This is a genomic window from Acidisphaera sp. S103 (assembly GCF_009765975.1).
Taxonomy (GTDB): Bacteria; Pseudomonadota; Alphaproteobacteria; order Acetobacterales; family Acetobacteraceae; genus Rhodopila.
Window position 1 is genome coordinate 1 of the sequence record NZ_LMUJ01000104.1, and the last position, 48,601, is coordinate 48,601.

A 48,601-nucleotide genomic window follows, 5' to 3' on the forward strand; every position below is an offset into this window, starting at 1 on the left:
GGGGGACATGGCATGTGGCTCCGAATCCAAACATGCCGCATCGAATCAACCATTGGTTGAACTGTCTATGGACCGTAACTTGAGTTCGGAGCCCTGACCTTGGGACGACGCGGAGCCGGAGACGGCGGCGGATGGACCTGGTCCCTGGTTCCGGCCGGTCTGGCAGGACCCGACGAGCCGAATGCCGACGCCGCCCGAGACCGGCCGCGCCTTCCCCGCTCCATCCCGGAGCCGCATGAGCCGGCTGACGCCCTGCTCGGCCCGCTCGCCGCTGCATCGGTCGCCCTGGCCCGGCTCGATGCGAGGGCCGAGACAGAGTCGGCGCCGGTGCGCGTTGGACTGATCAGCCGCCTCGCCGCCCAAGGTGTCACCAACCTCCCGCTGGACCTCGCGTTGCGCGACAGCGAGCGGATCGGCCGGCGCGAGGTGTGGACGCTAGGCCGGCCGCTGCGCGCCGACCGGCCTGGGTGCCGGACGACGCCTGGCTGCGGAACACATCGGCTTCTCCGCGACTTCCTGTGGGATCAGGCCGCCGCGACTGTCGGCAAGCGCCGGTCCCTCAACCTGGGGCGGGATAGGATGGCCGCGTGATCAAAGTTCACGGCTCGTTTACCTTTAGCCCTTGTCTGCATCGCAATCGACAAGCGCGCCCTCATCTTGCCAAAGCAAGTGATTCGTGATCATTGATCAAACGCCCGTCATCACGCTTCATGAGAGTGATCCCGCAGCAGCCACAGATTGGACATTGAGCAAGTTGACCTTCCAACGAAGCCGCCTTCTCTATCCTACAGCCATTCAGGGTGTCTCCAAGGTGACCAGATGAATGAACAGATCGGATCCTCGCGCTTAGCCAATCCTCTAAGTTCACGCGAGCCGTTAGATTTCAATCCGTTGAATCATCCCATCTGTGCTCGCACGCCGCTGCGGAATACAGCGTTCACCGCCTGGGCTGGCCACATTCCGTTCGCGATGTGCCTCGTCGACATTCTGGAGCCCCGCGTTTTCGCCGAGTTGGGAACACATTGGGGTGTTTCATATTGCGCATTCTGCCAAGCCGTAAAGGAACTCCGGCTGCCGACAGAATGCTTCGCGGTCGACACATGGCAGGGCGACGCTCACGCCAGCTTTTACACCCATGAGGTATTTGAAGATCTGAGCGCTTATCACGATCTTCATTATTCGCTGTTCTCGAAGATGCTTCGGTCAACGTTCGACGACGCTTTGTCACAGTTCCAGGACGGCTCTATCGATCTGCTTCATATCGATGGATACCATACTTATGACGCCGTCAAGCACGATTACGAAACATGGCTTCCCAAGATGAGTGACCGCGGGGTCATCATCTTCCACGATACCGAGGTGCGCGACCAGGAAAGCTTTGGGGTCTGGCGGTTCTGGGATGAGATCAAACAGAAATACCCGAGCTTTTCGTTTTACAATTGTTGGGGTTTGGGATTGATTGCGGTTGGCAAATCGGTTCCAGACAAGCTGTGGCCGCTGGTTTCCGCCTCTCCGGACAAAGCAGATCGCATCCGGCGCTTTTTTGCCAACCTGGGCGGCAACTTGGAAAAGCTGTACGAAATCTCCCTTCAGCGGGAAAATATGCAGGAGTTGATTGCGGCCAAGACCAATGAGTGTGTTCGCCTGGAAGCGGCCCTCGCGGCGGCCACAGCATCAGACCCACGGCTTGGACGCATCAGGTATCGAGCCGTCGATAAAGCCATCCGGCTCGCCGGCCGAGTTCCGTTCCTACTTCCGGTTGCCAAATACGCCGTTATGAAGGCAGTTCCTTTTTACCGGAGCATGCGGAGGCACACTTCGAGAGTATAGATTTAAGTCTCGTCCGGATCCTGCAAGATAGCTCTTTATAAAGATTTGTTCTAGCTTGGCGAATTGTCGCGGAAGTGACGTTTTGTCTGTTGCCATCAGGCCAATTCGAGAACTTTGCAACAAGCGAGTAACCTGGGAATGAACCACGTCGATGTAGAAAGAGACCTGATCTACCTACTGATGAACATCGGTCTTTCTCAGGATTTACCTCCTCCTGGGAGCGCCGGGAATAACGCGCTGGTTGATTTCTTTTTTGATTTGCTCCGCAATATCGGCGCGCCCTCACTGTTCTGCGACATCGGGGGAAACGACGGCTCGGCTGCGATACGTGCTAAACAGAATTTTTCCGCGGCGCGTGTGATCAGCTTCGAGGCAAATCCGCGAATTCACCAACAATATCTACAGCGGCTGCAAGCCGCGGGTGTCGAGCCGGTGAACGTCGCAGTGGCATCAAAAGACGGTTTGGCAAATCTATACATTCCTTTGACGCTCACCCGGGGCTGGGATGGCAAAGAGGTCGTCGATACGACCGGGGTGGAAACCTCCGACACGGGGAAATCCTCTTTGCTCAAAAGGGATGAGCAAGCAACCTACGAAGAATGTACAGTGACAACCGTACGTCTAGACACTTATCTGCGAGACCACATCGCGGAGAGCTCCGGGGAAAGAAAGATTGCCTTGTGGATCGATGTCGAGGGCGCCGCACATGAGGTGCTACAGGGGGCGGAGGGAACCCTTCAGCATGCCAGCGCAATATTCATTGAAACAGAGTCCTTCCGATTTTGGCGTGATCAGAAACTCGGAGGCGACGTCGCAGCCTTGTTAATCGACAAAGGCTTCATTCCGGTAAAGCGGGATCGTGAATACGCCGATGCCCAATTCAATACCGTGTTCGTACATAACAGCTTCGTAAATACCCTCGCTCCCGTTCTTCTGAAGTTTCACGCTCAGCATTTGTCAGATTCGGGAGATGCGAAGATGGGACAAATCGATGAACTCACCCGGCGTGTAAGCTGGCACGAACAACACGAAAAAGACATCGTAGACCAATATGAGAAGTTGCTCACTGCAACCCATGACCAATACGAGAAGCTGCTCACTGCAACCCGTGAAGGCGGTAACCAGCGCGAAAAAGGGATTTCTGCGGCCTATGAGGCGCTACTCAAAACGCAACGGGAATGGTATGAGTGCCGCCACACCGAAACAATCAACGACTACGAACATCGTCTGAAACAAAGGGGGATCGTGCGCCTGCTGCGACTCGGGGCATAGCGTTAAGCGCTCTGGCCGCGCTTGCCTCGCGATATCAAACCCAGCATCGAACAAACGCCTCTCCTACGAATGGAATTGCAAACAATGCCCACCTCCGAGAACGCCGATGTCCCGACGGAAGGAAGCGCACCCAGCCTATCACGCAGCCGCATTGCGCTAGGGATTGTCACCTACAATAGCCCGCCGTCACAAGTCCGACGCTTGACTAAATCTGTGGAAATGGCGGCAAATCGAGCAAAATTTGATGGTTACGAGACGGTTGTTTTTACCACCGATTGCGGCGCACCAACTGAATGGGGAACGAGTTCGGTACGAAGGACCGCGATCGACTCGATCGGGAATATTGGATTCGGCAGAGGTATGAATCGTCTCATGTCAGCCGCTTTTGCTGACGCGGAGACATCCTCGTTCATCTGCATCAATCCGGATGGGCTGCTGCATCATGATCTCATCATCGAACTATGTAACACGTCGTTACAATACCCCGAGAGTCTAATTGAAGCTAGGCAGTTCCCCGAGGAGCATCCTAAACCATATGATCCTGTGACCGGCCTCACCTTGTGGGCCTCCGGTGCTTGTATGCTGATCAACCGGCAGATTTATGAAAAAGTCGGAGGCTTCGACCCCAACATCTTCATGTACATGGAGGACGTCGACCTTTCCTGGCGCGCTCGAAGTGCTGGCTTTTCGGTACGGGTCGCGCCGCGGGCATTGTTCGGCCATTCAGTGCTCGATCGTAAGCCTGACCCCGGTGTGGAAAAGCATTATTACACGTCTGCCATATATCTAGCCCACAAATGGAGGCAGGCAGAGATGCGGGCCCGCTACGAGCGGGAGATCATAGAACGGGGAATGGTAATCGCGTTGGCCACACTTCCCGAGAGCCAGATGCCGGAACAAGCAGATAGCAGCCCAGTGACTTTCGCACATGGATTTGTGTTTTCACCACGGCGCTGGGGTTGAATATTGAACATTACCAATCCTGAGCATAAGCAAATGGAAATTGGTTTCGATCGGGACCGGTGTAGAGTCTCTGAAATCGACTGCCCCCGGTCGCTGCACGAGGTGGACGACGTTCTTAGTGTGATCGTATTATTCGATACTCCATTCGATCTAACATCCCTCGACGAGGCGTTGTTCAGCATCGCGGCACAAGATCACGAGTATCTGGATGTGATTCTCGTTACGCCCGACCTAGGCTCCAGCCATCTTGCTCGGCTCGAAGAAGTGGCCAAGTTGCAACCCTGGCCGGATCATACGACTATTCGGGTCGTGTCTGTGCCGGCTGCCGTTTCAAGATCGATTTCTCCGTGCCTCGTGAACGCGGGACTACGGAGAGCGGCTGGCCGCTACGTAGCCTTGCTCCATCACCAAAACCTGATTTACCAACACAGCTACACGGCTTTTATCAATTCACTCCAGGCGACGTCGGCGCCTGTAGCATTTGGCGGCGTCCGGGTCGCATGGCACGCCTATGGCAACCGGCACTGGTTGGTGACCGACAAGTCTGACCCCGTATTTCATTTGTCGCGGCTGGAATTCGTGTTGGGTGGGTCTGCAGCGGTGGACTCATTCGTCGCGGACAGACGAAGATTGGGTCCAGACTGTCTGATTGCTGATCAACCTGAATCGGTATTGTCGATACCGATGTTCCTATTGAGATTGGCTATGCACTCGGATGCAGATTTTAGCCTCGCCGAAAAAAAAATAGTTGAGGTCAGGGTTCCTCCAAACGTACAAACGATAAATGGTCTCCAGCGGTTGCCATCTCTCGAGTCGGTCCTCGCCGTTTTGGGCCAAGCGGTCATTCGACCAGATGCACTATCGGCGGCTGAGTTGCTCCGAGAGGTCATCAAAACCCGTAGCAGCCGATTGCCATAAAGGTTTTGCTGAGAGCTTGGGCCTAACAACACGAAGGTCACGGACATATGGCTGAAAAAGCATGGCGGCGGATCGAATATAAAGCGATTCCTATCTTCATTAACGCGCGGGATCTGCTTACGCCACTTCGGCGCTTAGTACATTGGCTGTTCGATGCCGGATACGAGCAAGTTTACGTCTTAGATAATGACTCGTCATATCCGCCATTGCTCGATTTCTACGAGAGCATGAGAAAAGAGCTTCGAGTCCTCCGGCTGGATGCCAATGTCGGACACACCGCATTCTGGGATGCGAAGATTCTCGAGCGGCTTTCTATCACAGGTCCTTTTGTGCTCACTGATCCGGACATTGTGCCGATAGAGGAGTGTCCGCGGAACGTCCTGGAGTTCTTTTGGGACGCATTGCAGGCGTATCCGAACAAGTCGAAGGCCGGATTCGGATTGAAGATCGACGATCTGCCGAAGCATTACAAGCTGAGAGGAGATGTGATCGCGTGGGAATCTCAGTTCTGGAAGAAAAAGATCACGCCTAAGCTGTTTGACGCTGATCTCGATACGACGTTCGCCCTATACAGACCGAATGCTAGCTATGATCTGTCCGCAATGCGCAGCGGTTTTCCTTATCTAGCGTGCCATTGGCCATGGCACCAGAATTCCGATCAGCCGTCCGACGACCAGTTGTATTATTTGCAGCATGCCAAGCCCGGCGTGAGCAACTGGAGCGGGACAGAACTTCCCGAATGGATCGGCGGACTGCTGGCTAATCTCAAGGAACGGGATGGCCAAGCATAAGACCGCATGTCCGCTTTGCCGTTGAGGTGGCTCGCCGCACATGTATGGGTTGAGCGAGGGTTGCCCGGGTGGGCCGGGCCCCGACGCACAGAGGACGAGCCATGAAGCAATGTAGTGAGGTGTTCATCGGAATCGATACTGCCAAGGCGCGCAATGCGGTTGCCGTGGCTGAGGCGGGTCGGGATGGCGAGATTCGTTATCTCGGGGAGTTCGACAACAGTAAGCGGAGCTCTGACGCCCATCTTCAATGACGTTCCTGACGGTGGTTGAGTTGCCCAGGGCAGAGGGGCTTCGAGCTATCGTTATGTTTGTTGGGGTGGACGGCCCCGCGGCATCAGGTGCCAGAATTGGGCTGTTAGGAACCAAGACCGGAGCACGTCCATGACCCAATATAAGCGTATAGGCGTCGACACGTCCAAAGCCGTATTCACGTTGCACGGCATTGATCAGCAGGACCGGCCGGTTCTGCGCATCAACCTTCGCCGTACGCAGATGATCTCGTTCTTCAAGAAGCTTGCGCCGTCGATCATCGCGCTGGAAGCCTGTGGCGGCTCTCATTATTGGGCTCGCGAACTGACCTTACTCGGCCATACAGTGCGGCTCATCCCACCTCAGTATGTCAAACCCTATGTCAAACGCAGCAAAAATGATCGCAACGACGCCGAAGCGATCTGCGAGGCCGCGGGGCGTCCGGGGATGCGTTTCGTGCCGATGAAATCCGTCGCGCAACAGGCTCAGGGCATGGTGCTGAAGGTGCGCGAGACCTTGGTTGGTCAGCGGACTCTGCTGGTTAATACGCTCCGCGGCCATGCCACCGAATTCGGCGTGATCGCCGCCAAGGGGCTCCGCCAGGTGGGCCCGCTGCTGGCCGCCATTGAGCAGGAGACCGCCATTCCGCCTGAGGTCAAGGAGATGGCGTCCCTGTTACGCCGGCAGATTGAGGATCTCAACACCAAAATAAAGGAAATCGATGTCAAACTGACCGCCGCGCACAAGGCCAATGACGTTAGTCAGCGTCTGGCCACGATCCCTGGCGTGGGTCCGATCACCGGGACCGGCTCAAGATTGGGGGTTAGGCGGCGATCATCCTTGGCGGAGAAGCGCTGTTCGTTCGCTGGAATTTCTGTCCGTAGGTGGAACCGAACGTGCCGTTGTAGACGGCGCAACGAACCTGCAGCAAGAGATCTGCGCCGCGTCGCGACCATCGCATTTGCTGCGATTTATTCATCCGCCGGTTCACCAGGAAATTGGCTGTTCCTTCGGTGATCGCGGTTCCATTCCGCGATCCGGCGCGGTGGCGTTCGGCGTAATTGACCAGCCAGTCGCTTTGACCAATGAGATAACCATCCAACGCTCGCAAGGCCGTCCACAACCGTCGTGACGGCGCGATAGACTTTCGGCTATCTGGCTCGCCCTGGAAATGATGCATGACCGCGCGGATCCGATCGAGGCTGATTTGGGCATCCTTTGCTTTGCCGTTCCACAGCCGCCAGTGCAGCCGCTCGACCGCCTCCACAATCACCGCCTTCGCCGCCACTCGCGCCGGATCATCGGCCGACAGGGCATTGGCGATCTGCTTCAGGTGCTGGAGTCTCATTGCGATATGGAACCAGTCCAGAAGCGGCAATTCCATGATGCCGGCATCGGCAAGAATACGTCGAAGGCCCGGACACCCATCAGTGAAGGTCGTCAACACGGTGCCTTCTGTTCGGCCGACGGCGTCGAGGCTCCGGCCGATCAGTACTTTGATGTCCGTGTCGGATCTGGCGACCGCACCGAAAACCTGGCGGCCACCCGTCTCCGTTTCAACGTTGCCAACCCGCACCTCAAGATGGCGCTCTCCATCCTCGCAACTCTGGATGAACGTGGAATCCAGGGTGATCGCGATCGCCGGCGTCGCCGTTTCAGGCTTGACCGCGGCACAATCCCGAAGGGCGGCGCCGGCTCGCAGGGTACGGCGACGCATGGTCTGTTTGTCATTGCCGGCTCCCACGGGAAACATTTGCTCCAGCAGGTCCGCCGCCGTCCGATAGGTCATGAGGGCAGAGAGATGAGCCTGAAGCTGATCCAGTTCAGGTGTCGACCGGCAATGCGATGGCCAGTCGACACCACCCTCGATTGCCCCACAGCTGTCGCAACGAAATCGAGGAAGACGCACCGTAAGCTGACCGAAAAGCGTGGCGATCAGATGATTACGGTAGTCCTTGACTCGGCAAACACCGCGGCCGCATCGACAATCCGGGCGACGAAGGACATGGCCTCGGGCCTGAGCAGCGACGATCTCCCGTTGGACCCCCGCCAGCAACAGCTTGGCTTCGGCCAAGCTCAAACCCAGACGGGCGATATCAGCGAGATCGTCGGGCTTGCCGATCTCCATGACGTCCGTGCTCGGGCCGTCACCCTCTGCGCCGGTTTTCACCAACCGTAAGATCCAGGCCACGCGTCCACTCCAGGTCAAGGAATAGACCGAAATTTATCCGGTCAGGGCGCTGACCCCCGATCTTGAGCCAGTCCCCGATGCAAGTTCATCGTCCGGCTCACCGAGGAGGAGCGTGAGCGGCTTGATACATTGATCCAGGGCGGCAAACACGGAGCACGCCAGTTGCTCAAGGCGCGTATCCTGTTGAAGGCTGACGCGTCCGACGCCGGCGCGGGCTGGAACGACAGCCAGATCGCGGCGGCTCTGGAGACCAGCATCGACACCGTCGGGCTGACGCGCCGCCACTCCCCCACCTCGGCCAGAAAGCGCATCTTCGATGGGGCAGCTGAGGCCAGGCTAATCTCGCTCGCCTGCTCCCCACCGCCGAAAGGGCGTGCGCGGTGGACATTGCAACTACTGGAATCGGTTGTTGTTGAACTGAACATTGTTGATCGCGCCAGCGACAACACGATTAGCCGGATGCCAAAAAAACACGCTCAAGCCTCACCTCCAGAAGCAATGGGTCGTCCCGCCGGAGGCCAACGCCGGCTTTGTAGGGGGCAGGAACATGTGCTGGAGGTCTATCTGCGGCCGCATGATCCTGCCCGTCCCGTGGTGTGTCTGGACGAGACGTCAAAGCAACTTATCAGCGAGACGCGGGTGCCAAGCGGCGCGATCAAACTAACACTGGTTCCAGCTTCGTTCGAGTGGTCGGGATTGATGTCGGGCCTGGAAGAAGGGAATGAGCTATGGAACGGTCATCGTTGACCTCGAACGCCATCAGGTGGTCGACCTCCTGGCGGATCGCTCGGCGGCATCCACCGCAAACTGGTTGCGGAAGCACAAGGAGGTCGAGGTCGTCAACCGGGACCGAGCGGGCCTCTATGCCGATGGTGCACGGCAGGATGCACCACAGGCAGGACAGGTCGCCGATCGCTTCCATCTGCTGCAGAACTTCAGGGAAACCGTCGAGCGGCAGCTTGGCCGGTTTGAGGCGCCGATCCGGGGAACAGTGGTTGTCGCGGGAACCGATGAAGGCGGGGCGGAGCGGACGGGCGTCCTCATTCCACGCGGACGATCCGAAGTTGCGGAGCACGAGGAAGCAACACGGCGTGGCCGAACCGCCGCACGCCAAGCCTTGTTCGATCAAATCAGAGCCCTTTTCGAGGCCGGCAGGACGATCAGGGAGATCGCTCAAGAGCTGGGACTGGGCCGTCGCCGTGTCGAGCGTTGGGTGCGGCTCATCGCCATGCCGGAGCGGAATACAATGGCACCAAAAGTCTGCACCCCGGCCTATTTCGGGGCGCTCCTGGCGCGCCGATGGGCTGAAGGGATCACCACGGTACGGATCCTGCTCGCCGAGATCCATCAGCATGGTTACCCGGCTCCTACGACCATCTGGCGCGTTTTCTCGCGCCCTGGCGAAACGCTGCGGCGCCACTCGGTGGGGCGCCGAAAGAAGCGTCTTCTGCATTGAACCATGATGCGCAGGTGCCACTGCGGCTGCCAGCACTGGACCCAATGACGGGGCACCAGATCTCGCCATTGACTGCGGCGGCGCTCTGCGTCAAGCCACGCGGCCAGATGACTGACCGGCAGATCGTCAACGTCGACGTGCTCAAAGCGGCCTCGGGGGAATTCACCACGATGCGCCAACTGGCGATGCGGTTCCGCGGTCTGCTTCGTGGCGGGACGGTTGAGAAGCTGGACGCCTGGCTGGGTGATGCCCGTCAATGCGGCATCTTTGAAATGCGGCGTTTCGCGCAGACGTTGCGGCAGGATATCGGCGCGGTTCGCAATGCTATGCTGGAATCATGGAGCAATGGGCAAGCGGAGGGGCAGAACAATCGATTAAAAACTCTCAAACGCTCAATGTACGGCCGAGCCGGCATCGATTTGCTTCGTGCTCGGGTGATGCCGCTTCATGAGCCGGGCTAGCACCGAGATCGCGCCAGATCCTTCTCGCGTTGCGCTAACATAAAATGGCCGTTCGCTTGACAACGAACGCTAACGAAACTTAGCTTATGAAATCGTTTTCCCTATTGGAGGCTTCCGCATCGGGATGGTTGCATCGCGGCTGCTGAAAGAGGCGCCTGGAACCGAGCGAGGTCCACACTGGCTCCTGCTGGCTCCCAACCTAGCCTGGCTTCTGCTGTTCATGGTCGGGCCTCTCAGCCTCCTGGCAGTCATCAGTTTCAAGACCTACGAGCCGGGCCGTGGCATCCTCAACATGTGGCAACTTGGCAACTACGCGAAGTTCCTAACCGATCCGTTCTATCTTGGGGTCCTGGGGTCCACGCTCGTAACCGGTGCGTGCGTCACCGCCTTAACCCTCCTTTTTGGTTTTCCACTCGCCTACACACTCGCCCACACCCGCGGCTGGCGGCGCTCGGCACTCTACATTGGTGTGCTGATGCCCTTGCTGACCAGTGCCGTGGTCCGAACCTTTGGCTGGATGATCCTGCTCGGCAACAATGGCTTCATCAATCGCACGCTTCTGCAATGGGCATGGATTGATCATCCCCTGCGGCTGATGTACAATCTATCCGGAGTCGTCATCGCGCTGACGGAGGTCTTGCTCCCATTTATGGTGCTGGCGCTCGACGCCGCGTTGCTGAACATCGATCCGTCGGTCGTGGAGGCTGCCCGCAATGTGGGCGGCAGCCGGATGCGCGTGTTCTTCAGTATTACCCTGCCGCTTGCAGTGCCGGGCATCGTCTCCGGCTCGATCCTTGTCTTTTCGCTCAGCATCAGCGCCTTCGTGACGCCGAGCCTGATCGGCGGGGCGCAAGTCAGGCTGATGCCGACAGTGATCTACCAACAAGCTATGGCGCTGCTCGACTGGCCGTTCGGGGCGGCGATCGCCTTCATCATGCTGGTCGCCATCGCCTTGCTGCTGATCCCGGCGCTCACGCTAGTTGAGCGGCGAAGCCGCCTCGCATGAAGCGCGCCTGAACATGCTGCGCGTCGTCAACACGGTCATTCTGATCTACCTGCTGGCCCCTATCATCGTCGTGGTTGCGACGGCCTTCGGTACCTCGCCGTACCCAGTTTTCCCACCCGTCGGCCTGACCCTGAAATGGTTCGACCGGTTTCTAAGCAACCCGGATCTAGTTCGTTCGACCGAACTCAGTGCCGCCCTCAGCTTCGTGAGTACGCTCTGCGCAACGACGATCGGCACCCTGGCGGCGCTCGCGCTGGTGCGTCACCGCTTTCGCGCCAAGGTGGTTATCTCGGCGCTGCTTCTGTCACCGATCCTGTTTCCCACAATCGTGCTCGGTCTCGCCCTGTTGGTTGCTTTCACCCGCATCGGGCTTGCCCAGACTTTTGCGGGTCTGGTCGCTGCACATACCGTGTTGATCACACCCTTCGTCATACGTCTTGTCATGGCCAGCCTTGCTGACCTGGACGGCTCGATCGAGGAGGCAGCGCGCAACCTGGGATCGGGGCGGCTGCGTACTTTCTTCCTCATTACACTTCCGATCATCCGGCCCGGCCTGCTCGCCGGCGCGCTGTTCGGCTTCATCATCTCCTTCGATGAACTCGTCGTCACCCTGTTTCTCGCCGGACCCGGCCTACAAACGTTGCCGATCCGTATTTTCTCTTCAATCGAGTATTCGAGCGATCCAACAATTTCGGCGATCTCGAGCTGCTTGATCGCGACCTGGATCATATTCGGCGTTCCGGTGTACATGCGCTTCCTGGCGGTGCAGCGTGCGTAGCGCGGGGCGCCCAGCGGATCTTCGCCTGGTTGGCCTATCGAAAATCTATGGTGATCTCGCGGCCGTGCACGACGTCAGCCTCGACGTTGCGCCGGGTGAGTTCGTTGCCCTGCTCGGCCCCTCCGGCTGCGGCAAGACAACCACGCTTCGCATGGTGGCAGGTTTCGTGCCGCCGAGCGCAGGTGCTGTGTTCGTCGGCGACGCCGACGTGACCCGTTTGCCGCCGGAGCGACGGGACATAGGCATGGTGTTTCAGAACTACGCCCTGTTCCCGCACATGACGGTCCGCGCCAACATCGAGTTCGGGCTGAAGTGCCATCGCCTGGCGCGTGCTGAGCGTGTCCAGCGCACTGCCGACGTCATCGATCTCGTCGGCCTCGGCACCATGGCTGACCGCTACCCGCGCCAACTCTCCGGTGGCCAACAGCAGCGCGTCGCGCTCGCACGCGTCATGGCATTGCGCCCGCGTCTGCTGCTGTTCGACGAACCACTGTCAAACCTTGACGCTAAGCTGCGTGAGCAGATGCGCGACGAAATACTCAGACTGCAACGGCAGAGCGGCGTGACCGCACTGTTCGTGACCCACGACCGGGACGAAGCGATGACGATGGCGGACCGCATCGTTGTCATGTCGAAGGGGCGGGTGGAGCAGGTCGGCACGCCTGCCGACATCTACGATCACCCGTGCACCCGCTTCGTTGCCGATTTTATCGGTGCAGCCAATTTCTTTGAAGGTGCGGTGGAAGGGCCGGGCGATTGCCGCGTCTTCCGCTGTCGCGGCGGCCACGTGCTACCGCTGCCCACGAATGCACCGTCTGCCACCACGCTCGCCGTAAGGCCCGAGCGCATCGCGTTTGTGGCGCCTACGACCGACGGCGCGCTCGCAGGCATCGTGACGCGCGTCCGACACGTCGCTTCGGTCATTGAGTATCTGGTGACGCTGCCATCGGGCGAGGTTGTGAGCGCCCAGGTGCAACGTCGGCACGCAGTGCCGCAATTCTGTGAGGGGGAGGCCGTCGCAATCACCTGGCCGCCCGCGGACTCTATCCTGCTTCCATCCTGACGCGACAAGGAAACGCATGACGCATCTCTTCATGGCCTGCCTCGGCACCGAGACGAACAGCTTCTCGCCGATCCCAACCGGGATGCAGGAATTCGCCGACACGATGCTATGCCACGGAAACGGGGCTGCCAACGGCCGCCACCCGATCGCGGAGCCTCTCCGCGTCTGGCGACGCCTTGCTGAGGAACGCCAGATGCGCGTGAGCGAAAGCCTCTCTGCCTTCGCGGAGCCCGGTGGCATGACGGCAGGCGCGACCTACGAGGCGCTGCGCGACGAAATTCTTGCCGATCTGCGGAGCGCCCTGCCTGTCGAGATCGTCCTGCTCTCGCTGCACGGGGCAATGATCGCGGAGGGTTATCCCGATGCCGAGGGCGACCTGCTGGCGCGGGTCCGCGAGCTGGCTGGGCCGAAGGCAACGATCGGGGTTGAATATGACCTACATGTCCATCTGACCGAGGCGAAGACACGGCCCGCCAACGTCGTCGTGACCTACAAGGAATATCCGCACACCGATATTGGCGAACGGGCGCACGAAGTCTTTGCGCTGGCCGAAAGGGCCGCATCCGCGACCATTGTCCCGACAACCGCCGTCCGGCGTTGCGGCATCAACGCCTATCTGCCGACCACCGCAGGAGCAATGCGTGATTTCGTAACGGAGATGCGGCGGGCCGAACGCACCGAAGGCGTACTCTCTGTCTCACTCGCGCACGGCTTTCCCCATGGCGACGTGGCGGACCTCGCGGCACGGCTTGTCGTCATAACGGACAACGACCCTGCCAAGGCTCAGACGCTCGCTAACTCGCTGGCCGCGAAGCTTTGGGAAACGCGGGAGGCGCTCCGGCCGAATTATCTCTCGATCGACGCGGCACTCGACGAAGCCATACGGTCGGAGGGACCGGTCGTGCTTGCTGATACATCGGACAATGCAGGCTGCGGGGCGGCCAACGACTCGACCTTCATCCTGCGCCGCATGCTCGAGCGCGGGCTGACCAGCGTCGTCAGTGCCAATTACTGGGACCCGGTGGCGGTGCGCTTCTGCTTCGCCGCTGGGGTGGGCGGGACTTTGCGGCTGCGATTGGGCGGCAAAGCCGGACCGGATTCTGGCGAGCCAGTGGATCTTTCGGTGCGAGTGATGGCAGTCCAGCGCGACGCAACGCAGACGTTCAACGGATTCCAGGTCCCAATCGGTGATACGGTCTGGGTGCAGGGCGAGGGGATTGATCTTATTCTCAATACGCATCGCTTTCAAACGGGACACCCGGACATGATGACGCAACTGGGGCTCGACCCGGCGACGCGGCATATCATCGTCGTGAAATCGACGCAGCACTTCTATGCCGGCTTCGCCCCGATCGCGCGCAAGGTCCTCTATGTCGCCGGACCTGGCACCTCCAATCCAGACACACGAGCCCTCAGCTATCAGCATGTCGAAATGCCGTTCTGGCCGCGCGACCAAGACGCTTTTGCCACCATCTGACAGGATACCCGAATGCAACAGAACCGATCCATCGAAGAACGCCTGGCAATCGCCGAGGCCACGCTCGAGATTACACGACTGAAGGCGATTTATGCCGAATGCGCCGATGGCAAATACACCGACGCGCACCAGAAGAAGTCGAGTGATGAACGGGATGAGGTGGCGCGGCAGCAGGCAAACTGCTTCACAGAAGACGGTGAGTTCCATGCCGGAGTCTTTGGTTCGGTAAAGGGCCACGCCGCATTGTTCGAGAACTTCCGCTCGAAGCCGTTCGTCTTCGCGATGCACGTCTTCACCAATCCGGTAATCGATGTCGATCCGGTGGCTGGGACAGCGACGGGACGCTGGCTGCATCATCTGTTCGTCACCGAGGACGAAACGGGTCGTGCAATGCACGGCATGGGCTACACTTTCGATGAGTACAAGCAGGTGGATGGTCGGTGGCTGTTCAGCCGTGTCGAGACCCGCCTGAAGTTCTTCGTGCCATTCAATCAGGCCTGGTCATCGGCACAATAATCGGATCCGTAACCATGGAGATCGCAGAATGCCCAACATTACCCGCCGCGCCGCGATTGCCGCGGCGAGCGCACTGCCCGTGGTCGCGCTCGCACCGCGCATCGCACGCGCCGAAACCCAACTCGACGTCACGGTAAACGGCGGCACTTTTCTCGACGGCTGGCACAAGACCGTGATTGAGCCGTTCGAGCGTGCCAATCCCGGCGTACGGATCCGCGTGGTTGAGGGGCTGACCTACCAGAGCGTGGCGCTCATGCGTGCGCAGAAGGGCAGTCCGACCGTAGATGTCATCATGATGGACGATGTCGCGGCGACTGAGGCGGCGGGCGAGGGGCTCGTGCATCCGCTGAGCCTCGACACGGTGCCGAACCTGCAGCAGATCTATCCAGACTTTCGTGTAGCGGGTGATGCCTATACGAAAATCTACTACGTGCCGGAAGTCATCGCGTATAATACCGAACTGGTGAAGACGCCGCCCACCTCATGGCAGGACCTGTGGGACGCAAAATACAAAGGGCGGCTGGCTGTCTATAATCTCGACGGCGCGGTCGGCATGATGTTCTTCCTGATAGTCAACCAGATGGCAGGCGGAACCATCGAGAATGCCGATCCAGGCTTCGCCGCGATGCGCAAGCTGAAACCGGACGTGCTGACCTATCCGACACAGCACGCGCAGGTCAGCCAGCTCTTCACACAAGGTGACATAGTAATCGCCCCATGGGTGTCGGACCGCGCGAATACGCTCAATGAGAGCGGCGCTCCGATCGCCTGGACCATGCCGAAGGAGGGATCGGTAATGGCGGAGGGCACGCTGGCAATTGCGAAGGGCACCAAAAACCTCGATATGGCGTTAAAATATGTCAACTTCGCAATTGGGGCCGGCGTGCAGGCCGACAATGCGCGGACATTCTTCGTCGCTCCGGTCAACCAGCAGGCGACGTTGGACGAAAAAACACGACGTATCGTGCCGAATGGAGCAGAGGCGCTGAAGCTGATCCGGCGGCCTGACTGGAAAAGCGTCAATCAGCACCGAGCACAGTGGATCGACCGCTGGAACCGCGAGATCATCGGCTGAAACGTTCGGGCGCGCGGCTGGCCCCCACAGCATCCGGTCCGAGGTGCAGGCAGTCGGCCGAGACGAGGTCGTAGGGGATCATCAGCACCTCGCTCTGGTCCGGCGCGGCGACCTGCCAAAAGGCTTGCAGCAAGTTCGTGATCGCTGGGCCGTACGCCTCATGCGCGACGCGCACGGTGCCGAGCCAGGGTGCCAGGAATTCGTTGACCGGGCTGCCGTCGAAGCCGAACAACGTGATGTCGCGTCCCGGCTGAAGCCCGACTTCCCGGCCGGCACGGGCCACGCCATAGGCAATCTCGTCACTCGTGCAGAAAATCGATCGCGGCGGTTCCGCGCCTGCAAACAGCGGCTTGCTCCGAAGATAGCCTTCTTCCTTGCTGAAATCCGTCAGCGGAACGCAGGTCACCGCGCCGGGACATTGCGCCGTGGCGCGGAAGCGCTTGACGAAGCCACACACGCGTTCACGCGTCGCTGAGGAGGCAAGCGGACCATGGACGACGGTGACCGGCTCCAGCCGATTCGCTACAAAGTAGTCGGCGACAGCGGCGGCAGCGGTCAGGTTATCGGTGCCGATGAATGGGGCATCCAGTTGGCCGGGAAAGCGACGGTTCACCAAGACGATGGGCTCAGCGTTCTCGACTGCGTGGCGCAGCCCCGGGCTCTCCACCGCACCCAGGAGAACAATGCCGCAGGCGAGCTGCAGCCGCATTTCCCGCAGCACTTCATCCTGCCGCGTGGGAGACTCGTCAGTCGTGCACAGGACCATGATCTTGCCATGCTCTCGCAGCGCCCGCTCGAGTGATCCGGCGATAGCCTGGTTGTAGGTGTTGAACCGATCGGGGATAACGAGCGCCACGATCTCGCTGCGCCCGCTCCGTAAGGCACTACCGGCGCGCGAGGGGACGTAGTTGAGCTTGTTTATCGCCGCCTGAACGCGGCGGCGTGTCGCATCCGACACCTTCCCAACCTGGCCGTTGACGACGCGCGAGACCGTGGCTTTGGACACGCGTGCCAGCTCCGCCACCACGTCGATCGAAGGCGAGCCCTTTAGTCGGTGCTGCAACGACACGTATCCACCCCCGTAAGTGCGCCGAAATGTCACGTGCGGCGGTTCGGATATGCTGCCTGCCCACGGCAAACACAAGCACGAGTCCGTTCCTTTATCAGGTTCAGATTCCGACGCGCATCATGGATGCAATTGTCTTTCGTGACTCTGCCCCTCATCGAACTCCCGGCCTACCGATCTGAACCGGTACTGCGTCGGCAGCGACCGCGGCGATATAACGGCGAAGCAACATGGGAGACAGTACACCCGGTTCGCCTTCGGCGAGCGATGTCCCGCGGGGACGAGGTTCGAACGACTGCGTATAACGTCCTGCACGTCGGTCCCTGGGCCGGCACAGAGTGCGCCATAAAGATGCAGCGTCCGGCCTTCGCACCCGATCATGAGGCGGCCCGGTGCCGACCTCGAAGAGAAGCACGAGCTCCGCGACGACGGGATGCGCGGCGAAGAACAGGCGATTGACCCGGCCGAATCCCAACCATGCGCTGATCTGGTCACAGGCCGAGTTTGCCGGCAGGGCTGGTTTGACCGAGCTTGGCCCGCCGGACGTAGCTGCGCATTGTCGTCAGGCTGCGGTGGCGCGTGTGGCCCATGATTTCTTCATCCGGGACGCCATTGCGATACGCAGTCGTGACAAAACCGGCGCGCAGACCGTGCGGGCTGATGGGCTCGAATAGCGTCCCCTTCAGTCCCGCCCGGGCGGCGCGCTTCAGCAGGATCTGCCGGACGGCGTCCGGACTCAGCCGGGCCGCCTCCACCATGCCGCCGCGGTTGACCTTGCGGAAGAGGGGGCCAGCGGTGATTTCGGCCGTAGTCAGCCAGGTTTGGAGGGCCGTGACAGGGCAGGTCTCCTCGGACCGGCCGCGGGGAATTGCGATTTCGGCGCCTTCGCCCGCTTTGTCGGTCTTGGAGCGTTCGATCAGCAGCTTCAGACCGTCGCCGGTCCAGGTCGTCTGCTCCATGTCGAGCCCGACGAGTTCAGAGCGGCGTAGGGCACCGGCAAAGCCGATCAGGAGCAAGGCGCGGTCGCGAGCGCCAGCGAGATCGGTTCCGCAGGCGCGGCTTAGCTTCCTCATTTCTGCCGTGGTGAGCGCGGCAGAGCGACGCGCCGGCGCCCCGTGCTTACGCCCAATGCCGCGGAGCGTCTCGCGGATCGCCGGGTGCTTGGTATCAAGAGGGTGGCCTGCCACGCCGCAAGCGCGGGCTATGGCGGCGACGCGACGGCGCAGGGTTGGCATCGCATAACCTTCGCCGGCGGCGGCCAGGTAGGCGCCGACAATCTCGGGGGTGGCCGGCATCGGCGTAAAACCGTGTCTGCCGCACCAAGCCTCAAAGTTGGCAAGGTCGGTGGCGTAGGCTCGCAGTGTTGCTGGCGCGTCAGCGGCGTCCTGGTAAGCCTGGGATTTCGCGATGGCCAAGGCGGCGCGCGCTGTGGGCGGCTTGACGCCATCGAGACGAGCAATCTGGCGCTTACGGGCTTCAGAGAACGGGTTTGCCATCGGTCGATGGATAACAGGTTCCTATACGTGATAACAACCATTCCCGCGTGTTATATTCGCGATTTCGGGGGCACAGGGACCGCTTTGAAATCCCAATGCCGCCAAGTCTGCATTGAACTCCACCGCACGAAGTTGACCTTGGCGCCGGTTCGCCAGCGGTTTTAATTCGCGGCCGGGCCGAAGCTCCGCCGAAATGGTTCTGTCGCAAAGCTCCATTTCCGGCGTAAATCGCAACGACTCAAGCAAATCAAATTAGTGAAATATCATTCCGTAGCCGCGATGGAAAGCCGACCTTGCGGCAAATCCCCCGAGCCACCGGGAAGGCTGCTGAGATGGGTTGCCGAAGCGTCGTGGAATATCTCGATCTCGCACGGACCCGTTGGTCACAAACCCAGCCTGAGTGCCGCTCAGCCGCGCAGGCGGTCCGTGCGGGCGGCTTTCCCGGCGTCCACGCGTAGTCGCAGTTCCTTCCCCGCCTTGAAGAAGGGAACCGATTTTTCCTCCACCGAAACCGTTTCGCCATTGCGCGGATTGCGTCCCACGCGCGGGCCGCGCTGCCTGACGGTAAAGGCGCCAAAGCCACGTAATTCAACTCGATCGCCGCGCGCGAGTGCCAATTTTATGCCATCAAAAATGGTCGCCACGATGGTGTCGACGTCCTCATCACGAAGCTGCGTATGAGCAGCCGCTAGCTCTGCAATCAGTTCTGATCTGGTCAAGATGCTTGCTGCCGTCTCAGTTAGTCGGACCATTTCATGCCGCCGTGCGATCCCGGATGCCGCTTACACGGCCTCCTTGAGTTCCTTGGCTGCGTGGAACGTCACCTTCTTGCTGGCCTTGATCTGGATGGGCTCGCCTGTTGCCGGATTGCGGCCCGTCCGCGCGGCTCGCGTTTTGACCTCCAGAATACCGAGGCCGCTCATCCGAATTCTAGCGCCCTCTTTCAAATGCGTGGTCATCGCGGTCACGAAGTCCGCCAGTAGGCCAAGTGCCTGCTTCTTCGGCAGTTCGTGAGCTTCCCCAAGTTGCTCGAACACGACCTTTAAGGTGACGACGGGTGCGGCAACCGCCTTGCGCTTGGGGGCTGCGACGGCCGGCTTTTTCGCCGCTGCCTTCTTCGCGGGCGCATTCTCGGCAGGCATCTTCTTCGCGGACGCTTTCTTGGCAGGTGCAGGACGGGTGGCCATGTGCGACTCGCTCTTGGTGAGGTGATGACCGGATCACGATTATCGGACGGACCGCAAGGTTTTTTCGCCGTTGCGCCGACTCAGCGGTCACCAGACCAAGGCGCGCGGCCCCAGCGTTATAGCTCTCCGGGTTTTGCCATACCACGTGATCTCGATCTCCTTTCCGCTCGTTCCCGCCAACTCGCGGATTTGATGCCGCTGCTCCGCACTGTCGTAGGAGCGCGCCCTCCGTTCCAATTTTGACCGGATAATGTACGTTATGTTAAGTGGAAATCGTTTCTGTCGATATATACTAGATTTTGAGCGCTACCCCTGAAAGTGGTTATGTCAAGTCGTGGCGTGACGGTGCGTCGCCCAACTGCGGAAACCAGGCGCAGAGCCGTTCATCCAGGTCGGGCAGCTGCCAGTCGCCATGTTGGGCGGCGCTCCGTAGCCGGTAAGCCACACCGATCCGGCGTGGCGCGCTGGACCGCTTGCGCAGGCAGGCTTTCACCTCGGCCGCCGCTCCATCGGCCGTCGAAAACGACCGCGCCTTGACGCGACCGAACGTGCCGATCCGGCCGTAGCTCATCTCCACCAGCCAGGCCCCGAACAGATCGGGGCTCACTGCGATCTCGTAGGCCCGATGACAGCGATGTGCCGGCGACCGGGCCTCCAACTTGATGCAAAGAGATGTCATCGACGCCGTGTCCCGTGATGCGGTTGTTGTTCGTTGCTATCGGGGCGGGAAAGAGAGGCTTGTATCGAAGGGCAGGATCACCGCCGACGGCAGTTCAAACCGCCCTCCCCGGCCCGGCAGATCGTTTTGGTACCATACGGATGGGACCAACCCATCCCTCTGCATGGTCAGGTCCTGGGAATACGCGGGGTCGGACGACAGCCCATAGTAATCACGCCAGAGACCGATCCGCGCCTGCATCCGGGTCAGGCTCGTCGTTCGTCGGGCCCGCATCGGCCCCCTGCCCTCCTCCGGCCACGGCACCTCGACGACGACTTCGCCGTTGGTCTCTCGAGCGAGCCGGCGCTGCAGATAGCTCGCGCCAAACGGTCCCACGACACCGTTCTGGCCGAGCCCCACCAGCGCCTGAACCTGTGCAGCCAGGGTTCCCGAGGGTGCCCCATCCCGAAACCAGCATCCGACCTGCTGAGCGATCAGATCCTCAATGCCAACGACCTTCAACGAAGCCTCATCCACTGGTCCTGACGGGTCGAGATCAAGAACCACGACCAGCATGTTTGACTGCTCGGCGACGCTGGGCGCTGCGCGGGCCTCAATCAAGTCGATCCCGATCTCGAGGTCAGGATGCCACAGACCCCGCTCGGCATGGCGCGGACGATCAGACCAGCGAAATCCAATGGCAAACAGTTCGGAAGTCAGCAGTCGTGCGTCGGATCCGACCACTTCTATATCCGCCGCCGGCCATAGACCGCCGGTATAGAGCTCCACCGCGGACGCACCCCACAACACTGGATCTGGTACGCCGAAGGGCAGCCGCGCGCTGGCTTGCGCCAACAGCTCCAATGCGCTGAGAAAATTGTTCCGCCAGGGCGTTCGATGCCGTGCCTGCTGCATGGGCCGATTCTACACACACAACGAATCGCGAGGGAATCGTCAATTTTCGAAAATCAACAAAAATCTTCGCAGTTTTGGTGATTGCTCGGTCATGGCTTTTATTCCTCAATTCGAAGGCACATCACGTTCGATAGACTGGCCGCTGGTATCTGGACCGTAGGGCAGTCACGGATGCAACATCTAGGCAGGTGTGAGCTGTGCTCAATCGGTGCCATCCGGCGAGGATGACCATCTTCGTGGCAGCGGTCTCTCCCCTCAGGCCACGGCCGTCTGTCCCCCAACATCGCTATAGTGTGCGGTGTCCCCGGCAGAGTTGCATCTCCATCCGTCCAGCGAACCCCAGTCCCGGCCTTGAACGCATGGAATCGTTCTACCAGTAACGGATCGACTGCCAGGACATCGCGAACCCCGCCACCGTCGCCCGCTACATCAGCCGCACGGACCCGAGGGCCCGCGGCAGCGCGAACACAAGCGCATCCCCGTCCGCTGGGATGCCACCACCCACATCCCATCCACCAACGGGCGCGGATCGGGATCCTCCGTCAGCGGCACCGAGACCAGGTCCCAACCCCGTCCACCAGCCGCCGCCACACCGCATCCACCACCGGCCCCGTTTCAGCCACACCTCGCGTCGCCAGCGCCCGCCTACCGGCCGCTCCGATGTACCGGCTCGGTCAGCGCAACATCACCTGAGCGGAGGCCCAGGAAAGCCTCGGATCATGGCATGGGGGGTGGCTCCCCTGCCCCCAAGGTCGATTCGGGGGCTTGCGGCCGGCCTTAGAGATGGTGCGGGGATGGGGTACTATCCCATCCCCGAGCAGGAGGACGGTGGATGCGCAAATTTTTTGGCCCGATGGGCACTATCCATCGTCTCGTCGTCGAGAGCGAAGTCCTGAAGGAAAACATCCTCGGTGATCCCACGGCACGCGTCGTCGATGTCTACGTTCCCGCCGGACACGATGGTCGCGGGCTGCCTCTGCTTGTTGACCTGGTTGGCACAACCGCCAGCGGCCTGTCCCACACCAATTGGAGCGCTTTCCAGGAAAATATGCCCGAACGGCTCGATCGCCTTATTGGTGAGCATCTCATGCCGCCGGTCATCGTCGCCTTTCCCGACTGCTTTACCCGTGTCGGCGGCAATCAGTATGTCAACTCGGCCGCCACGGGTGCCTGGGAGGACTTCCTCATCGACGAGATGCTGTCAGTTATCGAGCGGCGGTTCGGATGCGGTGGCAAAGGTCGGCGCGGGGTTTTCGGGAAGAGCTCCGGCGGTTACGGAGCCATCACGCACGCTTTGCGCCACTCGGACGTATGGGCGGCTGCGGCGTGCCATTCCGGCGACATGGGCTTCGAGCTGTGCTACCTGCCTGATATGCCTGCGACCCTGCGGACGCTCGCCGGTTCCAACAACTCCATCGAAAAATGGTGGCGCGGGGTCGAGGAGGCCAGGAAAAGGCCGGACGGCATCTTCACCGCCCTGAACGTGCTGGGGATGGCAGCAAGTTACGATCCAGATCCATCTAAATTCCTTGGCATGCGGTTGCCTGTTACATTCGAAACCTGCGAGGTAATCGAGGAGAGATGGACGAATTGGCTGCGCCATGACCCGGTTGTTGCGGTTGAGACGCTAGGTGGCAATTTGCAAAACCTGAAGGCTCTTTATATCGATTGCGGTGAGAAGGATCAGTTCAACCTGCTCTACGGCGCTCGCAGGTTTGTGCGGCACCTCGACCGGCTCGGCATTGCTCACCGCTACGAAGAGTTCGCGGACAATCACGGCGGAGTCGATTATCGAATGGACGAAAGTCTGCCGTACCTCGTTCGTGCATTATCGGCCTGATGCCAGGTCCGCGCGTGGCATCCCGCAAACGGGTTGGAGACCGTCCAGAATGTGGGGGGAGAAAAAAGCCAGCAAGTCATTGCAACATTGAGCATCCCGCTTTCCCAGCGCTCGACCCCGTCGGGTGGCGGAGCCCCAGGTTCTGGACGATCTCATGCGGGCCGGAGGGCCGTTTCGTTCTGGCGTGGATGCGGCGGTTCTCACCTTGATTGTCGCTGAACAGGAATGGCTAAAGCAGGCCTTGACCGCCACTGCGCGCGCCAGCACGGGGAATCGCAGGTCGGGACGACGGGATGGCCGTTTTGATCGAACAACAGGATGGCGGTTTGGATGAAGCCATTTTCCTGATGAAGGGCCGTCAGGCGTCGCACGGCTCAGAATGCTCTTTCGCCGCGGCCTCATCGGCGTCATTTCAACCGCCGCCGCTGCGTTGCTCGGCCAGCAGCGCCTGCATTTGGCAGCGGTAAAGAGCCCAGACCTTATCGCGTAGGTCGTCGATGAGTTCGAACACGGCAAGCGCCTCTTCGGGCGTCCAAGTGCGTGGGATGCCAACGGTGAGCGGGCGCAGATGCGCGGGCCGCGAGGCAGTGTCTGGTGGCTTGCTCACGACTTCGCCCCGCGCCGCCGACGGGCGCGTTGCTCGGTGCGGTCGCGGGCTTCCTTGAGGCGATAGGATTCGCCATCGATGGCGACGATCTCGGCGTTGTGGACAAGACGATCGACCAGCGAGACCACGCAGGCGGCGTTGGGGAACACCTCACGCCATTCAGCGAATGGGCGATTGGTGGTGATCAGCGTGCTTTTGTTCTGATACCGCCGCGAGATCAGCTCGAACATCAGATCCGCGTGGCGATTGGAGTAAGAGAGATAGCCGACTTCGTCGATAACCAGCAGCTGCGGACGGGCGTAATGTCGCAGGCGGCGGCGCAGCGCGGCATCGCTGTCCAGTGCGGCGAGATCGCCAAGCAGTTGGCCAGCGCTGGTGAACAGCACGGTATGGCCCTCGATCAGGGCCTGGTGCGCGATGTTCTGTGCCAGCATCGACTTGCCGACGCCGTTCGGGCCGACCAGTACCACATTGGTGGCGTCGCCGAGGAACTCGAGCGTCATCAGCGCATCGACGACGACGCGGTCGCAGCGCTTGGGCCAGTTCCAGTCGAAGTCGCAGAGCGGCTTGAAGCGACCGATGTGAGCGGTGCGCAGCCGTCGCTCCAGACTGCGGCGGGCGCGTTCCTGCTCTTTCCAGCTAAGCAGCGTGCTCACCCAGGCTTCGCCGGCGACCTCGCCCCAATGCGCCAGCAGCCCGTGCAGGTTGAGCGCGCCGGCGCGGGCCTGCTGTGTGTCGTGCTCAGTCATCACGCGGCTCCTTGAGCTGGACAGCGTTTCGGCGTGACAACTCGCGTTGTCGAAACGCTAACTGGTCATAGGTTTCCAGTGCATGCGGTCGCACCGGCGCATCGCGCGCCTGAACATGCGCCGGCAGCACGAGCGCAACGGGAGGGACATCGCCGTTCTGTTCGCGCGAGCGTTCGAGGGCGAGGCGCACCGCGTTGGGGTGCGGCACGTCGCGCACCAAGGCCTCGAGAATGGCGTCCTGCAATGCAGCGGCACCGTAACGTTCAAGCAGGCGCAGCAGGCCGACAGTGATCGCGCCAAGATTGGCGCCACGCTCGGCGGCCCGCATCATCAGGGTCTGGCTGGCTGGTGCGGCCTGGGCCAGGCGATCGGTTCCGCGATGCTGGTGCGCTGCGTGCTTTTGCTCGACCAGCGCCTGGATGTGAGTGGCATCCTCGATCTGCGCGCCGCGGTCGTAGCTGCGCCGGTGGCGGGCGAGCACCTCTGCACCATCGACGATGCGTACCTCGTGCGGATCGGCGAGCACGGTCAGGATCCGCCGGACATAGGCATACGGAACCGAATAGTCGTTCAGATCGAAGCGGACGTATGGCGTCTTACCGACCGACACGGCGACATGCTCAAGCACCGGCGCCGAGGTGTCCGGCAATGCGAGCAGGCGCGGTCTTTCTTCATCAAATACCGCGCGGACGGTGCGCTCGGGTTCGTCCGGGCAGCGTCGATCGCCGGCGGGACCTATGCACCAGGCCGCGGCCTGGGCGTTGAGGTCATCGAGATCGGTGAAGGTGCGTGCGGCGAAGAACGCATCGCGCACGTACCGGATGGCTCTTTCCACGCGGCCTTTTTCGTTGCCGCGTGCGATCGCTACGGGACGCGGCTCGTAACGATAGTCTCCCGCAAAGCGCAGCAGTGTTGGATGGAAGCGGATCGCATCGCCGCGTCGTTCCAGCACGGCGCTCTTGAGATTGTCGTAGAGCAGAACACGTGGCACGCCACCCCAGGCGGAGAACGCAGCGACATGGCCACGCAGGAAGCTCTCCATGCGGGCATCGAGAAAGAAGTGCAGGAAGACCTGCCGCGAGTAGCTCAGAACCATGACGAACGCCATCAGCGGGCGGCGCGCTCGACCAATCTCAAGGTGGCCGAAGTGAGCCCAGTCCACCTGTCCTTGTTCGCCCGGCAGACAACGCAAACGTAGATAGGCCTCGGCCTTGCGGCGTGGCCGATGGCAGGAGATGAGATGACGGAAGTGATCCGCCCGGCCCTGGTAGCCGCGTTCGCGGACCATTCCATACAGCCGGCTGGCCGTCAGCGTCGGGAACGTCTCCAGCGTCTGACGGATGAACGGCAGATACGCGTCAATCAGGGACTTTCGCGGCGGCGGCCCGAGCTTCGGCAAGCCGGCCTGCGCAAGCACCCGCCGCACCACGCCGTTATGGATGTGCAGCTGACGCGCGATCGTGCCGATGGTCCATTTTTCGGCATGGTAGAAGGGGGTCCGGTAGCAACGGAACCGAAAGTTCGATTCAGCCGTCGTCATCGCGGGCAGTCTTCGGATCGCGCAACGGCCGCAGCTCTCCGCGAGCGACCGTCTCGGGCAATGTAAAAGCATAACGGCCAAGCATGTTGATATGGTCGAAGCCCAGTGGGGACAGGCGGGCGACGTCTTCATCACGAACGTCGTGGCCGCCGGCGCGGAGCTGGTCCAGCGCCGCATCCATATAAATCGTGTTCCAGAGAACGATGACGTTGACCACGAGGCCGAGGGCGCCGAGCTGGTCTTCCTGACCTTCGCGATAACGCTGCCGCAACTCACCACGCTTACCATGGAACACTACGCGGGCGAGTTGATGGCGCCCCTCGCCGCGATTGAGTTGCACCAGGATTCGCCTCCGGTATGCTTCGTCTTCGATGTATCGAAGAAGGTAAAGCGTCTTCACGAGCCGCCCCACCTCCTCCAATGCGCGAGCGAGCCGGGTTGGCCGATCTTTGGTTTGCAGCGTGCGGATCAGACCCGAGGCCTGGACGGTGCCGAGCTTAAGAGAGCCCGCCAGCCGCAGCAGATCTTCCCAATGATCATTTATCAGCGTTGTGTTGATGCGTTGCGCGGCCAGGGCGTTCAATGCGCCATAGTCGGCCTTCTGATCGACGCGCCAGAAGCGCGATCCGCCGATGTCGGCGAGACGCGGACTGAACTGATATCCCAGCAAATGGAAAATGCCGAACATCGTGTCGGTGTAGGCCCCGGTATCCGTCATGATTTCGGTCGGTTGCAGTTCGGTCTGTTGTTCCAACACGACAGAGAGCAACACTAGGCTGTCACGCAAGGTGCCCGGCACGGTGATGCCGTTCAGGCCGGTGAACTGGTCGGAGACCAAATTGTAGAACGTGACCCCGCGCTCCTGCCCGAAATAACGTGGGTTTGGCCCGGAATGAACCGTGCGAATCGGCACGACAAAGCGAACCCCGTCGGCGGACGCCACGTCGCCGCCACCCCATGCATGAGCGAGGGCGATCTTGTTTTGAGCGGCGACAAGCGCCGCGTTGGCACGGGTCAACGTTTCGGCGCGGATATAATTTTGCCGGACCCAACTCAGTCGCGAGCGGCGCAACGCGGGCGTGTCCAATCGAATCAACGGTTCGAAGCCGGTGTTGCAAGCCTCCGCCAGCAGCACAGCACAGAGGCTGGTGGCGACATCGCTCGCGCGTGCACCGCCTTCGCTGGCATGGGTGAAGCCGCTGGCAAAGCCGGTGCGCGCATGCATCTCCAACAGCAATTCCGGCAGGTCCACCCTGGGCAGCCGCGCCGCGACCGCCGCCTTGAGCGCGATCAGGCTCGGTGGTTCTTCCAGCCTATCGAGAGGGGACAGGACCAGTTCGCTGCCATCGACCGTCACATCAGCGATTTCCGGCAATTTCGCCGCCGTATTTTGATAGGCGGCGTCGACCCGTGCGGCGAGACGCGCGACCTCGGCGGATGCATCAGTCGAGAAGCCAAGGGTACGGCAGATGGCAGGTCGGGCCGCTTCCCAGGCCGGTCCGGTCAGCAGGCCAAGACGGGGGTCCGCGTATCGTATGCTTGGCGAAACAAAAAGATCCCGCCGCCGGATCGCCGTGCGTATGCCCTCCAACAGGCAAAGACGATACGCGACCTTGTCGATTGATCCATCCGGCGCCCTGATCTGGCGCTTCCATCCTGGCGGTGCGAATTCGAGCGGTGCAGATGCCGAGGGATTCTTTCCGTCGTCGGCACGAAGGTGACGAACCGCATCAAGCACCGATTGACCAGCGGGGGCGGCACCGAACGACAGAGATCGGAGCAACGCCGGCACGAAACGCAGCTTGCGGTGTTGAGCCGCAACTCGGTGAAATAGAGATCGCCCGTGGGCCGTATAAGCAAATCAATCTGATCGAGGGCCGCCGCGAATGCCTCGCGAGGCACGGCGGCGAAAGCCCTTTCCCGGACCGCCGCATCCGCGACCGTATCGTCCATCAGGACGCCGCCGGCCTGGCGTAACTTGAGCGCGGCGGCATCGAGATCACGGATGGTGCGCAGTCTCGCCCGCTTACCGACCGCCGCCGCGTCGGCGAAGACCTTGGTCACGACTATGTCAAGCAGGTCGAGCACGTCGTCCTGCGCGCTGGCTTCAAGCGTGCGAACGAAAGCCAGCAGCGTGGCCATGCGGCGCTCTACTGGCATTCGGGCCACCGCCTGAGCCTTAGCGACTGTCGCGAAACGAGCAAGCGCCGTCACCCGGCCCGGCGGAACATGAGCGACGGTCGGCAAACCCGCCGTTAACAGACGGACCTCGTCGAGTCGCTCGATCGCACGTGCCAACTCGGCGCCGCTGCGCAGATAAGGCCCATCGCGGAGGCGATCGAGTGGGCTCGGCCGTCCTCCCTCGCCAGCGAGCAGCAGGGCATCGAGTTGCTCCCGCTGCGCGCGGGTGATGTCGCGGGACAGAGAGCGCCATAATCGGTGCGCGGCCCGATCCCGAATCCGTGCCACCAGCCGCTCAAGGGCAGAGGCACCCGGCAGCAGCACTTTCTCGGTTACCAACCACGCTGTCGCTCGGTCGAACAACACGCTTGGCCTGTCGGTGCCGGTCCAACACAGGGCATACAACCATCGCGCCAGGCGAAAACGCATGAATGGGTCGGTGAATTCGCGATAACCGAGCCTGCCCCGTATTTCACGCGCGTGCTGCCAGCGAGCGCGGCCTTCGCGATAGACGACAACACAATCCGGTTTGCCAATACCCAATTGCTGCGCCAGATCGGCGATGACACCGGATGGCACTCCGGCGAGGTCGTCGAGGAAGGTGCCGAGGAACCGCACCGTGCCGAGTTGGACGGCAAACCCGAGCCGCATGTGATCCCAGCGTTTGGCCATGACCAGCTCGCGATCTGCGTCATCAAGGTGAAAATAGCGCGCGAGTTGGTCCGTGCTGGGTTCCCCGGCATAGCGGCCATATCGCCGCTCCTGCTCGGCGGTGAGGAACGAAACCGGCATCGAACGCGGCTCAGCGGCCGAGCAGTTTTTGCGCGCGCGGCTTTGCCTGACCTTCACCGTTCACGTAGGCGTAAAGCGTGCTGACGGAAATGCCGAGCTGCTCGGCGACATCGGACGCCGCGTTCCCTTGGTCGGCCATCATCGTCATCGCCGTTCGCAGCTTGGCGCGTGTCATCATGCGCGGTCGGCCGCCCGTGCGGCCACGGGCACGCGCTGCGGCGAGCCCGGCTATGGTGCGCTCTCTGATCAGATCACGTTCGAACTCGGCGAGGGTGGCGAAAATGCCGAACACCAGTCGCCCCGTGGAGCTGGTCGTATCGATGCCGCCCGTCAGCACCTTGAGGCCGATTCCCTTCGCCTGTAGCCCCGCCACGAGTTCGACAACGTGGCCAAGCGATCGACCGATGCGATCCAGCTTCCATACGACCAGCGCATCGCCGCCGCGCAGGTTGTCGAGGGCTCCCGTGAGGCCGGGCCGTTCGGTGACCGAGCCGCTGCAGATGTCTTCGTAGAGGCGCTCACAGCCAGCATCCTCCAGGGCATCGCGCTGGAGTGCGAGGTTCTGCTCTGACGTGGAGACGCGCATGTAGCCGACCAGCATGGCTTCGCCCGGATAATTGCAAAAACCTAGCGGAGCATAGTTTACAGGCCGCAGATAGATACATGAGTTTATGCAGGTCGCAGAACCAAGTCCCCCTGATTGAGCCATCAGCGCCGAAGCCTGCATCAAACGATGGTTTTCTGCGCCCACAGTGTTGGAGGCAGATGAATTGGGGGACACCGGACCTTGTGTGCGCTCACATCGCCAAACTATGGATAGATTTGTTCGGATCGATTCAACGACATTCGCCGACGAAAGATCATGATGAGCCATCCAGACAGCGCCCTTGCCGGAAGTGCGATCGAAACGGCATCGGCGGAGTATTTGTGCGCTCGGGTCGCAGCACTGCTGTCCGTTGAGGGCAACCCGCACCACGCCGCCATGCGCAGCCAAGGCCCGTTGCAAGGCTTCCTTGTTCAAGCAACGGCAAGCCCAATGGTCAACCGCATTGTTGGCGATCTGCGAGCGGCACCAGCCGCGTTAACGGAACTACTTGCGTGGTTCAAATCGCATGGGTGCATGCCGGCAATTCCCTTGATCGTCCACAATCGGCGACCTGCCGCGACGGAAATCTTCGGGCAGCACAAATTCCAGCGGTTGAATGGGTGGACTCATTTGCAGTTTGGGTCAGCGATCGATGCGACGCTGCCTCCCGCGCCCTCGCCTGCGGTCGAGGTTGAAGAGGTGACAGCCGCCTCGATCGACACGTTCGCGACGATTCATGCTGAAGCATTCCGCACGCCGCCAGCTGGTCAGCCAGTCAATCGTGCGTCATTTGCCGGTCTCCTGTCGGGAGACAGCGCCAAGGGGTTTATCGCGCGTGTTGATGGCACGGCGGTCGCCGGAGCGATCGTCTATTTCGCAAACAACGGCGTCGCCTACCTCGCCACTGCTGCGACGCGACGCGCAGCGCGGAGCCGCGGCTGCCATAGTGCCCTGATAGTTTGCCGGATCGCCGCAGCACGCGAACGCGGCTGTCAATTCGTTGCGGCCACTGCCACGCCTAACTCTCAAAGCCGTCGCAATCTTGAACGCTTTGGCCTGACGACGTCTCATATGCAGACGCTTTATCGCGCCACATCTTAAGGGCATTGATGCGCGCAAATGTCCTAACGGAGTCGGATGCGGTCCTACGGACCTTGCTGCACGGCCTAGTCTACAGCCTGGATCGAACTTTCGGTTCCGTTGCTGCCGGACCCCCGGGCAGGAGAGGCAGCCGTTTAAGTTCTATGTATAAGCGCTGCCTTTCGGCGGAGACTAAATAGCTGGTTTCGACATTTCCGGTGAAGCGCTCAGCAGCGCTGAACGGCAACGTTGGGCATATGTCGGCGCTTGCGGCACAGTGATCAATGTCCGCTTCCGAGTTCGCGGGAGCGGCTGCCAAGCGACAGCCAAGGGCGCCGACCCGCCCTTTCTTGGTATTTAATCAGAGGAGCAACTTCCTATCCAAGTTCGTTACGGTGCTGCGTCGGCCAGTTGCCCGGTTTCGGGACGTCGCTCAACTCGACTGAACGGCGGATATGGGCCCAATCCACCCGTCGCGTACTAGGCCTGTGCGGCTGAGTGGAACAGAAAACCGGCGTAAGGCCCTCCAAAAGTCCCATGCGGAAGTGCGGAACAGGAATTCCAACGTGAGCTATGTGAAATCCGCATGCATGCGAAAGTCCTAAGTTCTGCGAAGCTCAGCTCACACAAGGGAATTCAACGATTTAAGCTTCGCAGAATTGGTATGCGAAAGCCCATATTTTTGCGGTATGTTCTGCGAAAGTGTCGCCAGCTATAAACATGCTGCACCACGACGATTCCGGTCTGATAATTGCGCGATGGTGCGATCTTCAGCAAGAAAATCCCTTATGCCGGTTTTCTGTTCCACTCAGCCGCACAGGCCGGGATCAAGGGCGGGCGGCGATGGCCACGCCGGACCTGACGACGCGGGAGCTGGTGTCTGGAGGACGCGGCGTGCCGGCAGATATCGTCAGGGGCGCCACTCTGTCAGCAGGCGAGCATTTGACCGTCCGAATTGAAGGCGGCGCCCTTGTTGCGCGACGATGTCTTACGGTTGTCGCACGCAACGATAATCCATCCCCGGCCGTCATCGAAGTCATCACTCAACGCTGCAATATCCGACCAGCCACCGTCAGCGAAGTACATGACATGGCCGGCATGGTGGAGATCACAATCACATGCTGATGCGCTCACCAGCGAAGGGGCCGGCCTCGAAGCATGCTCCGCGGCGCATTCGCCAGCTCTGGCACGATGAGCGCCGGAATCCGCCTGCTCTGGGATGTCAGACTTGTCCTGACAAGACGTTGTGCGGCGGTGTCTGTGTCGCCGCTCCCTACTTCGATTGCTTGACCTATTGCTGCGGAAAGCCGGACAAGTGCGGATCGGTGTGCCCAGCCAACCCACACTATGCGGACCGGGTTTGGGAGGTTCGCACCTTTGATCTGGCGAACGTCCCGCGCGGACCACGGCTCGATGCGCCTGAGCTGCCGCGGGTGATGCCGATTCTCTACCATGGCAGCAGCCGGATCGGCGTGGTGTCGCCGGGATTTGCGGCATTACCGCTCTGCGCCATGTTCAGCCGCCGGTCAGGCGAAGCGCGCTTCCGATCGGCGACCGGACTGAGGACTCATTATCGCCTCGCTCCCGAAACGCAGATTCTTTTGACCGGGATCGGCGAAGACGCCCCCATCGAGCGGTGGTGGGGATTGGGAATGAATCAGCGGGCCGAAGCGATCCGGACGATGCGCCGCGCCGGCGCGTGTTTCATGACAACGCCAAACTACAGCCTCACGGTCAATGTACCGCGCTGGGATGATCTTTACGCCATCAAGCGGATTGGCCTGGTGCATTCCGAGATGATCGGCGAGGGCGTGCCGACAGCGCTGCACGTCAACGGACGCACGGACACCGACTTCAAGCGGTGGGCGGAATTCATCGTGGCGCGGGAAGAGGTGACGCACGTCGCTTACGAATTCACCACCGGAACGCGCTGGGCAAAGAGACGGCGGGACCATGCGGTCTGGCTGTGTGGCCTCGCCCGCGATGTCGGGCGGCCGCTGCATCTGGTTGTTCGCGGCGGCACCGACCAGCTTGGAGGCTTCATCGCCGCTTTCGCCGGCGTGACCGTGCTGGAGACGGACTCATTCATGTGGGCGATGAAGCGCCAGGAGGCGGTGCTGAGAGGCAACACCTCGATCCGCCGGCGCGCGGCACCGACTGAGAAGGGGGCTCCCCTCGACGAACTGCTGGCAGGGAACATCCTGGCCAACCGCTTGCGGATCGAGAATCTCCTGGCCGCTGCTGTCGCCAACGGGGCCATCGGCAGGGCATGAACTTGCCGGAGCCGGCCCCCTTCACCTTCGCGGCGCTGGACGGCCTCTGCTTCGCAGCCGCCCGGGATCGTCTCAAGCCGCTCGCGGACGGAGCCTTCAGGCTTCATGCGCTGGGTCCTGTGCTTGAGCTCGCACGGCTCTCAACGTCTGGGCTGCTGCCGCCTCCGAGCCGGGCGAACTGGCTTGCGCTGGACGATGCCGCGGGCTTGGGCAACGCGCTCGGCGAGGGGCGGACGATCTGGACATGCCGAGAACGACATCTCGGCTTCCTGCGAATGCGGCCGATCCAGCCGGACGATGAGACCGAAGAGAACACCTTCAAGCTGGAAGCGCAGCGCGCCGCCCATACCGTGGGCTTTCCGCGAAAGCTGGCGGCGCAGCTTGTTGGAGCCTTCGAGGAGATCCAGGGAAACGTCTACGACCACTCTGGCGCATCCGGTTCCGGGCTGGCTGCTTATCGCGCCACAGCGCGCCGGTTCGAGTTCGTTGTCAGTGACGGCGGCCGCGGCGTGCTGCCAAGCCTTCAAAGCTGTGCCGACTACGCGCACCTGACGGATCACGCCGAGGCACTCAGGCTGATGTTGATGGACGGGGTTTCTCGATATGGAAAAGGCACCAGCCATGGCGCGGGTTTCCGTCCGTTGTTCGGCGGCCTTGCAAACCGGAAGGGTGAGTTGCGGTTCCGCTCAGGAGATCACGCGCTTACCATTGATGGCGTAAACCCGGGTACCATACCGGCCAAGACCGCAGAGAAGGTACTGATTTCCGGCTTTGTGGCCTCCGTGGTCTGTGCTCTCTGACGTACGACAGGTAAGCACGGTCAGAAATTTATAGTTCTTGACAAAGGTTATTTTCCCCTTAGAATGTCTTATGGCATTGCCAGTTATCTTATATCCTTAGGATATAAGATAACTGGCAATGTAGGAACTCTCCTTGCAAACTCAGGACGCTATGTCGGAACATATAGCAAACATAATGGCGGCACCGACCATCCAGCGCACCAAGCTGGCCGCCGCGGTGCTTGCTTTGCTGATGCAGGAGAGGCGCGCGGTGGTCACCCCCTACACGCTTTTTCTCCTATTGCGGCGCCTCTTTACGCCGGAAAACCGCCAAAAACTCTATCTTCGTGCGGATACGCCGACGACCGGAAATCTGCGAAAGCTTACAGCTAACCTGTCGGACACCGGCGGGATCGAGGTTGATCCTGACTATGGGCGCAGCGTGTTCAGGGTACTACCGGTCGGAGAGAGTCCGGCCGACGAGGTGTGCCCGCTTGCAAATCCGTTCGGTTATATTTCCCACCTGTCGGCCATGCAGCGCTGGGGCCTAACGGATCGCCGTCCGGAAGCGCTGCACCTGACAATGCCGCCGCCGAGTGCTGCGCGGCCGCTGATCGAGCAGCGAATGGCGGCTGACTACAACACGCCGCTGTCCGAAATTCCCCTGAACGAGATGGTGAAGTTGGCTTTCATCCGCCATCCCGAGACCGTGCGAGGCCGCAAGATTTCTGTTTATGAGACCAAGCATCCGGGCCAGTGGCTCCAGGTGCGGGATTCTCATGCGCGCCTTGCGACGATCGGACAGACTTTCGTTGATACCGTTGAACGTCCGCAATATTGCGGAGGAATGGCGCACGTCCTTGACGTATGGCGCGAACATGCGGGCATCTACCTCCAGGAAGTCATTGCGGCTGTCGACAAGGTTGAATCGCCAATCGTAAAAGTGCGCGCCGGCTACCTGCTTGATGATATGATGGGGCTTGGTAACGATCTACGGGTTCAGGGGTGGGTAAGATTTGCGCAGCGGGGCGGCGCCCGCGTCCTCGATCCCACCAAGGCTTTCAGCCCTGACCATTCTGCGAAGTGGATGCTCTCCATCAATGTCTGAAAGCGATTCAAGAACCGTCGATATCAAGCCGTGGATTGATCGGGCACGGCGCGATCCTCTGGTCTATGCCGAACGGCAGGCGACCGAGGTGGTGCTGACGGCGATCGGCAGCCTCCCAGGCTACGGCAGCCATCTATTCCTCAAGGGCGGCACGTTGATGGCCATGGTCTATGAAAGCCCGCGCGGCACAGCGGATGTCGATTTCACGACCGACCTGCCGGCATCGCCCGATCTGGCGGCGAAGCTCCGGGAAGAACTTGACCGGGCGCTGCCGCGCGCCACGGCGCGGCTCGGTTATCCCGACCTGATGCTGCGGGTCCAGACGATCAAAGAACGTCCACGCCCGTTCGGCAGCCCCGGCACATCCTTCCCCGCCCTCGACGTCAAAATCGCCTATACCCGCCGCGGGCAAGGGGAGCGGCGGCTGATAAGCGGCCAAGCCCCGAATGTTATCGATATTGAAGTGAGCTTCAATGAACCGGTGCACGACATCGAAGTGATCCGCCTCGGCATCGATGGTCCGGTTTTCTCGGCCTATGCCATGACCGATCTGATTGCCGAGAAGTTCCGAGCCCTGCTGCAACAGGTTGTGCGGAATCAGCACCGCCAGCAGAAAATCTACAGGCGGCAGGACGTGTACGACATCGCCCACCTGGTGACACGCTTCCCGCCGGATGACGACGAACGCGCCACGATCCTCGAATCATTCCACGAAAAATGCACCGCGCGCGGCATCATCCCGACCGCCGATTCCCTAAGCGATCCGCGGATCGCCGAACGCGCGCGTGCCGAATGGAACTCACTCCGCCAGGAAATTGGCGAACTGCCGGACTTTGACCTGTGCTTCGCCAAGGTCGAGGCCCTCTACCGCTCCCTACCGTGGGCGTCCTGATAAGGCGTCGAAAAGCTGAATGCCGCCGGCGTGCCCGGAAGGCTGTTTGATACCGTTCATATGAATTTTGTAACAGGCGGCAGGGGTCGTTGCCAGCCTGGCGGCCGGGTTGTCCACAGAAAGCGGGGCAGGGCAGGGGACGCTGGCGCATCCCTGATACAGAATTAGCAATTCTGTATCAGGGAGCCTCAACAACCCTACGGGTGCGATTGAGGCCCAACGAGATGAGGGACGCACACCATGATTTCCGTTTGACACCGAAAACCCCATACAAAGTTCTGGCCAATTAATTGCCAACCACTTTCCCTTGTGCATTATGCCGAAAAAGATATATACACGGACATGAAGTGGCGCGTTGAATTCCTGGACGATGGGGTGATGGCGACGCTCAGTGCTTTCCCCAAAGACATAAGGGGAAGCTTCGAGCGAATCGTGTCGCTGATTGAGGTCCATGGCATAGAGCGGATGCGCGAGCCCTATGTAAAACACCTGGAAGGCCCGGTGTGGGAGATGCGCATGAAGGGTCGCGATGGCATCGCCCGCGCGGCCTACGTCACGGCAACAGGCCGACGCGTGGTCGTAGTGCATGTCTTTGCCAAGAAGACACAGAAAACCCCGCGCCGGGAAATCGATACGGCTCTACGAAGGGCGAAGGAGGTCATATGAGGCGTCAATACATTCCGGTTGAGGAAGCGTTCAACGAGTGGCGCAAAGATCCTGACTATGTGGCGGCCTATGACGCACTGGAAGAGGAATTTGCCCTCGCCTCCGCCTTGATCAAGGCACGCGGCGACGCGGACCTGACGCAGGAGCAGGTGGCTGCAGCGATGGGCACGACGCAGGCGTTCATCGCCCGCCTCGAAAGCGGCAGAGGCCTACCTTCGACCCGCACGCTGGAACGGTTTGCCAAGGCCACGCATACGAAGCTGCGCATCAGCTTCGAGCCGGAAAAGCCCGGCCAGGAAGCCCCGCGCTGATGGATGCGGATGGCCCAAGGATTTAGGCCTGTGTGGCGGGACTCGACTCCGAGATTCCGAGAGCACGGTGCAATGGCTGCTGCATCGGCGAATGAATGCTCAGCACCGAATGCCCCATAGCTCCTAACGAAACGGCCTTCTGGTACTCAACAGGACTACCCAGACGTACTGGGCTATGGCATGAAAATTTGGTCCGAGTTCGGATGGATACTTATCGTGGAAAGAACCTGTGCCGATGACGGAGGCGCCGAGAGCACACCAGAGACACTGCATCGCCCACCGGCGGGAAGCGGACGGCACGATCCAGACCTTGGAGGATCATCTTCGGTCGGTCGGACGTTTGGCGGCCCGCAATGCAGCTAAACTTAACCTCGCCGCTGCTGGCGAGGTTCTTGGTTTGCTGCATGATCTCGGCAAGTACAGCAAAGAGTTCCAGGACTATCTGGCCTCCGCCACCGGACTGATCGACCAAGACGCCGACGACTTCGTCGATTCAAGTCGATTGCGGGGCAAAATCGACCATTCGACGGCAGGAGCGCAATTTATCTGGCGAAACCTTGCTGACGCTGGGCAGCATGGTCGGATCGCCGGGCAATTGCTGGCACTCTGTATCGCCTCCCACCATTCCGGATTGATCGATTGCCTGGGAACGGATGGTGAGGACAATTTTGCCCGGCGGATCGGCAAGGCGGAGCGAAGCGCCCACCTGGATGAGGCTGTGACGCACCTCGACCCTGGGATTGCGAGCCGGGTGGACGAGCTCATTCACCGCTGCGATCTCACGGACGACCTTTTGGGGATCATCAATGCGATCGTTGATGTCGAAAAGAGCGCCCGGGGCAGCAAGACGATCGTGTCTTTTAACGTCGGGCTACTGGTTCGCATGCTGTTCAGTTGCCTGATCGACGCCGACCGCACGGATACGGCCGACTTCGAACAACCTCGGGCGGGCCAGTTGCGGTATCACGGCGATTACCCGGCATGGGACATATTGATTGGCCGTCTGGAAGCCAAACTCGGCGCGTTCAAAGATTCCTATCCCATCGACGGGCTGCGGCGGGAGATTTCCAACCATTGCCGCGCGGCAGCGGATCGTGAGCGGGGCTGCTTTACCCTGACGGTCCCCACCGGCGGCGGCAAGACGTTGGCGAGCCTACGATTCGCTCTGCACCATGCGAAGCGGCATCGCCTCGATCGGGTGATCTACGTGATCCCCTTTACCTCGATCATCGACCAAAACGCGGATATCGTGCGAGGGATTCTGGAGCCGGCTGACGTCGGGATCGAACCCGGCACCATCGTGCTGGAGCATCATTCCAATCTTACGCCCGAGGAGCAGACTTGGCGCGCCAAGATCCTGTCGGAAAATTGGGATGCCCCGGTGGTCTTCACCACCAGCGTCCAACTACTGGAAACTCTGTTCGGCGGGGGCTCCCGCGGCGCTCGCCGGATGCACCAACTGGCCAAGTCGGCGATCATCTTCGACGAGGCGCAAACCGTCCCGCTGCGCTGCATCCATTTGTTCAACAACGCCATCAATTTTCTGGTCGAGCAGTGCGGTAGCAGCGTCATCCTCTGTACAGCAACCCAGCCATTGCTGAATGCGGTCAGTTCCGAGAAGGGTGCGGCGCGCTTTCAGTCCAGCGACGAAATCATGCCTGATGCAAACGGCTTGTTCGATGCGCTGAGGCGGGTCGAAATCCGGTCACGCTGCCGCCCCGGTGGCTGGTCTGATGACGATGTGGCCCAACTAGCTGCCGACGAGATCGCCGACACCGATAGCTGCTTGGTCATCGTCAATACCCGAAAGGCCGCCTTGTCACTTTATCAAGCCAGTGCAAGGCGGGGCGATCAGGTGATCTACCACCTGAGCACGGCGATGTGTCCGGCGCATCGCCGAATCATCCTGGCCGAGATCCGCCAGCGCCTGGAGGAAAATGCACCTACGTTGTGCATCAGCACACAACTGATCGAAGCCGGTGTCGATGTCGATTTCGGCGCCGTCATTCGCCATGTCGCTGGTTTGGACTCGATCGCCCAGGCGGCGGGACGCTGCAACCGCAATGGGCGGCATGTCCTGGGTCGGGTGCATGTCATCAACCCAGCCGAAGAGCGGATCGACCGGTTGATCGATATCCGTGTCGGCCGAGATATGACGATGCGGTTGCTGGACGAATTCGCGCGGGACCCTTCCGCCTTCGACGGCGATCTACTTGGTCCCAAAGCCATGGCTTTGTATTTTTCTTATTATTTCTTTCAGCGGGCCAATGAGATGGACTATCCGGTCTCGCCGACTGACGCTCAGCGCGACGACACGCTGCTGAGGCTGCTGGCTGGCAACAATCTCTCCGCGGATGTTTACCGGCAGTGCCACGGCAGCGCGCCGCCGAACTTCCTGCGGCAGGCTTTCATGACGGCAGGGGCTGCGTTTAAGGCAATCGATGCGCCGCCGCGAGGTGTGATCATTCAATTTGGCACTGAAGGCAAAAATCTGGTGGCGGATCTTTGTAGTGCGGTGAACCCGGAACAGGAGTTCAGACTGTTGCGTCTGGCTCAGCAATATTCGGTCAATATCTTCTCGCATGTCTTCGATACTTTGCTAAAAGCTAGAGCGATTTCTGAGATAAACACGGACACCGGTATTTACTACCTGCATACCGAGTATTACAGTGAGGCGTTCGGACTCAGCGAAAAACCCGTTTCGCCAATGGAGATGTATAGTGTCTGACCGGGAACGTACCTGCATTGAATTTCGAACCTGGGGTCGCTACGCCTTGTTCACCGATCCCGTGACCCGGGTCGGCGGCGAAAAATGTTCGTACCACATCCCGACCTATGAGGCGCTCAAAGGCGTCGTCAAGTCGATCTACTGGAAACCGACGCTGACCTGGGTGATCGATGAGGTCCGCGTAATGAAGCCGATCCGTACCCAGACCAAGGGCACGAAGCCGCGCGAGATCCATGGCGGCAATACGCTGGCGATCTACACGTTCCTGGCTGATGTGGACTATCAGGTACGGGCACATTTCGAGTGGAATGAGCATCGCGTGGAACTCGCCGAGGATCGGAGTGTCGCCAAGCACCTCGCCATCGCCCGGCGAATGCTGGAGCGCGGTGGGCGCCAGGACATCTTTCTGGGGACTCGGGATTGCCAGGGTTATGCCGAGCCGTGCGCCTACGGCAGCGGTGAGGGGGCCTATGACGGGGCAGGCGAACTAGCATTCGGCCTGACCTTTCACGGCTTTGGCTATCCCGATGAAACCGGCAGGGACGAGTTGAGAAGTCGTTTCTGGATGCCGAAGATGGTAAATGGGGTTATCTGCTTCGTCCGTCCCGAAGATTGCAAGATCAGCCGGTTCGTTCGGCCGATGCATGCAAAAAACTTCAGGTTGGGGCCTAGCGAATTTGCCGCCGACACCGAGGTGGGCGAGGTCTGACATGGGCTGGTTGCAGAAACTGATCGAGACCTATGATGTCTGTGCCGGTGCTGATCAGTTTGCGGCGAACTCGCTGCCGCCGATCAGCCACACGCCGCAGCAGGCGCATATCGAAATCGTCATCGACGAACACGGCAATTTCCGACGCGCCCGCATCCTGCAAAAGGAAGAAGCGCTCATCCCTGCCACGGAAGAGTCAGCCGGTCGTGTTGGCACCAAGCCGCCGCCCCATCCGTTCTGCGACAAGATCCAGTATGTCGCGGCCGATTATCCCACCCATGGTGGTGCCAAGCCCTCGTTTCATACCGAGTATCTCGAACAGCTAACCGCCTGGTGCGTGTCACCCTTCGCTCACCCGAAGGCACAAGCGGTGCTCGACTACGTCCGGCGCGGCAGGGTGGTCAGTGATCTGGTCAGGGAACAGCTACTCTATCTCGATAGTGACGGCACGTTGCTAACTCAATGGCCGGCCGGCGCACCGAAGCCGGACATTTTCCGATTTCTGCCCGCCGGCAATACCGATCAGGGCAACGCATTTATCCGTTGGCAGGTCGAGATTCTCCATGACCCAGCATCGACGATTGCCTACCGGCATGTTGTTGATGGTGGGAGTCAGATGGTCGCCGGTGATCCCGATCTGCAATCCGCATGGGTCCGATTCAATGCCTCGCAGATGCAGCAAGAGGGTCTATGCATGGCTTCCGGCGAAGCCGGGGTAGCACTGGCCGGAAGCCATCCGAAGCGTCTTCGCCATCCGGGCGACGGTGCCAAGCTGATCAGCTCCAACGACAAATCGGGCTTTACATTCCGCGGTCGATTTACCGACGATTCGGGCGATCAGGCATGCACTATCGGTTATGGGGCGTCCCAAAAGGCGCACCTTGCCCTGCGCTGGCTGATCGGCAGACAGGCCCACCGAAATGGCGACCAGGTCGTCGTCTCCTGGTCCGTGGGCGGGCAGGAGATTCCGGATCCGCTTGCTGATCCGTTCACCCTGTTCGGGATCAGGGAGGCACCCGCCGAAACTGCCTATGAGGGCGATGCCGGACAAGCCTATGCCCTGGCCCTCAAGCTAAAGATAGCCGGGTATCTGTCACATCTGCCACCGTCGGCCAGCATCATTGTCATGGCGCTTGATTCGGCAACGCCGGGTCGCCTGTCCATCGTCTTTTATCGGGAGTTCGGCGGCGCCGAATTCCTCAACCGCATCGAAGCCTGGCACGAGTGGTTCGCGTGGCATCAGAAGTTCGGCAAGGACCGGAAATTCATCGGTGCGCCAACGCCCCGCGATATTGCCGAGGCCGCCTATGGTCCGGGTGTGGACGACCGACTGCGCAAGGCCTGTGTGGAGCGACTGTTGCCTTGTCTGGTCGATGGTCAACCCATACCGCGGGATCTCGTCGAAGCGACCTTCCGACGCGCGTCACGTCGTATTGGGTTGGAGGTTTGGGACTGGGAAAGGACACTCGGCGTCGCCTGCGCTTTGTTCCGCGGGTATCACCATCAACTGAAGCAAGGAAACTTTGCCATGGCGCTGGAGCCTGATCGCAACAGCCGTGACTATCTGTTCGGCCGCCTGCTCTCCTACGCCGACCATATCGAACAGCGCGCCCTACGCCTCGCCGGAGAACAGCGCGATACCAACGCGGCCAAATTGATGCAGCGCTTTGCCGATCACCCGTCCAGCACCTGGCGGCAGATCAACAGTCAGCTCGGGCCGTCCAGATCTCGCCTGCGTAGCCGCAGCCCAGGTTATTTACATCTGCTGGAGCAGCAAATCGACCAAATCTTTGGGCAGTTTCAAGGTGATGATTTCACCAATGACCGGAAACTGACCGCCGAATTCCTGCTGGGATACCACTGCCAGCGTGCCAATCTGAGCGCGCCAAAGCCCTCTGCGAACTCACCCGAATACCTTGCCTTATCCGATTCGGAGGAAACTTCATGACTGTCCTACAGTACAAAATAGATTTTGCGCTGGTTTTGCGCGTCGCTAATGCCAATCCCAATGGCGATCCGCTCAACGGCAATCGTCCCCGGACGAGCTATGACGGCATCGGCGAAATTACTGATGTCTGTCTCAAGCGCAAGCTGCGTGACCGGTTGCAGGAGAGCGGCGAGGCAATCTATGTGCAGTCAGATGATCGTCGAATCGACGAGCACCGTAGCCTTGCGGAAAGAGCCAAGGCGGTCCTTGGCTCCAAGCTGGGCGGACCAGAGACGGTGGCGTTGGCTTGTCAAGCCTGGTTCGATGTCCGCGCCTTCGGCAATCTCTTTGCGATCAAGGCCGCTAAAAAGTCCAAAGCCAAAGCCGACGTCGGCGACGACAGCGAGAGCGATACCGGCATCTCGATCGGGATCCGCGGCCCGGTGACGCTGCAATCCGCTTTCAGCATTCAGCCCGTTGAGATCACGAGCACACAGATCACCAAGAGCGTCAGCGGTGAGGGTGACGGTACCAAGCGCGGCTCGGATACAATGGGTATGAAGCACCGAGTCGATCACGGCATCTATCTCAGCTTCGGCAGCATCAACCCGCAGCTTGCGGAACGAACCAGCTTCAGCGGCGCGGACGCGGCGGTACTCAAAGCCATTCTGCCGAAATTGTTGGAGAATGATGCCTCCGCTGCCCGACCCGAGGGCAGCATGGAGGTGCTAAAGCTCGTTTGGTGGCAACATCCCAGCAAGTCCGGCCTGTGCTCGTCGGCCAAAGTGCATCGGTCACTGGCGGTCGATTCTGAAGGAAACGTCACGGTCACCAAAATCGATGGTCTCACCGAAGAGATTATCGACGGCTTCTGACACGGTAGCAGCGATACCATGGTACCGTCATGATCGATCCCATAGCGATCAGCGCCCTCCAGCACTGGAGCTACTGCCCGCGCCAAGCGGCACTGATCCATCTCGACGACGTGTGGTCGGACAACCCGTTCACCATGCGCGGCAACATCCTGCACGAACGCGTCGACCAACCCGGCAGCGATCTGCGCGGCGACATCCGCGTGGAGCGCGCACTGCCGCTGTTCTCCCGCCGGCTCAACCTGTCCGGCCGAGCGGACGCGGTGGAGTTCCATCAGGACGGGCGAATTGTTCCGGTAGAATACAAATCCGGCCGCCGCAAGGCCCGCGCGGCCGATGATCTCCAACTCTGTGCCCAGGCACTCTGTCTGGAGGAAATGTTCGGCTGCTCGGTCCCGGAAGGCGCTATCTTCCATGCCCCCGACCGCAGGCGCCGTCCGGTCGTGTTCACCGCTGCGCTGCGCGCGACGGTGGGCCGCACAGTAGCGGACATCGCTGCCATGCTCGCATCCCGCACCCTGCCGCCACCGGTGTATGACGCACGATGCAAGGACTGTTCACTTCTGCACCTATGCTTGCCTGAACTGCCGGCGCGACCGGCTGATCTGTTCACCCCGGCTCCGGAGGCAGCATGCGCGAGCTTTTGAACACACTCTACGTGCAGACTCAGGGCACCTATCTTCGTTTGCAAGGCGAGACGGTGGTGGCGGAGGTGGAGCGTGTCGAAAAACTCAAGATGCCACTGCACCACCTGGGCGCCGTGGTGGCATTCGGCAATGTCATGACCAGCCCACACCTACTGGCGCGATGCGCAGATGACGGCCGCGCTTTCGTGTGGATGACCGAGTACGGGCGATTTAGAGCGCGGATGGAAGGCCCGCGCTCCGGCAACGTGCTGCTGCGTCGCGCGCAGCATCGTGCGGTGGACGACCCGAACGCCACGCTGGCACTGGCGCGCGGCTCGGTCGCGGGCAAAGTACAGAATGCGCGGCTATATCTTTTGCGGGCGGCGCGCGATGCGTCGGAGGAAGCAGCGGCTGCCTTGCGCATCGCCGCCGCTCGGCTGGAACGCTGCCTCTACGATGCGTCTCTGGCTGGCGATCTCGACAGGCTTCGCGGTGCGGAGGGCGAGGCAGCCGCAGTGTATTTCGACATGATACCGAATTTGCTGCGAGTGCCCGATCCTGAATTCAAATGGAACGGTCGTAACCGCCGCCCACCGCTTGACCCCGTCAATGCGTTGCTATCATTCCTCTATGCATTACTGACTAATGACTGCGTGTCAGCGGTGGAAGCTGCGGGCCTCGACCCACAGATCGGCTTCCTGCATGCGCTACGCCCGGGCCGGCCGTCACTGGCGCTTGATCTGATGGAGGAATTCCGCCCCCTGATGGCGGATCGCGTGGCATTCGCGCTGATCAACCGCCGGCAAGTCCAGCCGACGGATTTTTCACGGCGAGAGGGAGGGGCAGTGGAGTTGTCCGAGCGTGCGCGAAAGGATGTTCTCGCCGCCTATCAACGGCGCAAGCAGGATGAATTGGCGCATCCTCTGCTGGCCGAGCCGATGCCGCTTGGCTTAGCGCCCCTGTTGCAAGCGCGCATCTTGGCACGAGCTATTCGCGGCGATACTCCGGCCTATACGCCGTTTGTCCCACGGTGAGATCATGGCGGACTATCTGGTAAGCTACGATGTTGAGACGACCACCCGCGAGGGGCGGCGCCGATTGCGCCGCGTTGCCAAAGTATGCGAGGACTATGGCCAACGAGTGCAGCTTTCGGTGTTTGAGTGCCGATTGGACGATACCCTGTTCGAGACGTTCCTGGCGCGGGCGACCGGCGAAATCAATGGCCAGCATGACAGCCTACGCATCTATCGTCTTCCGGCAGAGCGGACGACCGCGGTGCGCGTGTTCGGCCGCGAGACGTGGCGCGATCCTGATGCTCCACTTGTTTTCTAGGCGCGAACCTCAAGCTGTGGCAAATTGCCCAGTAGTCCGCACGGTGGATTTACGCTTATGAATCAATGGTGCAGATGCTCTTTGACCCTTGTGAACCAGGTCTTGAGAACTCGACACTCCCCGCTCGCGAACCTGCCAAGTTATCTGCTTGAAATGGCTAGGAAAAGCGCACGGGGCGTCTCGGCCGGGCTTCGGCCCGGCCGCGGATTGAAACGCGTATTCAATCTTGCCGTCCTTCTTTCGCACGTGTCTCGGCCGGGCTTCGGCCCGGCCGCGGATTGAAACTTATTCCGATTCCAAACCATCCGAAGAAACCAGCGTCTCGGCCGGGCTTCGGCCCGGCCGCGGATTGAAACCGCTCGATCCGGTCAGCACGACACAGGCTGCACTCGTCTCGGCCGGGCTTCGGCCCGGCCGCGGATTGAAACAGGATGGTGGTGACGGAGGGCGAGATGATCGCGCCGTCTCGGCCGGGCTTCGGCCCGGCCGCGGATTGAAACTCGTTTGAGATGTCAGCGGTTGCTGGACGATCGGAGTCTCGGCCGGGCTTCGGCCCGGCCGCGGATTGAAACCTTAGCCTGCAACAGTGCTTCGGCCGCAGCGGCTCGTCTCGGCCGGGCTTCGGCCCGGCCGCGGATTGAAACCGATGAAGCTGCGTCCCTCGATCCGTCCCGCGCAAGTCTCGGCCGGGCTTCGGCCCGGCCGCGGATTGAAACATGGCTTCGGGGCCTCCGCCTTTGCGCCGTCCGCGTCTCGGCCGGGCTTCGGCCCGGCCGCGGATTGAAACTTTCGGTTCGGATACCGGGTCGTGATGTGCTTGCGGTCTCGGCCGGGCTTCGGCCCGGCCGCGGATTGAAACATTTGGCGGCGGCCAGAAAGTTCAGCGAGGACTACGTCTCGGCCGGGCTTCGGCCCGGCCGCGGATTGAAACGAGGACATGGAACGCGAAAGCCGCCGGCGGCTGAGGTCTCGGCCGGGCTTCGGCCCGGCCGCGGATTGAAACGTCTGTGCCTTAGCGTGGCTGTGCGTCGCTATGCGGTCTCGGCCGGGCTTCGGCCCGGCCGCGGATTGAAACAAACCGCCTTGTGCTGCAAGACGCGGGACGACATCGTCTCGGCCGGGCTTCGGCCCGGCCGCGGATTGAAACCTGGGGCACGACCGCGACGCGGCGCTGCTCCGTGGTCTCGGCCGGGCTTCGGCCCGGCCGCGGATTGAAACAAGTGGGACGTTAACCTGGGCCACATGCTCATAGGTCTCGGCCGGGCTTCGGCCCGGCCGCGGATTGAAACCTGATAGTCCCATGCAGGCACACAACAGCCGCAATGTCTCGGCCGGGCTTCGGCCCGGCCGCGGATTGAAACGCGCTGCGCCAAGTACCACGCGGCACGGTCCTGGCGTCTCGGCCGGGCTTCGGCCCGGCCGCGGATTGAAACGCGCCGGACGCGGTGCCGGTGAAGGTGGCGCCAAAGTCTCGGCCGGGCTTCGGCCCGGCCGCGGATTGAAACATGTGCTCAACGTTCGCAGGGTCGATCAGTGTCCGTCTCGGCCGGGCTTCGGCCCGGCCGCGGATTGAAACACGTCGCATCGCCATTCTTCACCCAGCCATGCCAAAGTCTCGGCCGGGCTTCGGCCCGGCCGCGGATTGAAACGGGTGGTGAAGCCGGCGAAGTACACTGCAGCTTCCGTCTCGGCCGGGCTTCGGCCCGGCCGCGGATTGAAACGAATGACATCTGCCGCGGATCGGACGTGTAAAGCGTCTCGGCCGGGCTTCGGCCCGGCCGCGGATTGAAACGCCCAACGCCTCGACCGCATCGGCTGGACCTATCGTCTCGGCCGGGCTTCGGCCCGGCCGCGGATTGAAACACGACCCTCTCGGACGGCTCAGCGGTCACCGCCGAGTCTCGGCCGGGCTTCGGCCCGGCCGCGGATTGAAACCCAACCGCTCCTGCGGGATGTCCGTCACTGCGGCGTCTCGGCCGGGCTTCGGCCCGGCCGCGGATTGAAACGCCTTCCGCGATGACGGCGCGCTCACCGTGTTGCCGTCTCGGCCGGGCTTCGGCCCGGCCGCGGATTGAAACCCCGTAGGCGAGCGGCACCCAATAATACATCGTGAGTCTCGGCCGGGCTTCGGCCCGGCCGCGGATTGAAACCCAATTCCATCGTCGCCAACACTCGCAGCAAGAGGTCTCGGCCGGGCTTCGGCCCGGCCGCGGATTGAAACAAGTCCGGCATCCGGCTCGGCAACGGACAGGTGCGTCTCGGCCGGGCTTCGGCCCGGCCGCGGATTGAAACACCTACGCGGTGCCGTCCGGCACCAGCACGCCGGGTCTCGGCCGGGCTTCGGCCCGGCCGCGGATTGAAACCTGACCGACGAAGGGCACTATACCAACATCATTGTCTCGGCCGGGCTTCGGCCCGGCCGCGGATTGAAACTTCTGTGCCCACGCCTTCCGCACGAACACGTCGTCGTCTCGGCCGGGCTTCGGCCCGGCCGCGGATTGAAACTTATTGTCGACGACACCGGGCTGCGCCTCGAACCGTCTCGGCCGGGCTTCGGCCCGGCCGCGGATTGAAACGTCAACGGCGGCGGCGTGGTAGACGTGTCCGAGAGTCTCGGCCGGGCTTCGGCCCGGCCGCGGATTGAAACCTCTACCCAGGCGATATCAAACCCCTCAAGGGATTGTCTCGGCCGGGCTTCGGCCCGGCCGCGGATTGAAACCGGAGCATCTGCGGCGTCCGGTCGTGCTTGCGCTCGTCTCGGCCGGGCTTCGGCCCGGCCGCGGATTGAAACACCACAGACACTAGGGCCGACCCGCCAGGGATCAGTCTCGGCCGGGCTTCGGCCCGGCCGCGGATTGAAACCCTTCGATGGTGCGGCCGGCAAAGAGCAGCATGGGTCTCGGCCGGGCTTCGGCCCGGCCGCGGATTGAAACATACGATACTTTTCCTGACTGTGTGACCCGATCATGTCTCGGCCGGGCTTCGGCCCGGCCGCGGATTGAAACACACCTGGCTTGCCGTTCTATCCTCTGTTCTACCGTCTCGGCCGGACTTCGGCCCGGCCGCGGATTGAAACACCATCATCGCCACCGGCTTCGCGGCCGGCTAAGGTCTCGGCCGGGCTTCGGCCCGGCCGCGGATTGAAACATTCGCGGCGACTTGCGCGGTTCCCGCCGCTACACGTCTCGGCCGGGCTTCGGCCCGGCCGCGGATTGAAACCAGCGTGCCGGCCGACGTCTGGACAAAACCAAGGAGTCTCGGCCGGGCTTCGGCCCGGCCGCGGATTGAAACTGCTGTTATCGCTGGACCATGCGAGCAAGATAGCGTCTCGGCCGGGCTTCGGCCCGGCCGCGGATTGAAACGTCGACAAGCAGTCTGCCAGTCGGAGCAACTTGGGTCTCGGCCGGGCTTCGGCCCGGCCGCGGATTGAAACGCTTCCTTGCCGCCATTGACGAAGGCCGCGACTGGGTCTCGGCCGGGCTTCGGCCCGGCCGCGGATTGAAACTGCTGTTATCGCTGGACCATGCGAGCAAGATAGCGTCTCGGCCGGGCTTCGGCCCGGCCGCGGATTGAAACTGCTGTTATCGCTGGACCATGCGAGCAAGATAGCGTCTCGGCCGGGCTTCGGCCCGGCC

At 61.1% G+C, this 48,601-nt stretch carries 42 protein-coding genes, 2 pseudogenes and 1 CRISPR repeat array; of the genes and pseudogenes, 33 read left to right on the top strand and 11 right to left on the bottom strand.

Going from position 1 to position 48,601, the window contains the following annotated elements:
* Positions 1-99 precede the first annotated feature (99 nt).
* From GSQ89_RS34405 to GSQ89_RS39625, 7 genes are all read left to right on the top strand, one after another.
* Positions 100-591, top strand: coding sequence for a hypothetical protein (locus GSQ89_RS34405; protein ID WP_158932628.1), 492 nt, complete (start codon positions 100-102; stop codon positions 589-591).
* 228 nt (positions 592-819) lie between these two features.
* Entirely contained in the window at positions 820-1,830 is a 1,011-nt protein-coding gene (locus tag GSQ89_RS34410; RefSeq protein ID WP_158932629.1) for a class I SAM-dependent methyltransferase, read from the top strand.
* A gap of 138 nt (positions 1,831-1,968) precedes the next feature.
* The gene (locus tag GSQ89_RS34415) at positions 1,969-3,102 is read left to right on the top strand and encodes an FkbM family methyltransferase (protein ID WP_158932630.1); all 1,134 of its coding nucleotides are present in this window, start codon (positions 1,969-1,971) and stop codon (positions 3,100-3,102) included.
* Between the two features lie 84 nt (positions 3,103-3,186).
* Positions 3,187-4,065: a glycosyltransferase gene (locus GSQ89_RS34420; RefSeq protein ID WP_158932631.1), complete on the top strand. Its 879-nt coding sequence runs from the start codon at positions 3,187-3,189 to the stop codon at positions 4,063-4,065.
* 33 nt (positions 4,066-4,098) lie between these two features.
* Positions 4,099-4,983: a glycosyltransferase family A protein gene (locus tag GSQ89_RS34425; RefSeq protein ID WP_158932632.1), complete on the top strand. Its 885-nt coding sequence runs from the start codon at positions 4,099-4,101 to the stop codon at positions 4,981-4,983.
* 47 nt (positions 4,984-5,030) lie between these two features.
* Entirely contained in the window at positions 5,031-5,774 is a 744-nt protein-coding gene (locus GSQ89_RS34430) for a glycosyltransferase family 2 protein (RefSeq protein WP_158932633.1), read from the top strand.
* A gap of 381 nt (positions 5,775-6,155) precedes the next feature.
* Complete coding sequence (locus GSQ89_RS39625) at positions 6,156-7,040, top strand: IS110 family transposase (RefSeq protein WP_158932634.1); 885 nt, start codon at positions 6,156-6,158, stop codon at positions 7,038-7,040.
* Here GSQ89_RS39625 and GSQ89_RS34440 read toward each other — a convergent pair.
* Positions 6,979-8,151: pseudogene (locus GSQ89_RS34440) on the bottom strand (hypothetical protein); the annotation flags it as partial. The gene GSQ89_RS39625 and the pseudogene GSQ89_RS34440 overlap by 62 nt on opposite strands.
* A gap of 225 nt (positions 8,152-8,376) precedes the next feature.
* Between GSQ89_RS34440 and GSQ89_RS34445 the strand changes: the two are divergent.
* From GSQ89_RS34445 to GSQ89_RS34485, 9 genes are all read left to right on the top strand, one after another.
* Positions 8,377-8,961 (top strand): hypothetical protein, encoded by a 585-nt coding sequence (locus GSQ89_RS34445; RefSeq protein ID WP_158932636.1) that lies wholly within the window; start codon positions 8,377-8,379, stop codon positions 8,959-8,961.
* Positions 8,936-9,670 (top strand): transposase, encoded by a 735-nt coding sequence (locus GSQ89_RS34450; RefSeq protein WP_158932637.1) that lies wholly within the window; start codon positions 8,936-8,938, stop codon positions 9,668-9,670. Before GSQ89_RS34445 ends, GSQ89_RS34450 begins: the two co-directional genes overlap by 26 nt.
* Before the next feature lie 14 nt (positions 9,671-9,684).
* Positions 9,685-10,131 (top strand): transposase, encoded by a 447-nt coding sequence (locus tag GSQ89_RS39630; protein WP_371734329.1) that lies wholly within the window; start codon positions 9,685-9,687, stop codon positions 10,129-10,131.
* A gap of 124 nt (positions 10,132-10,255) precedes the next feature.
* Positions 10,256-11,137, top strand: a complete 882-nt coding sequence (locus GSQ89_RS34460; RefSeq protein WP_158932638.1) for an ABC transporter permease — start codon at positions 10,256-10,258, stop codon at positions 11,135-11,137.
* The gene (locus GSQ89_RS34465) at positions 11,112-11,915 is read left to right on the top strand and encodes an ABC transporter permease (protein ID WP_216856553.1); all 804 of its coding nucleotides are present in this window, start codon (positions 11,112-11,114) and stop codon (positions 11,913-11,915) included. Before GSQ89_RS34460 ends, GSQ89_RS34465 begins: the two co-directional genes overlap by 26 nt.
* Positions 11,916-11,979: 64 nt before the next feature.
* Positions 11,980-12,978 carry an ABC transporter ATP-binding protein gene (locus GSQ89_RS34470; protein WP_254073514.1) on the top strand — a complete coding sequence of 333 codons (999 nt, stop codon included), beginning with the start codon at positions 11,980-11,982 and terminating at the stop codon, positions 12,976-12,978.
* A 31-nt stretch (positions 12,979-13,009) separates the two neighbouring features.
* A complete protein-coding gene (locus GSQ89_RS34475) occupies positions 13,010-14,455 on the top strand; it encodes a M81 family metallopeptidase (RefSeq protein ID WP_256367370.1) in 1,446 nt (481 codons plus the stop codon).
* A gap of 12 nt (positions 14,456-14,467) precedes the next feature.
* A complete protein-coding gene (locus tag GSQ89_RS34480) occupies positions 14,468-14,971 on the top strand; it encodes a nuclear transport factor 2 family protein (RefSeq protein ID WP_158932641.1) in 504 nt (167 codons plus the stop codon).
* 28 nt (positions 14,972-14,999) lie between these two features.
* Positions 15,000-16,046, top strand: coding sequence for an ABC transporter substrate-binding protein (locus GSQ89_RS34485; RefSeq protein ID WP_158932642.1), 1,047 nt, complete (start codon positions 15,000-15,002; stop codon positions 16,044-16,046).
* Here GSQ89_RS34485 and GSQ89_RS34490 read toward each other — a convergent pair.
* The 6 genes from GSQ89_RS34490 to GSQ89_RS34515 all read right to left on the bottom strand — a co-directional run bounded on the left by GSQ89_RS34490 (position 16,036) and on the right by GSQ89_RS34515 (position 21,368).
* On the bottom strand, positions 16,036-17,115 hold the full coding sequence (locus GSQ89_RS34490; RefSeq protein WP_158932643.1) for a LacI family DNA-binding transcriptional regulator: 1,080 nt from the start codon (positions 17,113-17,115) through the stop codon (positions 16,036-16,038). The two genes, GSQ89_RS34485 and GSQ89_RS34490, sit on opposite strands and share 11 nt — an antisense overlap.
* 488 nt (positions 17,116-17,603) lie before the next feature.
* Complete coding sequence (locus GSQ89_RS34495) at positions 17,604-18,608, bottom strand: site-specific integrase (protein ID WP_158932644.1); 1,005 nt, start codon at positions 18,606-18,608, stop codon at positions 17,604-17,606.
* 407 nt (positions 18,609-19,015) lie between these two features.
* Complete coding sequence (locus GSQ89_RS34500) at positions 19,016-19,327, bottom strand: integration host factor subunit beta (protein ID WP_158932645.1); 312 nt, start codon at positions 19,325-19,327, stop codon at positions 19,016-19,018.
* Positions 19,328-19,390: 63 nt separating this feature from the next.
* Positions 19,391-19,795, bottom strand: coding sequence for an HU family DNA-binding protein (locus GSQ89_RS34505; protein WP_305782267.1), 405 nt, complete (start codon positions 19,793-19,795; stop codon positions 19,391-19,393).
* 322 nt (positions 19,796-20,117) lie between these two features.
* Positions 20,118-20,474, bottom strand: a complete 357-nt coding sequence (locus GSQ89_RS34510) for a WGR domain-containing protein (RefSeq protein WP_158932646.1) — start codon at positions 20,472-20,474, stop codon at positions 20,118-20,120.
* A 36-nt stretch (positions 20,475-20,510) separates the two neighbouring features.
* Entirely contained in the window at positions 20,511-21,368 is an 858-nt protein-coding gene (locus GSQ89_RS34515; RefSeq protein ID WP_158932647.1) for a hypothetical protein, read from the bottom strand.
* An 832-nt stretch (positions 21,369-22,200) separates the two neighbouring features.
* Between GSQ89_RS34515 and GSQ89_RS34520 the strand changes: the two genes are divergently transcribed.
* Both GSQ89_RS34520 and GSQ89_RS34525 read left to right on the top strand, forming a co-directional pair.
* The gene (locus tag GSQ89_RS34520) at positions 22,201-23,208 is read left to right on the top strand and encodes an alpha/beta hydrolase family protein (RefSeq protein WP_158932648.1); all 1,008 of its coding nucleotides are present in this window, start codon (positions 22,201-22,203) and stop codon (positions 23,206-23,208) included.
* Positions 23,209-23,501: 293 nt separating this feature from the next.
* Entirely contained in the window at positions 23,502-23,675 is a 174-nt protein-coding gene (locus tag GSQ89_RS34525; RefSeq protein WP_158932649.1) for a hypothetical protein, read from the top strand.
* A gap of 136 nt (positions 23,676-23,811) precedes the next feature.
* Here the strand turns inward: GSQ89_RS34525 and istB are convergent, their stop codons facing one another.
* The 4 genes and pseudogenes from istB to GSQ89_RS34545 form a co-directional block, all read right to left on the bottom strand.
* On the bottom strand, positions 23,812-24,564 hold the full coding sequence (gene istB, locus GSQ89_RS34530; protein WP_158932650.1) for an IS21-like element helper ATPase IstB: 753 nt from the start codon (positions 24,562-24,564) through the stop codon (positions 23,812-23,814).
* Positions 24,557-26,104 carry an IS21 family transposase gene (istA, locus tag GSQ89_RS34535; RefSeq protein WP_158932651.1) on the bottom strand — a complete coding sequence of 516 codons (1,548 nt, stop codon included), beginning with the start codon at positions 26,102-26,104 and terminating at the stop codon, positions 24,557-24,559. The genes istB and istA overlap by 8 nt, the downstream gene beginning before the upstream one ends.
* Positions 26,091-29,077, bottom strand: a pseudogene (locus tag GSQ89_RS34540) (Tn3 family transposase). The gene istA and the pseudogene GSQ89_RS34540 overlap by 14 nt, the downstream one beginning before the upstream one ends.
* A gap of 10 nt (positions 29,078-29,087) precedes the next feature.
* Positions 29,088-29,678, bottom strand: a complete 591-nt coding sequence (locus tag GSQ89_RS34545; protein ID WP_158932652.1) for a recombinase family protein — start codon at positions 29,676-29,678, stop codon at positions 29,088-29,090.
* Between the two features lie 264 nt (positions 29,679-29,942).
* Between GSQ89_RS34545 and GSQ89_RS34550 the strand changes: the two genes are divergently transcribed.
* The 15 genes from GSQ89_RS34550 to cas2 all read left to right on the top strand — a co-directional run bounded on the left by GSQ89_RS34550 (position 29,943) and on the right by cas2 (position 44,966).
* The gene (locus GSQ89_RS34550) at positions 29,943-30,764 is read left to right on the top strand and encodes a GNAT family N-acetyltransferase (RefSeq protein ID WP_158932653.1); all 822 of its coding nucleotides are present in this window, start codon (positions 29,943-29,945) and stop codon (positions 30,762-30,764) included.
* A gap of 822 nt (positions 30,765-31,586) precedes the next feature.
* A complete protein-coding gene (locus tag GSQ89_RS34555) occupies positions 31,587-31,868 on the top strand; it encodes a hypothetical protein (protein ID WP_158932654.1) in 282 nt (93 codons plus the stop codon).
* A gap of 311 nt (positions 31,869-32,179) precedes the next feature.
* Entirely contained in the window at positions 32,180-33,016 is an 837-nt protein-coding gene (locus GSQ89_RS34560; RefSeq protein ID WP_158932655.1) for a DUF4417 domain-containing protein, read from the top strand.
* On the top strand, positions 33,013-33,816 hold the full coding sequence (locus tag GSQ89_RS34565) for a hypothetical protein (RefSeq protein WP_158932656.1): 804 nt from the start codon (positions 33,013-33,015) through the stop codon (positions 33,814-33,816). Before GSQ89_RS34560 ends, GSQ89_RS34565 begins: the two co-directional genes overlap by 4 nt.
* Positions 33,817-33,991: 175 nt before the next feature.
* Positions 33,992-34,903, top strand: coding sequence for a hypothetical protein (locus GSQ89_RS34570; RefSeq protein ID WP_158932657.1), 912 nt, complete (start codon positions 33,992-33,994; stop codon positions 34,901-34,903).
* 91 nt (positions 34,904-34,994) lie between these two features.
* Positions 34,995-35,795 carry a nucleotidyl transferase AbiEii/AbiGii toxin family protein gene (locus GSQ89_RS34575; protein WP_216856554.1) on the top strand — a complete coding sequence of 267 codons (801 nt, stop codon included), beginning with the start codon at positions 34,995-34,997 and terminating at the stop codon, positions 35,793-35,795.
* A gap of 342 nt (positions 35,796-36,137) precedes the next feature.
* Positions 36,138-36,461: a type II toxin-antitoxin system RelE/ParE family toxin gene (locus GSQ89_RS34580; protein WP_158932658.1), complete on the top strand. Its 324-nt coding sequence runs from the start codon at positions 36,138-36,140 to the stop codon at positions 36,459-36,461.
* The gene (locus tag GSQ89_RS34585; RefSeq protein WP_158932659.1) at positions 36,458-36,772 is read left to right on the top strand and encodes a helix-turn-helix domain-containing protein; all 315 of its coding nucleotides are present in this window, start codon (positions 36,458-36,460) and stop codon (positions 36,770-36,772) included. Before GSQ89_RS34580 ends, GSQ89_RS34585 begins: the two co-directional genes overlap by 4 nt.
* Before the next feature lie 235 nt (positions 36,773-37,007).
* Positions 37,008-39,500, top strand: coding sequence for a CRISPR-associated helicase Cas3' (gene cas3 / locus GSQ89_RS34590; RefSeq protein ID WP_158932660.1), 2,493 nt, complete (start codon positions 37,008-37,010; stop codon positions 39,498-39,500).
* Positions 39,493-40,209, top strand: coding sequence for a type I-C CRISPR-associated protein Cas5c (gene cas5c, locus GSQ89_RS34595; RefSeq protein WP_254073517.1), 717 nt, complete (start codon positions 39,493-39,495; stop codon positions 40,207-40,209). The genes cas3 and cas5c overlap by 8 nt, the downstream gene beginning before the upstream one ends.
* Before the next feature lies 1 nt (position 40,210).
* Positions 40,211-42,157: a type I-C CRISPR-associated protein Cas8c/Csd1 gene (gene cas8c / locus GSQ89_RS34600; protein WP_158932661.1), complete on the top strand. Its 1,947-nt coding sequence runs from the start codon at positions 40,211-40,213 to the stop codon at positions 42,155-42,157.
* A complete protein-coding gene (gene cas7c, locus GSQ89_RS34605) occupies positions 42,154-43,011 on the top strand; it encodes a type I-C CRISPR-associated protein Cas7/Csd2 (protein WP_158932662.1) in 858 nt (285 codons plus the stop codon). Before cas8c ends, cas7c begins: the two co-directional genes overlap by 4 nt.
* A gap of 29 nt (positions 43,012-43,040) precedes the next feature.
* Complete coding sequence (cas4, locus tag GSQ89_RS34610; protein WP_158932663.1) at positions 43,041-43,655, top strand: CRISPR-associated protein Cas4; 615 nt, start codon at positions 43,041-43,043, stop codon at positions 43,653-43,655.
* A complete protein-coding gene (gene cas1c, locus GSQ89_RS34615; protein ID WP_158932664.1) occupies positions 43,640-44,668 on the top strand; it encodes a type I-C CRISPR-associated endonuclease Cas1c in 1,029 nt (342 codons plus the stop codon). The genes cas4 and cas1c overlap by 16 nt, the downstream gene beginning before the upstream one ends.
* Positions 44,669-44,672: 4 nt before the next feature.
* Entirely contained in the window at positions 44,673-44,966 is a 294-nt protein-coding gene (gene cas2 / locus GSQ89_RS34620; protein WP_158932665.1) for a CRISPR-associated endonuclease Cas2, read from the top strand.
* Between the two features lie 177 nt (positions 44,967-45,143).
* Positions 45,144-48,542: direct repeats of the CRISPR family, unit length 37 nt; unit sequence GTCTCGGCCGGGCTTCGGCCCGGCCGCGGATTGAAAC.
* Positions 48,543-48,601 lie beyond the last annotated feature (59 nt).

Coding starts and splice junctions, on each gene's coding strand:
- GSQ89_RS34410 (WP_158932629.1), top strand. CDS start 820: ATGAATGAACAGATCGGATCCTCGCGCTTAGCCAATCCTCTAAGTTCA.
- GSQ89_RS34415 (WP_158932630.1), top strand. CDS start 1,969: ATGAACCACGTCGATGTAGAAAGAGACCTGATCTACCTACTGATGAAC.
- GSQ89_RS34420 (WP_158932631.1), top strand. CDS start 3,187: ATGCCCACCTCCGAGAACGCCGATGTCCCGACGGAAGGAAGCGCACCC.
- GSQ89_RS34425 (WP_158932632.1), top strand. CDS start 4,099: ATGGAAATTGGTTTCGATCGGGACCGGTGTAGAGTCTCTGAAATCGAC.
- GSQ89_RS34430 (WP_158932633.1), top strand. CDS start 5,031: ATGGCTGAAAAAGCATGGCGGCGGATCGAATATAAAGCGATTCCTATC.
- GSQ89_RS39625 (WP_158932634.1), top strand. CDS start 6,156: ATGACCCAATATAAGCGTATAGGCGTCGACACGTCCAAAGCCGTATTC.
- GSQ89_RS34450 (WP_158932637.1), top strand. CDS start 8,936: ATGAGCTATGGAACGGTCATCGTTGACCTCGAACGCCATCAGGTGGTC.
- GSQ89_RS34460 (WP_158932638.1), top strand. CDS start 10,256: ATGGTTGCATCGCGGCTGCTGAAAGAGGCGCCTGGAACCGAGCGAGGT.
- GSQ89_RS34475 (WP_256367370.1), top strand. CDS start 13,010: ATGGCCTGCCTCGGCACCGAGACGAACAGCTTCTCGCCGATCCCAACC.
- GSQ89_RS34480 (WP_158932641.1), top strand. CDS start 14,468: ATGCAACAGAACCGATCCATCGAAGAACGCCTGGCAATCGCCGAGGCC.
- GSQ89_RS34485 (WP_158932642.1), top strand. CDS start 15,000: ATGCCCAACATTACCCGCCGCGCCGCGATTGCCGCGGCGAGCGCACTG.
- GSQ89_RS34495 (WP_158932644.1), bottom strand. CDS start 18,608: ATGGCAAACCCGTTCTCTGAAGCCCGTAAGCGCCAGATTGCTCGTCTC.
- GSQ89_RS34505 (WP_305782267.1), bottom strand. CDS start 19,795: ATGGCCACCCGTCCTGCACCTGCCAAGAAAGCGTCCGCGAAGAAGATG.
- GSQ89_RS34510 (WP_158932646.1), bottom strand. CDS start 20,474: ATGACATCTCTTTGCATCAAGTTGGAGGCCCGGTCGCCGGCACATCGC.
- GSQ89_RS34515 (WP_158932647.1), bottom strand. CDS start 21,368: ATGCAGCAGGCACGGCATCGAACGCCCTGGCGGAACAATTTTCTCAGC.
- GSQ89_RS34520 (WP_158932648.1), top strand. CDS start 22,201: ATGCGCAAATTTTTTGGCCCGATGGGCACTATCCATCGTCTCGTCGTC.
- GSQ89_RS34525 (WP_158932649.1), top strand. CDS start 23,502: ATGGCCGTTTTGATCGAACAACAGGATGGCGGTTTGGATGAAGCCATT.
- istB (WP_158932650.1), bottom strand. CDS start 24,564: ATGACTGAGCACGACACACAGCAGGCCCGCGCCGGCGCGCTCAACCTG.
- istA (WP_158932651.1), bottom strand. CDS start 26,104: ATGACGACGGCTGAATCGAACTTTCGGTTCCGTTGCTACCGGACCCCC.
- GSQ89_RS34545 (WP_158932652.1), bottom strand. CDS start 29,678: ATGCTGGTCGGCTACATGCGCGTCTCCACGTCAGAGCAGAACCTCGCA.
- GSQ89_RS34550 (WP_158932653.1), top strand. CDS start 29,943: ATGAGCCATCCAGACAGCGCCCTTGCCGGAAGTGCGATCGAAACGGCA.
- GSQ89_RS34555 (WP_158932654.1), top strand. CDS start 31,587: ATGGCCACGCCGGACCTGACGACGCGGGAGCTGGTGTCTGGAGGACGC.
- GSQ89_RS34560 (WP_158932655.1), top strand. CDS start 32,180: ATGCCGATTCTCTACCATGGCAGCAGCCGGATCGGCGTGGTGTCGCCG.
- GSQ89_RS34565 (WP_158932656.1), top strand. CDS start 33,013: ATGAACTTGCCGGAGCCGGCCCCCTTCACCTTCGCGGCGCTGGACGGC.
- GSQ89_RS34570 (WP_158932657.1), top strand. CDS start 33,992: ATGGCGGCACCGACCATCCAGCGCACCAAGCTGGCCGCCGCGGTGCTT.
- GSQ89_RS34580 (WP_158932658.1), top strand. CDS start 36,138: ATGAAGTGGCGCGTTGAATTCCTGGACGATGGGGTGATGGCGACGCTC.
- GSQ89_RS34585 (WP_158932659.1), top strand. CDS start 36,458: ATGAGGCGTCAATACATTCCGGTTGAGGAAGCGTTCAACGAGTGGCGC.
- cas3 (WP_158932660.1), top strand. CDS start 37,008: ATGACGGAGGCGCCGAGAGCACACCAGAGACACTGCATCGCCCACCGG.
- cas8c (WP_158932661.1), top strand. CDS start 40,211: ATGGGCTGGTTGCAGAAACTGATCGAGACCTATGATGTCTGTGCCGGT.
- cas7c (WP_158932662.1), top strand. CDS start 42,154: ATGACTGTCCTACAGTACAAAATAGATTTTGCGCTGGTTTTGCGCGTC.
- cas4 (WP_158932663.1), top strand. CDS start 43,041: ATGATCGATCCCATAGCGATCAGCGCCCTCCAGCACTGGAGCTACTGC.
- cas1c (WP_158932664.1), top strand. CDS start 43,640: ATGCGCGAGCTTTTGAACACACTCTACGTGCAGACTCAGGGCACCTAT.
- cas2 (WP_158932665.1), top strand. CDS start 44,673: ATGGCGGACTATCTGGTAAGCTACGATGTTGAGACGACCACCCGCGAG.